General features: G+C 69.1%; 43 protein-coding genes and 3 pseudogenes. 22 read left to right on the forward strand and 24 right to left on the reverse strand.

What is annotated here, in order from left to right:
- The coding region (locus SSNG_RS28245; RefSeq protein ID WP_042802114.1) for a DUF6243 family protein at window positions 1–196 on the reverse strand (196 nt) is incomplete at its 3' end.
- Between the two features lie 355 nt (window positions 197–551).
- Complete coding sequence (locus SSNG_RS28250) at window positions 552–1,118, reverse strand: hypothetical protein (protein WP_007267346.1); 567 nt, start codon at window positions 1,116–1,118, stop codon at window positions 552–554.
- A 571-nt stretch (window positions 1,119–1,689) separates the two neighbouring features.
- Here SSNG_RS28250 and SSNG_RS45405 point away from each other — a divergent pair.
- Window positions 1,690–2,736, forward strand: a complete 1,047-nt coding sequence (locus tag SSNG_RS45405) for a helix-turn-helix domain-containing protein (protein ID WP_007267348.1) — start codon at window positions 1,690–1,692, stop codon at window positions 2,734–2,736.
- A gap of 145 nt (window positions 2,737–2,881) precedes the next feature.
- Here SSNG_RS45405 and SSNG_RS28260 read toward each other — a convergent pair.
- Together SSNG_RS28260 and SSNG_RS41325 are read right to left on the reverse strand one after the other, a co-directional pair.
- Window positions 2,882–3,073, reverse strand: a pseudogene (locus SSNG_RS28260) (CorA family divalent cation transporter); the annotation flags it as partial.
- A 180-nt stretch (window positions 3,074–3,253) separates the two neighbouring features.
- Window positions 3,254–3,475: a hypothetical protein gene (locus SSNG_RS41325; RefSeq protein WP_007267350.1), complete on the reverse strand. Its 222-nt coding sequence runs from the start codon at window positions 3,473–3,475 to the stop codon at window positions 3,254–3,256.
- Between the two features lie 759 nt (window positions 3,476–4,234).
- Here SSNG_RS41325 and SSNG_RS28265 point away from each other — a divergent pair.
- The 3 genes from SSNG_RS28265 to SSNG_RS28275 all read left to right on the forward strand — a co-directional run bounded on the left by SSNG_RS28265 (window position 4,235) and on the right by SSNG_RS28275 (window position 7,835).
- The gene (locus tag SSNG_RS28265) at window positions 4,235–4,756 is read left to right on the forward strand and encodes a hypothetical protein (protein WP_007267351.1); all 522 of its coding nucleotides are present in this window, start codon (window positions 4,235–4,237) and stop codon (window positions 4,754–4,756) included.
- A 63-nt stretch (window positions 4,757–4,819) separates the two neighbouring features.
- Window positions 4,820–7,087, forward strand: coding sequence for a hypothetical protein (locus tag SSNG_RS28270; RefSeq protein WP_241695136.1), 2,268 nt, complete (start codon window positions 4,820–4,822; stop codon window positions 7,085–7,087).
- Between the two features lie 52 nt (window positions 7,088–7,139).
- The gene (locus SSNG_RS28275; protein WP_241695137.1) at window positions 7,140–7,835 is read left to right on the forward strand and encodes a hypothetical protein; all 696 of its coding nucleotides are present in this window, start codon (window positions 7,140–7,142) and stop codon (window positions 7,833–7,835) included.
- Between the two features lie 93 nt (window positions 7,836–7,928).
- Here the strand turns inward: SSNG_RS28275 and SSNG_RS28280 are convergent, their stop codons facing one another.
- Window positions 7,929–8,987, reverse strand: coding sequence for a serine hydrolase domain-containing protein (locus SSNG_RS28280; RefSeq protein ID WP_042802116.1), 1,059 nt, complete (start codon window positions 8,985–8,987; stop codon window positions 7,929–7,931).
- A 91-nt stretch (window positions 8,988–9,078) separates the two neighbouring features.
- Here SSNG_RS28280 and SSNG_RS28285 point away from each other — a divergent pair, with 91 nt between their 5' ends.
- Window positions 9,079–10,212, forward strand: a complete 1,134-nt coding sequence (locus SSNG_RS28285) for a phosphotransferase (RefSeq protein ID WP_241695138.1) — start codon at window positions 9,079–9,081, stop codon at window positions 10,210–10,212.
- Here the strand turns inward: SSNG_RS28285 and SSNG_RS28290 are convergent.
- The 6 genes and pseudogenes from SSNG_RS28290 to SSNG_RS28320 form a co-directional block, all read right to left on the reverse strand.
- Window positions 10,209–11,294, reverse strand: coding sequence for a glycosyltransferase (locus SSNG_RS28290; protein WP_042802119.1), 1,086 nt, complete (start codon window positions 11,292–11,294; stop codon window positions 10,209–10,211). The two genes, SSNG_RS28285 and SSNG_RS28290, sit on opposite strands and share 4 nt — an antisense overlap.
- Window positions 11,291–11,905 carry a hypothetical protein gene (locus SSNG_RS28295; RefSeq protein WP_241695139.1) on the reverse strand — a complete coding sequence of 205 codons (615 nt, stop codon included), beginning with the start codon at window positions 11,903–11,905 and terminating at the stop codon, window positions 11,291–11,293. The genes SSNG_RS28290 and SSNG_RS28295 overlap by 4 nt, the downstream gene beginning before the upstream one ends.
- Entirely contained in the window at window positions 11,902–12,798 is an 897-nt protein-coding gene (locus SSNG_RS28300; protein ID WP_206731341.1) for a PIG-L family deacetylase, read from the reverse strand. Before SSNG_RS28300 ends, SSNG_RS28295 begins: the two co-directional genes overlap by 4 nt.
- A complete protein-coding gene (locus SSNG_RS28305) occupies window positions 12,795–13,526 on the reverse strand; it encodes a glycosyltransferase (RefSeq protein WP_042802123.1) in 732 nt (243 codons plus the stop codon). The genes SSNG_RS28300 and SSNG_RS28305 overlap by 4 nt, the downstream gene beginning before the upstream one ends.
- Window positions 13,523–14,320, reverse strand: a pseudogene (locus tag SSNG_RS28310) (phosphotransferase); the annotation flags it as partial. The pseudogene SSNG_RS28310 and the gene SSNG_RS28305, both read right to left, overlap by 4 nt.
- A gap of 1,162 nt (window positions 14,321–15,482) precedes the next feature.
- Window positions 15,483–15,875, reverse strand: coding sequence for a hypothetical protein (locus SSNG_RS28320; protein WP_042802127.1), 393 nt, complete (start codon window positions 15,873–15,875; stop codon window positions 15,483–15,485).
- A 166-nt stretch (window positions 15,876–16,041) separates the two neighbouring features.
- Between SSNG_RS28320 and SSNG_RS28325 the strand changes: the two genes are divergently transcribed.
- Window positions 16,042–17,316, forward strand: a complete 1,275-nt coding sequence (locus tag SSNG_RS28325) for a hypothetical protein (protein WP_042802129.1) — start codon at window positions 16,042–16,044, stop codon at window positions 17,314–17,316.
- 23 nt (window positions 17,317–17,339) lie between these two features.
- Window positions 17,340–17,918 carry a GNAT family N-acetyltransferase gene (locus tag SSNG_RS28330; RefSeq protein ID WP_007267362.1) on the forward strand — a complete coding sequence of 193 codons (579 nt, stop codon included), beginning with the start codon at window positions 17,340–17,342 and terminating at the stop codon, window positions 17,916–17,918.
- A 545-nt stretch (window positions 17,919–18,463) separates the two neighbouring features.
- Here the strand turns inward: SSNG_RS28330 and SSNG_RS42390 are convergent.
- From SSNG_RS42390 to SSNG_RS28350, 4 genes and pseudogenes are all read right to left on the reverse strand, one after another.
- Window positions 18,464–18,700, reverse strand: coding sequence for a hypothetical protein (locus SSNG_RS42390; protein ID WP_050779758.1), 237 nt, complete (start codon window positions 18,698–18,700; stop codon window positions 18,464–18,466).
- 200 nt (window positions 18,701–18,900) lie between these two features.
- Window positions 18,901–19,326 (reverse strand): annotated as a pseudogene (locus tag SSNG_RS40345) (DUF2637 domain-containing protein); the annotation flags it as partial.
- A 29-nt stretch (window positions 19,327–19,355) separates the two neighbouring features.
- Window positions 19,356–20,012 carry an ATP-binding protein gene (locus tag SSNG_RS28345; RefSeq protein WP_007267364.1) on the reverse strand — a complete coding sequence of 219 codons (657 nt, stop codon included), beginning with the start codon at window positions 20,010–20,012 and terminating at the stop codon, window positions 19,356–19,358.
- A gap of 44 nt (window positions 20,013–20,056) precedes the next feature.
- Window positions 20,057–20,950, reverse strand: a complete 894-nt coding sequence (locus SSNG_RS28350; protein ID WP_042804252.1) for a hypothetical protein — start codon at window positions 20,948–20,950, stop codon at window positions 20,057–20,059.
- A gap of 253 nt (window positions 20,951–21,203) precedes the next feature.
- On the opposite strand from SSNG_RS28350, the gene SSNG_RS28355 reads away from it, so the two are divergent.
- From SSNG_RS28355 to SSNG_RS28365, 3 genes are all read left to right on the forward strand, one after another.
- Entirely contained in the window at window positions 21,204–21,488 is a 285-nt protein-coding gene (locus tag SSNG_RS28355) for a helix-turn-helix transcriptional regulator (RefSeq protein WP_007267366.1), read from the forward strand.
- 119 nt (window positions 21,489–21,607) lie between these two features.
- Window positions 21,608–21,925, forward strand: a complete 318-nt coding sequence (locus tag SSNG_RS28360; protein ID WP_007267367.1) for a helix-turn-helix domain-containing protein — start codon at window positions 21,608–21,610, stop codon at window positions 21,923–21,925.
- A 45-nt stretch (window positions 21,926–21,970) separates the two neighbouring features.
- On the forward strand, window positions 21,971–23,218 hold the full coding sequence (locus tag SSNG_RS28365) for a site-specific integrase (protein WP_007267368.1): 1,248 nt from the start codon (window positions 21,971–21,973) through the stop codon (window positions 23,216–23,218).
- A gap of 104 nt (window positions 23,219–23,322) precedes the next feature.
- On the opposite strand, the gene SSNG_RS28370 is transcribed toward SSNG_RS28365, so the two are convergent.
- Window positions 23,323–24,222 carry a hypothetical protein gene (locus SSNG_RS28370; RefSeq protein WP_042802132.1) on the reverse strand — a complete coding sequence of 300 codons (900 nt, stop codon included), beginning with the start codon at window positions 24,220–24,222 and terminating at the stop codon, window positions 23,323–23,325.
- Window positions 24,223–24,577: 355 nt separating this feature from the next.
- On the reverse strand, window positions 24,578–25,717 hold the full coding sequence (locus SSNG_RS28375) for a magnesium and cobalt transport protein CorA (RefSeq protein WP_007267370.1): 1,140 nt from the start codon (window positions 25,715–25,717) through the stop codon (window positions 24,578–24,580).
- 71 nt (window positions 25,718–25,788) lie between these two features.
- Here SSNG_RS28375 and SSNG_RS28380 point away from each other — a divergent pair, with 71 nt between their 5' ends.
- Together SSNG_RS28380 and SSNG_RS28385 are read left to right on the forward strand one after the other, a co-directional pair.
- On the forward strand, window positions 25,789–26,901 hold the full coding sequence (locus SSNG_RS28380) for a winged helix DNA-binding domain-containing protein (protein ID WP_007267371.1): 1,113 nt from the start codon (window positions 25,789–25,791) through the stop codon (window positions 26,899–26,901).
- Window positions 26,902–26,946: 45 nt separating this feature from the next.
- Window positions 26,947–28,626 carry an AMP-binding protein gene (locus SSNG_RS28385; RefSeq protein WP_007267372.1) on the forward strand — a complete coding sequence of 560 codons (1,680 nt, stop codon included), beginning with the start codon at window positions 26,947–26,949 and terminating at the stop codon, window positions 28,624–28,626.
- Window positions 28,627–28,735: 109 nt separating this feature from the next.
- Here the strand turns inward: SSNG_RS28385 and SSNG_RS28390 are convergent, their stop codons facing one another.
- On the reverse strand, window positions 28,736–29,224 hold the full coding sequence (locus SSNG_RS28390; protein WP_007267373.1) for a glutathione peroxidase: 489 nt from the start codon (window positions 29,222–29,224) through the stop codon (window positions 28,736–28,738).
- Between the two features lie 99 nt (window positions 29,225–29,323).
- Window positions 29,324–30,202: a hypothetical protein gene (locus SSNG_RS28395; RefSeq protein ID WP_042802134.1), complete on the reverse strand. Its 879-nt coding sequence runs from the start codon at window positions 30,200–30,202 to the stop codon at window positions 29,324–29,326.
- A 268-nt stretch (window positions 30,203–30,470) separates the two neighbouring features.
- Here SSNG_RS28395 and gcl point away from each other — a divergent pair, with 268 nt between their 5' ends.
- The gene (gene gcl, locus SSNG_RS28400; RefSeq protein WP_007267375.1) at window positions 30,471–32,258 is read left to right on the forward strand and encodes a glyoxylate carboligase; all 1,788 of its coding nucleotides are present in this window, start codon (window positions 30,471–30,473) and stop codon (window positions 32,256–32,258) included.
- 842 nt (window positions 32,259–33,100) lie between these two features.
- On the opposite strand, the gene SSNG_RS28405 is transcribed toward gcl, so the two are convergent.
- Entirely contained in the window at window positions 33,101–33,553 is a 453-nt protein-coding gene (locus SSNG_RS28405; RefSeq protein WP_050779932.1) for an NUDIX domain-containing protein, read from the reverse strand.
- A 5-nt stretch (window positions 33,554–33,558) separates the two neighbouring features.
- Complete coding sequence (locus SSNG_RS28410; RefSeq protein ID WP_128637200.1) at window positions 33,559–34,554, reverse strand: transposase; 996 nt, start codon at window positions 34,552–34,554, stop codon at window positions 33,559–33,561.
- 142 nt (window positions 34,555–34,696) lie between these two features.
- Between SSNG_RS28410 and SSNG_RS28415 the strand changes: the two genes are divergently transcribed.
- Window positions 34,697–35,494, forward strand: a complete 798-nt coding sequence (locus SSNG_RS28415; RefSeq protein ID WP_007267379.1) for an RNA-guided endonuclease TnpB family protein — start codon at window positions 34,697–34,699, stop codon at window positions 35,492–35,494.
- Window positions 35,385–35,792 carry an alpha/beta hydrolase gene (locus SSNG_RS41330; RefSeq protein WP_129593342.1) on the forward strand — a complete coding sequence of 136 codons (408 nt, stop codon included), beginning with the start codon at window positions 35,385–35,387 and terminating at the stop codon, window positions 35,790–35,792. Before SSNG_RS28415 ends, SSNG_RS41330 begins: the two co-directional genes overlap by 110 nt.
- Before the next feature lie 383 nt (window positions 35,793–36,175).
- Here the strand turns inward: SSNG_RS41330 and SSNG_RS28425 are convergent, their stop codons facing one another.
- The 3 genes from SSNG_RS28425 to SSNG_RS28435 form a co-directional block, all read right to left on the reverse strand.
- On the reverse strand, window positions 36,176–37,633 hold the full coding sequence (locus tag SSNG_RS28425; RefSeq protein ID WP_007267381.1) for a catalase: 1,458 nt from the start codon (window positions 37,631–37,633) through the stop codon (window positions 36,176–36,178).
- A gap of 239 nt (window positions 37,634–37,872) precedes the next feature.
- A complete protein-coding gene (locus SSNG_RS28430) occupies window positions 37,873–38,763 on the reverse strand; it encodes a 2-hydroxy-3-oxopropionate reductase (protein ID WP_007267382.1) in 891 nt (296 codons plus the stop codon).
- Between the two features lie 75 nt (window positions 38,764–38,838).
- Complete coding sequence (locus tag SSNG_RS28435) at window positions 38,839–39,672, reverse strand: TIM barrel protein (RefSeq protein WP_007267383.1); 834 nt, start codon at window positions 39,670–39,672, stop codon at window positions 38,839–38,841.
- Between the two features lie 125 nt (window positions 39,673–39,797).
- On the opposite strand from SSNG_RS28435, the gene SSNG_RS28440 reads away from it, so the two are divergent.
- The 7 genes from SSNG_RS28440 to SSNG_RS28470 all read left to right on the forward strand — a co-directional run bounded on the left by SSNG_RS28440 (window position 39,798) and on the right by SSNG_RS28470 (window position 45,768).
- Window positions 39,798–40,049 carry a thiamine-binding protein gene (locus tag SSNG_RS28440; protein ID WP_007267384.1) on the forward strand — a complete coding sequence of 84 codons (252 nt, stop codon included), beginning with the start codon at window positions 39,798–39,800 and terminating at the stop codon, window positions 40,047–40,049.
- Window positions 40,046–40,450 (forward strand): helix-turn-helix domain-containing protein, encoded by a 405-nt coding sequence (locus tag SSNG_RS28445; RefSeq protein WP_007267385.1) that lies wholly within the window; start codon window positions 40,046–40,048, stop codon window positions 40,448–40,450. Before SSNG_RS28440 ends, SSNG_RS28445 begins: the two co-directional genes overlap by 4 nt.
- 147 nt (window positions 40,451–40,597) lie before the next feature.
- The gene (gene uraD, locus SSNG_RS28450; RefSeq protein ID WP_007267386.1) at window positions 40,598–41,113 is read left to right on the forward strand and encodes a 2-oxo-4-hydroxy-4-carboxy-5-ureidoimidazoline decarboxylase; all 516 of its coding nucleotides are present in this window, start codon (window positions 40,598–40,600) and stop codon (window positions 41,111–41,113) included.
- 2 nt (window positions 41,114–41,115) lie between these two features.
- Entirely contained in the window at window positions 41,116–41,505 is a 390-nt protein-coding gene (uraH, locus tag SSNG_RS28455; protein WP_007267387.1) for a hydroxyisourate hydrolase, read from the forward strand.
- 1 nt (window position 41,506) lies between these two features.
- Window positions 41,507–42,430 (forward strand): factor-independent urate hydroxylase, encoded by a 924-nt coding sequence (gene pucL, locus SSNG_RS28460; RefSeq protein ID WP_007267388.1) that lies wholly within the window; start codon window positions 41,507–41,509, stop codon window positions 42,428–42,430.
- 187 nt (window positions 42,431–42,617) lie between these two features.
- Window positions 42,618–44,021, forward strand: coding sequence for an 8-oxoguanine deaminase (locus tag SSNG_RS28465; protein WP_007267389.1), 1,404 nt, complete (start codon window positions 42,618–42,620; stop codon window positions 44,019–44,021).
- Between the two features lie 346 nt (window positions 44,022–44,367).
- Window positions 44,368–45,768: a nucleobase:cation symporter-2 family protein gene (locus SSNG_RS28470; protein ID WP_128637202.1), complete on the forward strand. Its 1,401-nt coding sequence runs from the start codon at window positions 44,368–44,370 to the stop codon at window positions 45,766–45,768.
- Window positions 45,769–45,899 lie beyond the last annotated feature (131 nt).

Genomic DNA, 45,899 nt, shown 5'->3' on the forward strand with positions numbered 1-45,899 from the left:
CGCCCGCCTGCCCGGCGTCCCCGGCCGCGCGTGCCTTCTCGCGCATCTTGCGCACCAGCTCCGCTTTCTTGTCGGCGGCACCCTGACGGTCGAGGTTGCGGTGCGGACCGTTGTTCTGCCGTTCGGCGCGGGACAGCTTCTTGCGCTGGCCGCCGCCCTGGCCCACGGGATTGTTGATGTTCTTGCTGTCGGTCACGGGTTCTCCCGGTGGTGAGGTGAAGTGATCTGGGGATTCATCGGCGGGGGACGGGCGCGGCGACGTCAAAGGACGTCAGCGGGGGCCCGTCCCCCTCTCACGCGTAAATCGGCGTCGGGAAGAACATGACAAAGACGTTACCCGCTCCCGCCGGCCCGCGACTCACTCCCCGCCCACGGCCGACACCCACGAGCCAGGCTCGGCGGCGAAGCAGCGACTGCCGCCACCCATGGCGACACCGCGTTACCGGGCGACTACGCTGCCGGCAGCCCTGCTCTACGGCCAGTCCGGCTTCCTCTTCGTCCTTGCTCGTACTGGGGAAATCCCTGATCGGCGGTGTAGCTGCGGAGTTCTCTCAGGAGACGACGCGTTCGCCGGACGGATCGGCGACCACGATCTGGATGTGCGGCGGGCCGTACTTGCGCGCCTTGTCGACCATCTTGGCCACATCGACCTTGTGCCGTTGCGCGGATACGTACAGCGGTGCCGGCATGGCCGGGTTCGGCGGCGGTACGGTCGCTCCGGCGGGCAGCCTCATGCCTGGCCGCAACCGAACCCCGATCAGGGCGTGTTCACCGTGCGGGGGCATCACCACGACGAACTGCGTGACATCGCTCCACGGCAATATCACATTGCCGATCCGCACCAGGGCGGTGTTGAAGTAGAACAGGAGGCGCCGGGAGTCGAACCAGGAGGATATGAGCGGGATCGCAAAGACGATCACCGCTCCGCCCTTCACCTCGAGCGCCCAGCCAAGGAACAAGGCGAGCGCCACCACGGCGGCGATCGCCCCCCACAGTCCCGCCAGGTCCTGCGGGGAGGCCGGGCGCGTCACCTTGTAGCGCTGCCACCGCATGCCACGCCTCGGCTGCCATTCTGCGCCCGCTGAGGAGTTCGGATACGACGAATTCGGATTCGGCACGGGAAAGAACCTCTGAATCTGACTGGGATGGATATCGGGTCACCGGCCCGCCTCAGGAACGGAAGCGCCGGCGGCACCGCGGGATGAGGGCAGGTACGGCGACTGTGAAGTACCGCACAGGCTCGATCGGCTTGAAACCGGGTCCGGGTCGTACACGGGCCGCTTGGATGTGCTCATGCACGTCGCAACCGAGGTGTTTCCTCACGTTACGGCTCCGGCCCGTACCGGCGGTGGACCGTACCCGCGGCTGCCGGTCCTGGCACGGGCACCGGTCGTCCGCTCACGTGCTTCCTTTCGGTCACCGACTCAGGGCCGTCCTGAGCGGGTTGTGGCCGGGGAGGGCTTTCGCGCTCCCGGGGCGCAATGCCCTGCGGCGTACGGACGCCGGGGTCCTTCACCGTCGTCAGCCGTGCGCCGCGCACATTCAAACCGGCATCGCACCGCGTGTCCCGGCCCGCCGGCCTCGTCGGACAGACACCGGACAATCACCGGACAATGGCTTTCCCACGGCCGGTACACCGCCGCCGTACGTCGATGAACCGGACACTCCAAGGAGAGGAAGGAACGAGAGGTGGGACGCCAAGAGCAGCCGCTGGATCCTGAGCAGGGGCCCGTGGTCCGATTCGCCTACGACTTGCGCGACCTCAGGCGGCGGGCGGGTAGCCCGTCCTATCGCCAACTCGCCGCCAGGACCCACTTCTCGGCCTCCACGCTGGCCGCCGCGGCTGCCGGTCAACGCCTGCCCAGCGCCGCCGTATTGGCGGCTTTCGTCACCGCCTGCGGCGGCGACCCGGAAGCATGGGAGCAGCGCCGCATCCGCGCGCACGTCCTCTCCACCAGCCCACCACCAACAGGAGCCCTTGCGGCTGCTCCTGCCTCCTCGTCACCGGACTCCTCGCCGTCGACGCCCAACGTCCAGTCCGAGACACGCGATTCCCCGCAGAAGCTGAAGTCGCAGTGGCGAGTGCTGCGCAAGGTCACCGGCCCTGTCGCGGCCATCGTGACGGCCGTCATGATGCTCGGCGCGTTCGTCTCCGGCGACTCCGTATCACCGAAGGGCGCCCAGGCAGCGGACCGGACGCCCGACACGCCTGGCCCCATGGCGGAGGTCCGCCTACGAGATGACGGACGGTGGTTGCGAACCGACGCGGACATTCCCCGGCAGTATCGGCACCTGATCGTCGAGGCCGGGACCATGTGCGACATCCCGCAGGTCACGCCCGCCCTGGTGGCCGCCATGCTCGAGGCGGAGAGCGGATTCGACCCCCTGCTGAGCGACCCGGCCAAGGACGAGTACGGCATCGCCCGCTGGACACCCCGAGTCCTGCGCTACTACCTGCCGCCCGCCGAGCAGAAGGCCATCCCCAAGCCGCCCTTCAGCCCCGAGGACTCCATCCCCGCCGTGGGCAGGATGCTGTGCGCGATAGCCCCGGAACTCGAAAGTGTCCCAGGAGATCGGGCCCTCAACCTGGCCGCCGGCTACCGAATCTCGACCTGGCGAGTCCAACGCCAGGGCGCCGAACTCGCAAGCATTCAGCCCTACCTCAACCGAGTCCGCACCAACCTCGAGCGGTACCAGCCGGCTTCGAACGCTCCCCACGGCCTTGCCGGGCGGTAGCGCGGCCAGCGCAAATGCCATGCCCTGCTCGTGATCGCGCTCACCGACGACCGGGGCCGGCTGCTGTGGGCCGCGGCGGCCCGGCCCGGGCGGACCTCGGAGATCATCGTTCGTGCGAGCCTGTCGCTCTTCACGAACTCGCCTGCTACAGCCAGTCCCGCTTCTTGAAGATGACGTACAGGCTGACGCAGACCACTGCCATCAGCAGGATCGCGAAGGGGTAGCCGCCTGCCCACTTCAGTTCGGGCATGGTCTCGAAGTTCATGCCGTAGATCGTGCCGACCAGGGTGGGGGCGAAGAGGATGGCGGCCCACGAGGAGATCTTCTTGAAGTCGTCACCCACACACCACTGACCTGCGGAAACCGGCCAGATAGGTGCTCTGACCTGCGGCGATCCGCCTTTCGGGCCCTTTCGCTGTGCTACCCGTTGATGCGCCCGATCCTCCCCAGCCGCTCCCCAACAGGGCTTCGTTCTCCCCAGATTCTCCCCAGCCGCTCCCCCCGGGAAGGCGGATCTTCACTGGCCAGAGCTTGATTCGAGCATCGCGCCGAGTAGATCGTTTTCCCGGGGCGTTCGTCGAGACAGGTAGGCCGCAGCCTGGCGCAGGACCTCGTGCTCCTGCGCCAGCAGCTTGTTAAGTCGACGTGGTTCGGGCAACTTCACGCTCTCCTGGCTGGTTGTTCCAGGCTTGGCCCCGTCGTCGATGTCCGCCCGGCACACCCACTTCCCCAGCGTCATCGTGTGGACCCCTTAAGCCGGCGGCTCGATCGTTACGCCCGGGCCGCGGATACTTGCGACCCCACGTCGGCTGGCGGAACTGTTCCGGATAGGGGGCTTCGGCGCAGTGGCATCCTTCCCACCCGCCCCGCAGTGCAAGCCAGATCAGATGTCACCCGACGTGCGGCAGACCCAGTGCCCACCGGCAGCCCCTGCTATGAGCAGTCGGTGGCTGATACCTGTATCTCTCTGCTTCGCCGGGTCATGCCTCTTAGGTAACAGCAGAAACAATAGGCGTCGTACGTCACATCGGCCCAGTGAATCTGATGGCGGAAACAGCTCGTGAGGCGGCTTGCAGAATCCTGTGAATTTCGGATTCTCCGCCATCTGGATGGGCCGTGTGGACGCTACGGCTATGCGACTTCATCTCCTGCGCTGGATCCTCGACCCCATCACCAGCTGGCAGGCGCTTCGGGTGTCCACGGCCAGCCGTGGATGCACTTCATTCGACGTGGCCTGGCGGCGGGCCAGGGTCGCTAGACACCCTGAAGAGGCTCCCTGTGTGTGGCTCGGGCACAGAGCTCCCGCCAGCACCGAGCAACATGACCAGACCGACAACAATCGGCCACATGGCCCGATTCGACGAGACTAGTTTTCGGTCGACAACAGCGGTGATCGAGAAGACCGTGGGCTTTCCGCCACATTCTGAAAAGGATTCCTCGACGGTTGGCCGTTTCGTGAGAATCAAAGCCTGCTAGCCAGACAACGGGGGAGAGTGTCATGCCGGATCCTGTAGAGATCGCCCTGATCAGTTCAGCCGTGCCCGCCACACTAACCTTCCTGTTTCAGCGACTGGAACACCTGATCAGCCCACGCGGCCGTGAGATCGAGCCCGACGTCAGCCTTCCCGACACCCTGGTCGGAGCGCTTCAGCTGCCCCTGCACCCGAACGAGGAGCGCCTTCAGGCCTACGAACGTGAACTCGAAGTGCTCCACCTCGTCCTCCAGGGTTACGCCGGTCGCAACCTGGACACAGACGTCACAGATCCGGGCCTGCTGCGCAGCATGACGATGCTGAGGTCCGCCCTCGAGGACATCTACGGGCAGCGCCTGACCTTTGAAGGCGAGAACCGCCCAGCCTCCGGGCCGTTCGTCGACCAGAAGCTGACCACACTCACCGGTGAGGCCACAGGTATGGATGCCGACGAGATCAGCGGGAACGCCCGGGTCGCTCAGCAGGTGGAAACGGTCGAGGCAAACGCCAAGCTCATCGGGATCAAAGCGCGCCGGATCGGCCGATAGCAGCGCCGAACGCCACCCGCTGCGCACCCGCGCAACGGCGCCATCCGTCCGAAGGGCCGCGTGTTGACACTGAACGAACCGACCGCCCCCAGCCAGCCCCGCGACCTGCCGGCCCTGGCTGCACCCCCCAGCGGCACCGAAACGACCAAGCCTCCCGCCGCCCTCCTTGCCGAGGCCGCACCTACTTCCCCTGCGCCGGCTGCAGTGCCCGCGCAGGATGGCGCCCCGCCCGCTGCGGAGGAGCCACCAGTACCTGCCGAGGCTGATTACGTGTACGAACCGGATCGCCATGCCGAAGACCTCACTGGCAACGCCGACTTCGCGATGAGGGTCGAACAGAAGGTTCCGAACAACCAGGGCACGGTCATCGGCGTGCAGAACAACCACGAGATCCAGCGACTACGCGGAACCCCTCTGACCGATGACTGGGTCCGCGGGCGCCTGCGCAGCTTTGCCAGCAACGACGAAACGACGAAGGCACTCGAGACGATCCTCGAAGCCCACCGCGTCGTGGTCATCCACGCGTCCCCCGGCACTGGCCGTTACACCACTGCCCTGCACATCCTCACCACCTTGCGTATGCGCTCCATCCGCCAGGTCAGGCGCCTCCCCGACGACAAGATTGAACTCGAAGGGCTTCTGGACGAGGACACCGGCTGGATCTTGGACCTGCGACACGAGACACAGCCGTTACCCACCGCCACCGGACTTCATCTGCGAGAGATCGCGGATCATCTGCGCGAGACCCGATCGTTCGTCGTCGCCGTCATTCACACCGACACCTGGGCGAGCGTGGCTGTCGAAGCATCCGACCTGGACCATCAGCTCAAGCCTGCGGACGGGCTCCGTGTTGCCCGCGCGCACCTCGCCGACCAGCCTCTCACACCGAGCGAAGTGGACCAGTGGCTCAGCGATAGCGGCATCACCAGCCACCTCCAGCACGCCACACCAGCGATGGCGGTCAGTTGTGCCCACACAATCGCGTCGGCCGTCACGCTGAACCGCTCAACGGCGGAACCGAAATCCTTCGACGAACTCGTCGGTTTCGTCATCCAGTCCGCGCAGAACTGGCGTAGCGAACTCCTCAAGTGGCACAGGGAGCAAACCGACAGCGGTCACCGCACCTACCTGCTCGCAGCCGCCGTACTCGACGGAGCAACAGCCCAGACCGTCTACGACTCCCACCTCAAGCTCGGCACGGCACTCGAAGACACACCCGTACCCACCAAAGGCCAGCGTGGCCCCGGCATCATCGAGCTCACCGACACCATCAACGCAGACCTCGGCACCGACGACTGCGTCCGCTTCCTGCGCCCGGGATACGCCGAAGCCGTCGTCGACTACTTCTGGGTCGACCGCCCCCACCACGTCGAGGCCTTCACCCACTGGACAGCCGAGCAAGCAGCCCTCCTGTCCGGCGACCTCGGGATCCGTCTGGCTGATCGCGTCAGCCAATGGGTCATCCGCTACACCCTTACCAAACAGAGCCTGACCGTCCTGCGCGCGACCGCCACCCACTGGGCAGCCACAAAGAACCTCAGCGGCCACGCGGTGGACCTCCTGGTCGCCGCCGCCATTGACCCGCAAACCGGCAAGCTCGCCCGCGATAAATACCTTCAATGGGCCAGCGCCCCCGACCAGCCACCCCCCGATGAACGCGGTCACACCCCGGTCGCCCTCAAGCGCGTCCTTGCCGAAGCAATGGCACAACTCGGCCCCGCCTACCCCAGGGTCGCAGTGAGGCGACTGGCCGACCTCGCCGCCCACACCGGCAACGCCACCGTCACACAAGCCGTTGGCGAGGCCCTGATGGCCATGTGGGACCAAGAAGGCTTCGCGGAACGGATCCGCGACACACTCACGGCGTGGTTCACCGCACCACAGCACCATCAAACCGCTGCCGCCCGCCGCGCCTTCCTGCATCTCGCAGAGAGGACCGGCCCCTACGGCATCCCCATCCTCCTGGCCACAGACAACAGCGGACCAGACTCTTGGACCCTCACGGGCTGGCGCCGATCCCTCGACGACGCCAGTAGCAGCCAGATCCAAGGCGCCGTCAATGCCTGGCTTGAAGCCGCGCTCGCACACCGCGACCTCCGCACCACAATCGTCACCACCTTCACCGAAGCCGTCTTCCGATCCGATACCGACCGCACCTACCTCGCCCAGCGGTACATCGTTCTGAACCACGCCGCCAATGGATGGGAACCCGCCCACGCCGGACAGCAGCCCACGGAACGCACCCGCCTGCGCGACGAGGTGCTGATCGCCATCCGAGAGGCAGACCCGACAGCCCCGACTCACGCCGGCGATGCGCCGACTAGGTCGTAGAGGGGGTGGCTGGCCTCAACCCCGGGCGGGCAACCTCAGCATCACTTGCCCCATGCCCAATACGATGCCCGGCCACCCCTTCACCCTCACCCTCACCGGGGCGTGGGAAGAACTCCCCTCGCCTCGCCCCCACCGCAATCCCGACGCTGTCGCCATCCACCACGCCTTGACCATCGTCCGTAACATCACCTCCAACCTCACTCCGGCCGACGCCGTCCTGGCAGCGGCACGCATCAACACGCTCCTCGGTCAGGCCTCCGACATCCCGGGCATCCCTGTCAGGCTCATCTGGGCCCACGTCGACCTGACCACGGACCTCGAGGCACTCAGCGCCACGACCCGGCACCAACGTCACCAGCACGAGGAGGAACAACGCCGCGCCGAACAGGCCCGCCACCTGGAGACGGCCCGCGCCTTCCAGACCACAGTGATGAGCGACCCCTCGCTAGCCCTGGCCTACTGGTACGCCACCGCACCGCACACCATCGACGAAGACACGCTTACTCGCCTCGAACAACTGCACAGCCAAGTAGCCGCCTACGCACCACAAGGTCGCTGGGCACTCCTCGCCCGTCTGCTCCACACCTTCACCAGCGATCTGACCACCGATGCCAAGAACCACCTCATCGACACGATGGCGGCCCTTACCGACCGTTACGGGCAACCTGACATCGCCAGCGAGATCCGCACCCTGCACACCCCAGACCCGGCCGAGCAGCATGTCCCCGCTCAGGAGCCAACCCCCTGATTGCCCCGGACACGAAGAAAACTGCCTATGACAACGGGGAAACACTTACACGGCCCTGCGGACACCGCCGGACCGACTTCGCCACGAGGCAGTTCACTTCAGTGCTGGCGAGCCCGAGCAGTAGAAGACGTCAGCTCGGAGCGCATTCCGGATCTTCGTGAGGGCTTCGCGGTCGCGGTTGAAGCGGAGCTTGTTGGTGAGGAGGATGGCCCATCGGTCTTGCGTGGGGCTGATCCACATGCCGGTGCCGGTGAAGCCGTAGTGGACCCAGATGTCCTCGGCGGGGTCGGTGCCGGGGGCGGGGTGCCAGAAGAGGCCGCGGGCGGGGGTGAGGGCGCCGGTGTGGATGCGGAGGGAGTCCTTGATCCAGGTCGGGTTGAACGCGGCCCTGGCGGGGGCGAGCATGTGGCGGAGGAAGAGAGCCAGGTCGTCGAGGACGGAGAAGGTGCCGGCGATGCCGCAGACGCCGCCGAGCAGGCGGGCGGAGAAGTCGTGGGCGGTGCCCTTGAGGTGGGTGCTGGTGGTCTCGTCGTACTCGGTGGGGGCGCAGCGGGCCGCCTCGGGGGCGGGGAGGGGGCCGAAGCGAGTGCGGGTCATGCCCAAGGGGTGCCAGACGCCGTTGGTGGCGAGCCGGTCCAGGGGCTGGCCCGAGAGGTGTTCGGCCAGGTAGCCGAGGATCAGGGCGGCCCGGTCGGTGTACTCGACGGCCTCACCCGGCGGGCGGTGGAGGCCTTCGTGGAGGACGCCGTCGCGGATGTCCTGGGGGTCGGTGCCGTAGAGGTTCTTCAGGTTGGCGCGCAGGGGCAGGCCCGCGGTGTGGGTCAGGAGGTGGTGGGCCGTGGTCCGGGCCAGGGGGTGGCCGGCGACCTCGTCCCAGAAGGTGCCCAGAGGGGCGCGGAGGTCGAGTTTCCCCGCTTCTACGAGCGTGCCGATCGTGGACCAGACGGCGAGGATTTTGGTGAGGCTGGCTACGTCGAAGACGGTGTCCAGCTGCATGGGTTCGTCGGGCCGGTCGGGATCGAGGAGGCCGACGGTTCCGCTCGCGCGGATGCCGTCGGCGTCCCCGACCGCCCACACCGCGCCGGGGTAGACCTCGTCGCGCACGCCGGTCTGGAGGAGGTCTTCGATACGGGCGGTGGAGGGCGTCGTCATGGTCTCCCGATCGTCGTACGGCCGCGGGTGGTCCGTCGGCCAGGGTAGTAAGGGGGCCAGGACGGTTCCTGTTACGCCACGGACGAGTCAGGTGAGCGGATGGTGGAGGGGGATCCGGGCTCGTTTCTTGCTTCGAACTCTCTGTGGGGACCTGGGTGACGAATTCCGGTGCGGGATTCGGTGTCGGCGTACCGTGCTGGGGGTGACGGATACGACTCGAGAAGATGGTCTGGCGGCAGTGCTGGCCGCTCTCTCCGACGCGTTCGGGCTGGGCGTGGTACGTGATCGGCGGTTCCTTGCCCATGGCCTGATGAACCGGAACTGGCGTCTCGTGACGGCTGCCGGCCTGTACGCGCTCAAGGAGATCACCGACGTTCCTCTGCCGAAGGCTCGCAGGAACCTCGCGGTCCTCGTGGACCTGGCTCGGGAGGGCATCCCGGTGCTGGCGCCGCTGGCCGACGCGAACGGGGACCTGGTGGTCGAAGTAGGTGGTCATGGCTACTGCGTCCTGCCGTGGGTGGACGGCGAGCACGTTCAGGGGACGGACCTTCCGCTCGACCAGGTCCGCGATCTCGGTGCTCTCCTCGGCCGCCTGCACGAGGGCTTGCGGCGGCACGGGCCCGGCCCGGTTCCGGAGCGGGCACCGGTTGCGAAGGTCCGCGACGTGGCCGAGGCCGATCGGGCCGCCGCTGCTCTCGCGAGTCGCCTCCCGGCCGATCCGGTCACCGACTTGGACAAGACTGCCGCCGAGGCCCTGCGCGGCCGCCGCGGCCTCCTCGCGCGGTACGCCGATGCCCGGCCGGACGGCGAGGTGCCGGCCGGGCCGTACGGGTGGACGCACGGCGATTTCCAGTACCGCAACCTGCTGCGCCGCGACGGCCGGGTGGTGGCGGTCCTGGACTGGGACCGGCTCGGTGTCCGTCCGTACGGAGAGGAGGTCGCGCGGACCGCGCAGGTGCAGTTCGGGGTAGGTGGTGTCTTCGACCTCGACCGTGTCGCCGCGTTTTGCTCCGGGTACCGGTCCGTGATCGATCTGTCCGAGGGCGACCTCGCCGACGCGGTGAAGCGGCTGTGGTGGAAGCGGCTTACCGATTTCTGGCAGCTGGAGTTCTACCTCGACCGCCAGGACCCCACCTTCGGCGAGATGTTCCTGACGGACGAGGCACTGCTGAACTGGTGGACCGACCGCGCCGACGAGGTGCAGGCCGCCTACGCGGCCCGTTAGCAGGCTGCTGCTGCCGCCGGGATGAGCCCGGCGGCAGCAAGCTCGGGAAGGCACGGCCGGACCAGCGGCGCTGCCCCGGCGAGGGCCTTCGCGCCGAGGCCGGCTCGTTCAGCCGTCTCGATCGCCTGCACCCAGGCGTCCACGTCGTCGAGGTGGACGATGATTCCGCCGTCTCTCACCGCCTCGGGAATGCCGCCGCGGGACGAGCCGATCGTGGGGACGCCGTGGAGCCCGGCTTCCACGATCACCCGGGGGAAGGCGTCCTCAACCTGGGAGGGCACGAGCAGCAGGTCGTTCGCGGCGTAGATCGGGCCCATGGCATAGGTGCGGGGAACCCAGTGCACGTTCGGGTACGCGGTGAACTCACCAGCCGTGTCCCACCAACCCTCGACGAGGGTGAACCGGAGGGTGGGCAACCGACGGATCAGCTGGTGCAGGAGTGCCGCGCCCTTGGCGGGGATGGGGTTGACCATCAGCACGCCGCCTGGGATGCGACCGGCTGCGCCGCGCCCCGCAGGGAGGAGGGGCTCGGCGCCTTCGGCTGGCGCGAACGGCGGGTAGAAGACGATCGCCTTCGTGTCGGCGTGGGCCTGGGCCCGTCCGGCGACGAACTCCGACGTGGCGAGGGCGACGTGCGGTCGCCCGTGGAGGACGCCCATGCTGTTGGCCGAGACCGAGTGCAGCCATCCGGCGACCCGAGAGGACCGGCGGGCAAGGGCGGCGAGGTCGGCCGCCCGTTCCTGCGAGGTCACCACCAGCTCCGGCCGGGCCTCAGCCAGGAGGCCCTTCAGCGTCGCTTCCACCCTGTCCTGCGGCACAGCCCGGCATGAGACGCCGTTCCATTGGTAGCGGACCTCCCCGCTGGCCTCCTCCCACACGGTTCCGTGGGCCCGGAGGTGGGCGCGCAGGTGGCCGATCTGGGCGGACCCGTTCCAGGGGGCCTCGTGGCTGCCGAGGTAGACGACCCGCCAGCCGGCCCGGACGAACTCTTCCGCCAGGAGCTGCTGGGAGACCTCCGCGCCCCCGATCAGCAGCGGTGGCGGGGTCCGCCGCCATGCGAACAGCACCGTCGGGCCGGTCACCGGCCACCCGCCCAGTACGTGAAGAGGGCCTGCACGACGGCGGCCGTCTCCTGCCGGTCGCCGTCCCCGGAGGCGATGGCCAACTCCGCAGTCGCCGGGCTGCGGACGGGGCGGCAGAAGTAGTCGCGGAAGTGCGTGAGGAAGGCGGGGTCGTGGAGGAAGTAGTCGGGCTCGAACTCGTGGTGTCCGGCCGCCTTGCGCCGCAGGTGCAAGAGCTCGGGTGTCACGTCCAGGTACAGGGTGTGGTCCGGTCTCAGGTGCGGCATCTCCTCGACCCGCCGGCACAGTTCCGGCAGGATGCCGAAGCCGTGGATCTCGTCCATGGCGTGGGCGTGGGCGAGGAGGGTGTCGATGGTCCGGTCCAGGACGACCAGCCCGCCATGCCGGCGGGCGGCGCGCACGCGCTCGCCCTCGATCTCCATGAACGTCACGAACGCCTCCACCTGCTCGGCGGCGGACCGGGTGGCGGGGGTGGGGACGTCCTCGCGGCGCGCGAACGACTTCACGTAGCAGGGGAAGAACATCGCCTCCCGCATCGCCGGCACCCGTCGCAGCCGCCCCAGGGCGGAGGTCTTGCCCCCGTACGAGGGGCCTTCCAGGCCGAGGATCACCACGACCTCCCCAGCCGGTAGAAGCGTTCCGCGAACTGGCCCCGCGGACGGCCGTCTGGGTCGGGCAGCAGGTCGGCGGCGACGGTGTGGGCGTGCCGGATCGGCCGGTACATCTTCCGCGCGGGGTGCATCTGCGAGCCGTGCATGTGCAGCAGGGTCACCTTGTCCAAGACGGTGCCCGTGATGTCCTCCACCTCCGGGTCGAGGGTGTGGCGTACCCGCTGCCGGAACAGCTGCCGGTCGCATCCGGACAGGCCGTAGGTGGACCAGAAGGCGACGTCCTCCCAGAACCACCGGCAGCCCAGGCGGCGAGCCGCCTCGTGGACGGCGAGATGGTCGGGGTGGCGCGTGACGGCGGCCGGGGCGAGCAGTTCCGCGTCGTCCATCCCGTCCAGCACCTCGGCGAGCTCGGAGGTGATCCGGTCCACCTCGGCGGTCTCGGGTGCCCGGTACGGCTTCTCGGCGTCCTTGTGCCCCAGACCGACCCGGGCCGCTCCCAGGGGCAACAGGGACTGGGCCGCTTCGCGGTCGCGGAGTCCGGAGACCGCCTCCACGCTGTTGTAGGTGCTTTCGAGGGAGGGGTGGACGCTGCGGGAACGGGTGAAGACGGTGATCACGGTCAGCGGTCGGGGGCGGGTGAGGAAGGTCCCGGAGGCGGACAGGACGAAGTCGTCGTGGTGGGGTTCGATGACGACCACCGGCCGCCCGGACGTCTTGCGCGGCTCGATCCAGTACGGCGCGAGGGTCAGCGGCGCCGTCAGCGTCATGATCTCCTTCGACCCGGTCAGGGAGTCCATCCAGGACCGGTGCGCGGTCAGGAGGTCGGTGGGGAAGGTGTAGATGCCGTCGGCGTCCGGCAGGGGAAGGCGGGTCACCTGGGGTTCTCCGATCATCGGACGGTGGTGGCGTACCAGTTGCGCCAGAAGCGGGGCGAGGTCAGGCCGAGGCGGACGGTCAGCGGGTTCTGCCACCAGAGCATCCGGGCCGTGGACCAGGCGTCGTAGCGGCGGGTGGAGGGCCGCACGCGGAGGTCTTCGAGGACCGCGACCGACCTGCCCGTGCGGCGGCCGTAGGCGGTCAGGCGAGCGAAGAACTCCATGTCCTCGCTCATGAAGTAGTCCGGCCGGTAGCCGTGTACGGCCTTGAACGCGTCCCGGGTGCAGAATTGGTTGACTCCCTGGGCACCCCCGTGGCGGGCGCGGTGGTGGTCCCAGTAGGCGCAGAGCAGACGGGCCCCGAACCGGGCGGGGGTGTAGAGCGGTGGGATGGCCCCACCGACGGCCCCGGCGTCCATCGAGGCGACGGCGGCGGTGATCCCCTCCAGCGGTACGGCCACGTCGGCGTCGACGAAGAACAGCATCCGCCCTTCGGCCTCGCGAGCTCCGCTGTTCCGGGCCAGGCCGATGCTGCGGAGCGGCTCCGTCACGACCCTGGCCCCCAGCTCCTTCGCGACGGTCGCGGTGTCATCGGTGGAGGCGTTGTCCACCACGATCACTTCCCCGGTGAGGCCGGACAGGGCCTCCCAGGCCCGGAGGGAAGCGAAGACGGTGGGCAAGTAGCGGGGCAGGTACTCGGCCTCGTTGTACGCGGGGATGATCACCGACAGATCGGGATCGGTCACAGCACGGTCCTTCCTGGATGTGGGGACAGGGCAAGGTGCAGGCGGGCCGCCCAGGCGTCGCGGTCGCGGCCCTCACGGTGGGCGGCATAGGTCCAGCCGCGTACGGCCTGGAAGGCCACGTAGGCGTCCAAGAGCCGCGCATCGACGGGCCGTCCGTAGGCGGCGGCCATGAACACCCGGTCGGACGGCTCCAGGGCGTCGCAGGTCACGAGGGTCTGGGCGAGGTCGTACTCGGGGACCTCGATGGTCGCGGCCTCGAAGTCCACGAGGTAGTCGGGGAGGCGAAGCCGGCCGTGTTCGCCGGAGGTGAGGCGTAGGTCGTCTTCGCGGACCACGTTCTCCAGGTGGAGGTCTCCGTGGCACCACACCAGCCGTTCCACGCGGGCCCCGGCTGCGATGACTTCCAGGGCGGGCGCGAGCCGGACGAAGAGCTGTTTGGGGCAGTGGGTGGCAAGGGCGCTGACCTGCTGGCCGATGCCCGGCGCCAGGGGGACGCCGGGCGGGGCCTTGGTGCTGTGGAAGGCCGCCATCAGCAGGGCGAGCCGCAGCAGGGCCGCAGGACGTGGGATCTGCCCGGCCCGGACGGCGCGGCCCAAGGTGCTCGTTCCGGCATCGGCGGTGACCAGGGCGGAGACTGTCAGACCGGGAACGGGGCCGTGCCCGATTACGACCGGTACCCGCACCCGCCCGGCGGCGGTGACGGCGGCCAGGAGGCGGGCCTCGTCGGCCGCTCCGTGGGTGGTGCCGGCCGCGAACAGCTTGACCACCACCGGGAATCCACCGGCGAGACGGACGCGGTAGACAGCCGTCTTCGGCCCACGGCGGACCCGGACCGTCTCGGCCGGAGCCGACCCGGCCCAGCTCCGCGCAGGCCCGCTCCACTGCCAGGAACGTGCCGCCGGTCACCGTGCGTCCGCCCCGGCCAGGTGCCGCAGGGTGCGGTGCAACTAGCTGCCGGTAGGCACGTACGTCCTCGGTGCCGGGGCACGAACGCATCCACGGCTTCTGGCCCCCGACGAAGTGCACCACGTGCCCGTCCCGGCGGGTGACCGGGCGGCGGAGGACCCGGCGGACCCAGTCCCCCCGATCGAGGAACCGGTCCACCTCGAACCGGTTGAACACCGGCCCGACCGGGTGCGCGGCCCCGGAGGACAGCAGCCAAAGGTTCAGGGCGCACTGGTCGTTGTGCTTGATGTACTGCCGCCCGCCGACCAGGGCCCGCTGGACCCCGGTCCGCATAGGGGCGAGCATCGGCGCGGGGACCCACAGCATCCCGGCGTTGACGTAGGTGCGCCCGACCAGGTGGGGCCAGCGCTCGGCGACCCCCGGCAGTGCCGGGCACTGCCCGACGGCCGGGTTGAACTCGTCCTGCACGGCGCCTATCCGGTCCGCCGGCAGTCCGTCCAGGGGCGCGGAGAGGTCGCCGCGCACGTGTACGTCTGCGTCCACGTAGATCAGGAACGGCCGGTCGAGGAAGCCGGGGGTGAACCCGAACCTCAGGTAGGTGGCGACGGAGATGTAGGCGGTGTCCGCCATGACGCTCTCGGCCGGCGGGGTCTGCCAGCGCAGGTCGAAGGAGCCGAACCCGCAGCGGCGGGCGAAGGACTCCATCACGGCGGCCTGCCCCGGGGACAGGCCGTTGGTCAGTACCCGTACCGCGCTCTCGCGGCGGTCGGCCACCGGCAGGTGGTCGGCGACCGACCCGAGCGTGACCAGGGCGGGCAACAGGTAGTGGGCGTCGACGCACATGCCGATCGCGTACACGTGGGTGCCTCCAGGGCGAGGTTCGACGGGACTGGCCGGCAGGGCCGGGGCATGGTGTCCGGCTCCGCGCCCGTGTTCGGGGGAGCCGACTGCCTCACCGGTGTCGGCGAGGTGCTGCGGTCACCTGCCGCGGCCGGGCAGGTGGAGGGCTTCAGGCGCCGGCGCCCCAGGCAAGCCGCCGCCGGAAGCGGTTCAGGCATGCCGCAGGAGGTCCGTGTTCCGGGCGAGGTGGGCCACCGACTTGGCCAGCAGCCGCAGTGCTATCGCCGGATTGCTTCCGCAGTCCCGGGAGACCTTGCGGGCGAACCGCACGGTGCCGGCCGCGATGTCCTTCTCCCGGCTTTCCGGCAGCAGGTCTGCGTACCGTTCGGCAGGCACTGCGAGGGTGTGGACGTGCTCGCGCAGCCGCTCCCGCAGCCGCACGGCAACCTCCCCGGCCGGGTGGTGGTCGGCGAGGGTGAGGGCGGCCTCGACGTCCCCGGCGACGGCGGCAGCCGCAGAGGCGATCAGGGTCTTCTGGTTGGCGGAGGTGACCGTGGGCACCTCGACCGGGGCTGCCGCCACTTCGTGCGCGAGTACGGTCACGATTCCGCTCCCATCCGCCTGGTGCTGGTTCGGCTGTGCGGACAAGTAACCCGTGTCAGAGCCGTGTTGCACATGACGAATCCGCTCGCAGCTACTCGCGTGACCACTGACGAAAAGTCCCGACCTCCGCTACCTCGGACGTCGGCCCCACCTCTACCGTGGCTGCATGGTGCGGAAGCGGAACGCGGAATTAGAGACCTGGATGAAGGAACACGGGCTCAGTGCGGGTGCTCTTGCCGAGCAGGTCAACGACGCCATGGCAGACCTCACAGGCCACAGAGGTGCCGTCACCGAACGGACGGTCTACCGGTGGCTGTCCGGAGAGAACCGCTCGCCCCAGGAGCGCCAGTGGCAGGCCCTGGAGGTCGTCTCCGGGCTTCCTGCGGCCGACCTGGGGTTCGTGTCCCGTGCCCGCCCCCGCCCCACAACGCCCTCGGCACGACTGGAGGACCCCGTGCTCGGCCGTCGAAGCTTCATCTCCGTAGCCACCGGCGCCGCCGTCGCCGTGTCCACCGGCACCGCGACCGCAGCCACCCGACCCACCGTCGGGCATTCCGACGTCGATCGCCTGCGCGCTCTGCTGGCCGAACTGTGGCTCCTGGACGACCAGAACGGCGGTGGCCCCGTGCTGGAGAGGCGCGCAGCCGACCTCGCCGCCCGTACGCTCAGCCTCCAGCAGCACGGTTCCGCCAGCCAACGAGTCCGCTCCCGCCTCTACGCCGTCGCCGCGTCCTTCACGGCCTTCGCCATGTTCTCCGCCATCGACGCCCGTCGGCTGGGGGAAGCCCAGCGCTACCTGGAACAGTCCGTCACCCTCGCAGGGCTTTCCGGAGACGGCCAGGTCCAGCACCAGACCTGGCGGTACGCCGCCATGCTCGCCGGACAGCGCGGCCGGTACGCCGACGCCCTCGCCGCGGCCGAAGCCTGCACCGGCACCCGGGCGCACCGCACCGACCCCCTCTACGCCTCGCTGACTCACTCCCGCATCGCCCTGACCGCCGCCAGCCTCGGCGACAAGACCCGGGCCCTCCGAGCCCTGGACCGGGCCCACGGTGCCTACGACCGAGCCGATCCCGACGAAGCCCGTCCGTCTTCCGTCGCCTTCTACACCCGGGGCGAACTCCACGGCCTGACCGGAATTACCCACTACCGGCTCGGCGAAGCGGAGAAGGCCGAGTTCCACGCCCACCGGTGCATCGCGGACCTCCGCGACGACCAGCACCGCAACCGCGCCTACTACCTGTCCCAGGCGGCGCTCGCGCAGGTCGCGCAGGGCGACGTCGAGCAGGCCGTGGCCACCGCCACCCGCGTCATCGCCCCGACCGGCGCCGACTCGGGCCGGGTCCCCCACCTCCTGGGCAGCTTCACCTCCGCACTCAACCAGGCGGCCCCCAAGTCCGCCGTCACCCGCCAGTGGAACGACCGCACCCGCACTGCCTGAACCGTCACGCGACAAGGAGCACCATGCCCGCCCCCGAGATCACCCTTCACCGCTACGGCACCGACCAGCTGGCCACCATCCGCCCCACCCTGGTCGGCGTGTACGCCGAGGTGTACGAGAAGGAGATCGGCGAGGACCCGTTCTTCTCCGTCGACCGCTTCGAGGGTCGCCTCACCGGCCACTCCTCCCGCCCGTCCTGGGAGGCGGTGGTCGCCTACGACGGTGGCGAGGCCGCCGGCTACGCCTACGCCGCGGCCCTACCTCAGAACACAGGCTGGTGGGCGCACATGCTCCAGCCGCTTCCCGAGGTGGACACGACCGAGGACGGTACCCGCACCCTCGCCCTCTTCGAGATCATGGTCCGGTCTCCCTGGAGGGGCACGGGACTGGCGCACCGCATCCACGAGGAACTGCTGGCCGGTCGCACCGAGGAACGCGTCACGCTGCTCGTCGAGCCCGGACACCCGAAGGTGAAGGCCCTCTACCAGAGTTGGGGGTACCAGCACATCGGCGACCAGCAGCCGTTCCCCGATGCTCCGGTGTACACCACCATGCTCCGCGCACTCCGGTCTGATGGCAGTCCATCTGTAGGGCGGTCCTGAGGCCTGGAACCGTCCTGAGGGCGGCTCGGGCGAAACCGGCGACGGTGACGCCGACGGCCCTGGCGGCGGTCGCGACGAGCGCGTGCTCGTCATCGTTCAAACGGACGCTGCACACTTTGGAGCGCTGACCGTCCCTGTGGATACGTCGTTGTGTACGAGGCTCAGGCGCGGTAGCGAAGGTGCACGCGACTTCGCGCACGCAGTCTGCTGCTCTTTCCTCGGCTGCGATCCGCCCTCGGTCGCTGCCTGGTGGACCGGTGCCCCCTGGCTCCGGTCCGCTCCCGCAACTCCAGGGGCGGGATTGGTCGAGACGCTCTCCCCCGACGGGGAAGAGCGTCTTGGCCGATAACTTGCTCCATCTGGGGCTTGGGTAGGGGTCGCCTGCTTGGAGGTTGTGGGGACGCGTGGCAGTGGGGTTGTCGTGCAAGAGCGTCCCTCCTGTCGGTCGGGCTGGAATGGCATCGAGGCTGTGGGGATGGGGAGTAGGAACGCCAGCTCGCCCCGCGACGGACGCGCGGGGGAGCAGCGTGATTTGCAGACGGGGCCTACGCGGCGTCTGCTTGGCCGCTGTTGAGTTCGGCCTGGACCTGCCGGGTGATCTTGTTCCGGCGGTCCCTGCCGATGGGGAGGCCGCGAGCGCGGACAGCCGTCTCGATGTGGCGGCTCGACGCACGTCCATCGCGTCCGAGCGGGGCGGTGAGGGCGATGGCGAACAGCTCGTCGTCGGTGGCGGCGGGTTTGCGGCCGGTGCGCTTCTTCGGCGGGACGTGGGCTTCCGCCACTTGATCGGACTCTTCCGCCACATCGACTGATGCGCCATGTACGGCGCCAGCCGGAGTGGGGCGGTCACCCTGGCGGCCTGCGTGCCGTTCCGGGTCCGGAGCTGCGGTGTGGCGGAGTGCCCGCGGGGACGGTCCAGGTTCGCGGGATGCGCTGGGGGTTCCCCTGCCGGACGGCGACTGTGGCGGGAATCGTCGGCGGCGACGTGGCGGTGGATCTGCCGCATGAGGACGGCGAAGGCGAAGAGCGCGGCTGCTGGTGGGACAGCGGCGGCGACGTAGTCGAGGGCCGGGGCCGGGACGCCGTCGGTCCTGCTGACGCCGGCGACGTTCAGGGCGATAGAGCCCAGAGATCCGGCAGCGGTGAGGGAGATCGCCCACCCCTCGGTTTCCCGGCGGAGGCTGGCGCGGAGCATGAGTACTTCGCCGGCGACGATGAAGGCATCGAGCGTGGCGGGCCATGCCCATTGGCGGGTGGGGGAAGTCCCGAGGCCGTGCCGCCCTGCGACTTCGGCGAGGTGGGCGTAGGAGAGCCAGAAACCCGCGGCGGTGAGAGCGACGATGACGCAGCCTGCGATGGCCAGGGCGTACCGCTCGGCGGTCTGCGTGCGGTGGGAGGTGATGGTCAAGCGGGTGGTGCTCCAAAGGGTGGGCGCGTTCAAGCGGCGGGGGAGTTGCGGCGGCGGCGGTCGGGCCCGTCGAGGATGACCCGGTGGGTCATCTCGGAGAGGCGGGAGGCGACGCGGTCGCCGAGGGCGGTGCGGAGCTTGGGGATGGGGAGGTTCGTCGTGAGCAAGGTGGGGCGCAGGTACTCGTACCGGTAGTTGATCAGCCGGTAGGTCAGCTCCTCTGTCCACTCGCTGCCCTTGGCGGCGCCGAGGTCGTCCAGGACCAGCAGCGGGCAGCGGGCCAGGGTGTGCAGTTCACGTTCCGCGTCGAGTCCTGGGCGCGGCCTCAGGCGGGCGTACAGGTCGGCGGCGGTGACGGCTTCCCAGCGCAGGCGGACGCCGGCCGCGAGCAGGCTGCGGACGGCCCCATAGGCCTGGTGGGTTTTGCCGGTGCCGGTGGGGCCGACGATCAGCAGCGACGGGCCCTCTGCTATGCCCCGTGTGCCGGACGGGCCGGGGCGCCCGGCACGCGCGATCTCGTCCACCCAGGCGGCGACCTCGGGGTGATCGGCGTGGGCCTGCCGGTAGCGCGGGGGAATGCGGGCGTCGGCCAGTTGCAGGGAGGTGACCGGTTGGGGCGCGGGCTCCGGTTCCTGCGAGTCCATGACGGACGGGTCCATGCCCCGGCGGCGCAGGATCCCCGCCATGGCCCGGACGACGTGGTCGGCGGGCTGCGGGAGGGCGGCGGTGGTCAGAGGGCACCCCCGTAGGCAGCGGCGACGTCGGTGGGGTTGGTCCAGGGGCGGTGGGCGGCAGTGGGCGTGGAGGCACCCGTGTTCATGACCTCGTGCACGAGGCTGGGCAGGGTCTTCGGGTGGAGGCCCTTGGCCCGGTGGCGGTCGAGACCGGCTCGTACGTGGGCGGGGGCGATGCCCTCGTCGAGGAGCTTCTTGGCCTCCTGCCCGAGTTGACCGAGCACGCTGACGGGAGGGCGGTGCTCGCAGGCCGCGGTGTACTCGGCGATGAGATCCTTCGCAGAGACGGTCTGGGGCGCGGGGGCGCTCGCGCCCCCCAACGGGGTAGTTCCTAGATCCCTGTTCCTAGGTCCTAGATCCGGACGCTGAGGGCTCACGTCAGGGTCAGTGAGCCCTCCCTCAATCGGCTGTGAGGGCTCACTGAACTGCCCCTGACCTGCGGATTCCCTGCTCATGACGGGCTCCCCGCCTGCTGCCTGACCCGTCACGGAGGCTTCCGTGACGGCTCCGTGCACCGGCAGTGAGGGCTCACGCGGGACGCCGAGGTCATGGTGCGGGCAGGACGGGATCCTGCTGATGCTGGGGCGGTTGATCTTCTGGTGGAGGGCGAAGGCGACGACGTGCAGGTACTGCCTTCCGTCCTCGCCCTCGTAGCGGCAGATCAGGCCGGCCGCGTCGAGCTGCGTCAGGTCGTCCTCGACCTCCACCGGGCCGTGTTCGCGGCGCAGCGACCACAGTTGTCCCGCGATGACGGCGGCCTGGTCGCGGATGCGGCCCTTGTCGTCGGCTTGGGTGAGCAGGCCGAAGAAGGTCCGCTCGGCGCTCAGAGACACGGCCGCCAGGGACTCGGAGGCGAAAGCCTCGGGCTTGATGGTGCGGATACGGGCGATGGAGATCGACCGCCTTTCGAAATCGGGGCAGGGAAACCGGCGGGGCCGGGGTGCGTGGACAACACAGCCACACCCTGGGTCCATAAGTCCAGACCTGGCTCAAGCGGCCGTGAAAGGTTTTACGGTCGCACGACCGTAAACCCGAAACCCCGGTCGGCGAAATCGACCGCGATATTCGATGTCGGCCTGGGATCGCTCACGGCAGGCGGGGAATGCCTTCCCAAGCCTCCGGCGGGCAAGCTACAACACACCAATGCCGCCACGCCCTCTCGAAATCGGACCCGCCGGACGCGCCGCCGCCCACGCCATCGAGCGCACCCGCGTGGCCCGTGGCTACTCCCAGCGCCAGCTTGCCGCCCGGGTCACCGCACTCGGTCGCCCCATGACCTTCACCGCGCTCTCCCGCATCGAACGCAAGGTACGGCGCTGCGACATCGACGACCTCGTCGCCATCGCCGCAGCCCTCGGAGCGCCGCCACACGCGCTTCTCGCTGTTGCGTCCAGCCACCCCGAGTCGCTGAGGGTGGGCGGAATATAGCCGACGATCCCCGGTTTCCGAAACCGGGGATTCTCCGCACCATTGGTGGTCCCTGGAGGCCGCTGCGCCTGTGCGTGGCCAGTGGTCTATTTCCCCGTCCCCTTAGTAAGGAACTTCTCTTGTCTGTCGTCGATCCGATTTCCTCTATCGGTTCCCCTGAATTTCGTCACCGTTCCACCGTCGGCCGTGCATTTCTCGGGGTCCAGGACACGGCCGCGTATCTCGGTATTTCGCCCAAGACGCTTTACGTCTGGCGTCACCGGCGGCAGGGTCCGCCCAGTTTCCGGATGGGCGCCCGCGGGCGGGTGACGTACAGGGTCGATGCGCTCGACGCCTGGATACGTGCGCAGGAGCAGGCGGACTCGCGCTCCAACCTCGACCTCAACCCCGTGAGCGCCGCACCGCAGCGGCGCGCCGCCTACTCGGCAACCGTCTGACGGCTTTCGGCCGACCGTCCCGAACCCCTAGCTGCAAGGAAGCACTTGGCCGGCTACATCGAAGACCGCTGGATCAACAAGAAGAAGGACCCCGTCACCGGCAAGCGCGAGCGTACCGCCCGGTACGGCAAGGGCAGCCGGTACCGGGTCGCGGGCATCCCGGGCGTCCGGGGCATGTCGTTCGACACCCTGGAGGACGCCAAGGCGTGGCTCCGCAGGGCCGGTACCGACAGTGAGCGGGGCGAGTTCGTCGACCCGCGCGACGGTTCCATCACCGTCGCCGACTACATCGCGCGCCACTGGCAGGCGGGCGTGCGGGGTGCACCGGGCACGGTCAAGCGGGTGGACGAGCGCGTGCGCCTCCACGTACTCCCGCACCTCGGTGACGTCGCACTGCGGGACGTCACCGCGTCCGTCCTGCGCGGCTACATCGCCATGCTCGAAGCCGAGTGCGCACCGCGCTACGCCCGGCAGATCCTGACCACCCTCTCGAACGTCTTCGAGACGGCGATCGACGACAAGCGCCTGGTCCGCAACCCGATGCGTGCCAAGTCCGTACGCTGGCCCAAGGCCCCGGAGGACCAACGGGAGGCCTGGCTGCTGGAGACCGCGCAACGAGTAAGGGACGCCATCAACCAGCGGTACCGGATCGCCGTCGTAGTCGCCCTCGGGTGCGGGCTGCGCCAAGGGGAAGTCTTCGGGCTGTCGCCGGCGGACATCGACTTCGAGCGCGGCCTCATCCGCGTCCGCCGACAGGTCCAGCTCCTGTACGGACGCCTGTACTTCACCCTCCCCAAGGGCGGGAAGACCCGGGTCGTCGACATGCCGCCTTCGGTGGCCGCCGAGCTGCGCGCACACTTCTTGCAGCTTCCGGCCGTCGAGGTCGAGCTGCCCTGGGGCGGCCCTGAACCGGATCGGGAGAAGCGCTCCTTCCCGCTGGTCCTGACCACCACTTACGGCAACGCGATCCGCGCCAACATCTTCAACGACGAGGTGTGGAAGCCCGCCCTCGCGAAGGCTGGTGTGATCCCCGTGCGGGAGAAGGGCCAGCGTTGGAAGGCCTCCCGCAAGGACGGCTTCCACGTTCTCCGGCACACCTACGCCTCCGTAATCCTGGAGGCGGGTGAATTCGTCGTCACCCTCGCCCGATGGCTCGGCCACTCCAGCCCGACCATCACCCTCGACCACTACGCCCACTTCATGCCCGAGGCCGGCGGCAAGGGGCGGGCAGCCGTTGATGCGCTGATCGGCGTGATCCCTGAGTGCGTCCCCGAGAACGTCACGCTCGAATGAGAAATGGGTGGCACAGCGTCTGCTGTGCCACCCATTGTGGCGTCCGGGACTCAGTGCATGGGCTGTCTATGCTGGCGGACGTCTCGCACAGTGTTGGAGACGGCTCAGAACAGTGGAATGCCAAGGCTCGCTGAAACCAACTGGGCAACTCCTGTCCAGCCGAGGGCGGGCAGATTGGTCTTGGCGCTCTGCAGCACCCTCTCCGTGAGCTGTCGAATCCGCCCGGGCTCAGGTGCGCCCACGGCGAGTTCCGCTGCGAGGGCCTCCGCATCGGCGATGACTACGGCTCGGACTTCCTCCGGCACGTCTGCGGACTGCGCGGCGGCCAGAACCTCCCGCGCGAACAGCGCGAGCTGCTGCGGGTCGTAGCCGAAGACGTTGTTCTGGGTGTTGTCCTGGCCCATCTGGGGCGCGCCCCCGTTGACGGTGATGTTCCACTCGTTGTGGATGCGGGGTCGTTGCTGCTCGTTCAAGAAGTTCCTCACAGAGATGGGATCTTTGAAACCACACTCGATGCCGAGAGCCGTCAGGGTGAAGGCTCGAATGGTTTGAGGTGTCTGATCGACCGTCAGGATCTTGTTCGCCTCGAGGTACTCGACCGCCCGGAAGACCTCAGCGACCTCCAGGATCTCGTCCAGTACGGCCATGTGCTTGGAGAGCAGGAAGTCGATCACCTCTACGCGCCCCGATGGGTAGTTGGCCACGCCGGCTGCGACAAGCCCGTTGAGGGCATGGTCGAACCTCATACGGGGGTTGTCTCGTTCTGCGATGAGTCGATCGGCCTCGGCCAATCCACGGGGGGTGAGGGAGCAGGCCGTTCCGGATGCATAGAGCTCGGTGTTGTGCACCATGCCGGCGGCTTTGAGGTAGTTGATGAGGGTGACAAGGCGAGCATCGCCGACGGGGTGCCAGAAGGGTTCCGCGTCCACCAGGGCTTGGGTGTCGCCAGCGGACTCCGCGCGTAGCCAGACCAAGAGCAGGTCCGTCTCTATCTCGATCGTCACAGAAGGATGCTAGGCGGTCTCTTCCGCATCTTGCAGGTAGAACCCGTGCCGTCCACTGTCATGAGGTCTCTCTCCAGATCCGCAGTGCTGAGGACCTTTGCAGACGGGCAATGTCCCAAGTGGCTGGATGTCCTGGGGTCTCTCGGCGGTGCCCTGCGGCATGGAACATTCGGCGGGCCATGCAGCGTAGCGGCGCGAGCTGCTCGCCAGAACGCGACTGCATAGAACGTCAGGTGAGGGCGCGATGCCACCCTTCGCGGAGTTGCGCATTCTCCCCAGATTCTCCCCACGGGACCTCTGGGGCGTGATTCAAAGTTTGCTTGCGCTAAGTCGATCAAGCCTTCATGGTGAGTCGCTACAGCCAGTCCCTCTTCCTGAAGATCACGTACAGGCTCGTACAGACCACCGCCATCAGCAGGATCGCGAACGGATACCCCGCCGCCCAGTGCAGCTCGGGCATGGTCTCGAAGTTCATCCCGTAGATGGTTCCCACCAACGTGGGTGCAAACAAGATGGCGGCCCACGAGGAGATCTTCTTGATCTCCTCGTTCTGTTCGAAGCCGGCCTCCGCCAAGGCGCGCATTTCCGCGTTCTGTTGTTGGGAGACCAGGGTGGCGTTCACCGTGAGGATTTCCGTGAGGGCCTGGCGGAAGCCGTCCACGCGTTCGCTCGTGTGCGTCACGTGGTCGGCCACGTCGCGGAGGTAGCGCTGGAGTTCCTCGTCCGTGCCGTACTTGGCGAAGCCCGCCATCAGGCCGTGGAGCATGCCGACCAGGGGGCGGGTGGCGCGTTGGAACTCGACCATTTCGCGGGAGAGTTCGTAGATGCGGCGCGAGACCTCCGGGTCGCCGCGGAAGACCTCCGTCTCGATCTCGTCCATGTCCGTCTGGACGCCCGCCACGACCGGGGCGTAGCCGTCCACCACCGCGTCGAGGATCGCGTACAGGACCGCCTCCGGGCCGAGGGAGAGGAGGTCCGGGGTCTCCTCCATGCGGCGGCGGACGGCGGTGAGGTCCGGGGCGGCTCCGTGGCGGACCGTGATCAGGAAGTCCGGGCCGACGAAGATGTGCAGCTCGCCGAAGTCGACCTCCTCCAGGGCGTCCAGGTAGCGGGCCGCGCGCAGGACCACGAAGAGGGTGTCGCCGTAGCGCTCCAGCTTGGGGCGCTGGTGGGCCTCCAGGGCGTCTTCGATCGAGAGCGGGTGTAGATCGAACTCGGCGGCGAGGGAGTGGAGTTGTGACTCCGTCGGGCGGTGGAGGCCGATCCAGGCCATGCCGTCCGGTTGCTGGCGCAGCAGCCGGAAGGTGTCCGCGAGGGTGGTGGGGGAGGCGACCCGGCGGCCGTCGCGGTAGACGGCCGAGTCGATCACGCTCTCGCGGTCCGGGGGTGCCGTGCTGGGGGACGTCGGCGGGGGAGTGGCGGCGGGGCCGGGAGGGCGGAGCCAGCCCGAGCGCCTCGAAGGGGAGGAAGGGCGGCGGTTCGGGCGTTCCGACATCGCTGGTCAGTCTCCGGACGACGAGGTGGTTGCGGACAGAGGGTGTCCGCGATCGGGGATAGGTTGCCGGTATGGCTTCCAGGACGAGCCCCGTGCTCGACACCCGCGCTCTGAACCGTGCCACGCTCGCCCGCCAGCTGCTGCTGAGCCGCGCCGAGATGTCCCCGGAGGACGCCGTCGCGCACCTGCTCGGACTCCAGGCGCAGAACGTGAAACCCCCGTACTTCCAGCTGCACGCCCGGCTCGCCCGGTTCCGGCCGGAGGCGTTGGGCCGGCTGATGGAGGAGCGGAAGGTGGTGCGGATGGTGACCATGCGGTCCACCATCCACACCCACACCGTCCGGGACGCCCTCGTCCTGCGGCCGCTCGTGCAGGGCGCCCGCGACCGGGAGGTGAACTACTTCCGCAAGGGGCTCGCCGGCGTCGACCTGGAACGGCTCGCCCGGCGCGCCCGGGCCTTCGTCGAGGCCGAGCCGCGCACCATGGGGGAGATCCGCGAGGACCTGCTGCTGGAGTGGCCCTCCGCCGACCCGCAGTCGCTGGCCGTCGCCGCCCGCTGCCTGCTCCCGCTCGTACAGGTCACCCCGCGCGGGGTGTGGGGCCGCAGCGGGCAGGTGCGGCTGACGACGGTGGAGGCCTGGGTGGGGGAGGCCCCGCAGGAGCGGGCGGGGGAGAGCATCGACGACGTCGTGCTCCGCTACCTGGGTGCCTTCGGGCCCGCCTCCGTCAAGGACATGCAGACCTGGGCCGGGCTCACCCGGCTGCGCGAGGCCTTCGAGCGGCTGCGCCCGCGGCTGGTCACCTTCCGCGACGAGAACGGCGTCGAGCTCTTCGACCTGCCCGACGCGCCCCGCCCCGACGCCGACACCCCGGCGCCGCCCCGCTTCCTCCCCGAGTTCGACAACCTGCTGCTCTCCCACGCCGACCGCTCCCGCGTGATCCCCGCGGAGGCCAAGGGCCGCAGCTGGACCGGGAACCAGGCCCACTGCACCCTCCTCGTCGACGGGTTCCTCGCCGGCCTCTGGCGCATCGACGACACCGGGGGACGGCCGAACCTGACCGTCGAGCTGTTCGGTACGCCGACACGGGCGCGGAAGGACGAGATCGCCGCCGAGGGCGAGGCCCTGCTCGCCGGGATGGGCGGCGCGCCCGGACCCGTCCGCTTCGGGTCAATCCACGGCTGACGCCGCCCTGGTGGAGGCCCCGCCCGGCGCGGCACGATGCCTCTCATGACGGAGAACAGCGCCACCGAAAGCTTCCAGGCCGCGCGGGACTTCCTGCTCGAACACCGGGGGAAGTACGACGCCGCCCACGCCGGCTTCACCTGGCCCCGCCCCGAGCGCTTCAACTGGGCCCTCGACTGGTTCGACCACATCGCGACCGGGAACGGCGCCGACGCCCTGCGGATCGTCGAGGAGGACGGCACCAGCCGGTCCGTCTCCTTCGGGGAGATGAGCGTACGGTCCGACTCCGCCGCCAACTGGCTCCGCGCCCAGGGCGTCGCCGCCGGCGACCGGATCCTCGTCATGCTCGGCAACCAGAGAGAGCTGTGGGAGGTGATGCTCGGCGCGATGAAACTGCGCGCCGTCGTCATCCCCGCCACCCCGCTGCTCGGCCCCGCCGACCTGCGCGACCGGGTCGACCGCGGCCGCGTACGCCACGTCATCGCCCGAGCCGAGGACACCCCCAAGTTCGACGAGGTCCCCGGCACCTACACCCGCATCGCCGCCGGGGCGGAGGTCCCCACCGGGTGGCGGCGCCTGGAGGACATGTACGCCGCCGACGGCGCCTTCACCCCGGACGGCGTCACCCTCGCCACCGACCCCCTGATGCTCTACTTCACCTCGGGCACCACCGCCAGCCCCAAGCTGGTCGAGCACACGCACGCCTCGTACCCGATCGGGCACCTGTCCACCATGTACTGGCTCGGGCTGCGCCCCGGCGACGTCCACCTCAACATCGCCTCGCCAGGCTGGGCCAAGCACGCCTGGTCCAACATCTTCGCCCCCTGGAACGCGGGCGCCACCGTCTTCGTCCACAACTACGCCCGCTTCGACGCCGAGCGCCTCATGGCCGAGATGGACCGCGGCGGCGTCACCACCTTCTGCGCCCCGCCCACCGTCTGGCGGATGCTGATCCAGTCCGACCTCACCAAGCTGCGCAGGCCCCCGCGCGAGGCCGTCGCCGCCGGCGAGCCGCTGAACCCCGAGGTCATCGAACGGGTCCGGGACGCCTGGGGCATCACCATCCGCGACGGTTTCGGCCAGACCGAGACCACCCTCCAGGTCGGGAACTTCCCCGGAGCCGAGGTCAAGCCCGGGTCCATGGGCCGCCCCGCGCCCGGGTACGAGATCGTCCTGCTGGACGCCGTCACCGGCAAGGAGTCCCCCGTCGAGGGAGAGCTGTGCGTGGACCTGCGCAGCGCCCCCGCAGGGGTGATGACCGGCTACCGGGACGACCCCGAGCGCACCGCCGAGGCCATGGCCGACGGGCTCTACCGCACCGGCGACATCGCCTCCCGCGACGCCGACGGCTACCTCACCTACGTGGGCCGGGCCGACGACGTCTTCAAGGCCTCCGACTACAAGATCAGCCCCTTCGAGCTGGAGAGCGCCCTCCTGGAACACGAGGCCGTGGCCGAGGCGGCCGTCGTCCCCGCCCCCGACGAGCTGCGCCTGGCGGTGCCGAAGGCGTACGTCACCCTCGCCGCCGGCTGGGAGCCCGGCGAGGAGACCGCCCGGGCGCTCTTCGAGCACTCCCGGGCGGTCCTCTCCCCGTACAAGCGGATCCGGCGCATCGAGTTCGCGGAGCTCCCCAAGACCGTCTCCGGCAAGATCCGCCGGGTCGAGCTCAGGGAGCTCACCGCCGCCGGCTCGGCGCGCGAGTACGTCGAGGCCGACCTGGGCTGATGCGGAGGGGCTGAGCAGGGCCTACGGGGCCTACGGGGCCTACGGGACCTGCGGGGCCTGCGGGACCTACGGGACCTACGGGCCTACGGGGCCTACGGGCCTGCCGGCCTCAGACCGGCAGCTGCGCCTCGATCGCGGCGATGACCTCGGGGGCCTCGGGCTCGGTGCGCGGGCGGAAGCGCGCGACGACCTCGCCGGCGGGGGAGATCAGGAACTTCTCGAAGTTCCACTGGATGTCCCCCGCCTCACCCTCGGCGTCCGGGGTCTTCACCAGCTCCTGGTACAGGGGGTGCCGGTTCTCACCGTTCACCTCGGACTTCTCCAGCATCGGGAAGGTCACGCCGAAACCGGCCGCGCAGAAGGTCTGGATGTCCTCCGCGGTGCCCGGCTCCTGCCCGCCGAACTGGTTGCACGGCACACCTATGACCGTGAAGCCCTTCTCCTCGTACTTGAACTGCAGCCGGGCCAGTCCCGAGTACTGGGGGGTGAGCCCGCACTGGGAGGCGGTGTTCACCAGGAGGATGGCCTTGCCCCGGTGGGCCGCCAGGCTGGTGGGCTCGTCGTCCAGGGTCGTCAGCGGGATGTCGTACAGGCTCATCGGGCTCTCCTCGGCAGGAAGGGGGCGTCGGGACGATGGTCAAGGTCACGTCCGAGATGACGTCCAAGAAGTTGATACGGACATCAACAGCCCCAGAGCCTAGGCCCCCATTCCCACCAGCCGGTCCGCCGGGTCGTTGACCGGCTGCGGCATGCCCGTCAGGTCCATCACGAACAGCGGTATCCCCAGGTCGTCCGCGCGGCCCCGGGCCTCCTCGGTGTACCCGGCCAGGGAGAAGTAGACGCTGGTCGCCGAGGCCGTCAGGCCGTTCAGCCACACGCACTCCACCGCCCGCAGCCCGGCGGGCGCCGTGGTCGGGTCCACCTGCGCCACCACCCCGGGGGCCCGCAGGTCCACCACCTCCGACGGGATCGGCACCTGGTCGGGCTGGCGCACGTCCTGGAAGCCCAGCCAGCGCAGGTACAGCGCGGCGGTGACCACCGCGTCCCGGGCGGTACGGATGGTCACCGGCCGGAACGCCGACCGTGACACCGCGGGCCGCCCGGCGGCCGGGTCCGTACGCGGCCCCGCGCCGCCGCCGGGGCCGTCAGGGCCGTCCGCGCCGCCGCGGGGCTCCGCCCGCGCAGGGTCCCGCCGTACGCCGCGTGCGCCCGCGCCTGCGCCCGCGGCGCCCGCCGCGCCCGCGCCCGCCGCCCCGGCGTCCCCGGCCGGCTGCCCCAGCGGCGGCTGGTCCGCCGGCTCCGGCGGCTGGTCCACCGGGTGCACGGGCACCCGTACGACCATCCCGCAGGAGCCGCAGCCGACCTCCGGGTGCGGCCACTCGCTCTCCCGCCCGCAGGCCGCGCAGCGCACGGTCACCCAGGCCTCCGACCAGTTGCGGTGCGTGAGCGGGACGGGCGGGGCCGCCAGGTCCAGGGGCGGCGCGACCGGGCTCCCGCAGGCGCAGGGATAGACCGGGGCGCTGTAACCGTTCTCGCGCCGGCACGAAGGACAGCGCACCGGTACCGCTTCCGCCATGAGACCTGGACCCCCTCCGTCGCTGTGCGTGGGTCCATGCTCCACCACCGGCGACCGCCGGGGGACGAGGACCGGCCGATTCACGCCGATCCGGCTCCGGCCCCCGGTCATTTGTACAACTCGCCGAACGCAATGCGGCTTTTGGTGGGTTCCGGGGTGCCTTACCGCCTTGACGTGCGCGAAGTGGCGCCTTAGCTTGTTCCGTATAGCAGAACAAAAATTCCGGATGACGGAAAAAGTCTGACCGCCAGACCCGCAGGAGAACCTGATGCCTCGTATGACAGCCGCCGCTGCCGCAGTTGAGATCCTCAAGCTCGAGGGTGTCGAACAAGCGTTCGGCGTGCCCGGTGCTGCGATCAACCCGTTCTACCGCGAGCTCAAGAACGTGGGCGGCATCGCGCACACGCTGGCCCGCCACGTCGAGGGCGCCTCGCACATGGCCGAGGGCTACACCCGAGCCCAGGCGGGCAACATCGGCGTCTGCATCGGTACCTCGGGCCCGGCCGGCACCGACATGATCACCGGCCTGTACTCCGCCATCGCGGACTCGATCCCGATCCTCTGCATCACCGGTCAGGCTCCGGTCTCGAAGCTCCACAAGGAGGACTTCCAGGCCGTCGACATCGCCACCATCGCCAAGCCCGTCACCAAGGCCGCGACCACGGTCCTGGAGGCCGCGCAGGTCCCCGGCGTCTTCCAGCAGGCCTTCCACCTGATGCGCTCCGGCCGTCCGGGCCCGGTCCTGATCGACCTGCCGATCGACGTCCAGCTGACCGAGATCGAGTTCGACCCCGAGACCTACACCCCGCTGCCGGTCTACAAGCCGCAGGCCAGCCGCGCCCAGGCCGAGAAGGCCCTCGGCTTCCTGCTGGAGGCCGAGCGCCCGCTGATCGTCGCCGGCGGCGGCATCATCAACGCCGACGCCTCCGACCTGCTGGTCGAGTTCGCCGAGCTGACGGGCATCCCGGTCATCTCCACCCTCATGGGCTGGGGCACCATCCCGGACGACCACGAGCTGGCCGCCGGCATGGTCGGCGTCCAGACCGCGCACCGCTACGGCAACGCGACCTTCCTGGAGTCGGACACGGTCATCGGCATCGGCAACCGCTGGGCCAACCGTCACACCGGCTACAACCTGGACGCCTACACCAAGGGCCGCAAGTTCGTCCACGTCGACATCGAGCCCACCCAGCTGGGCAAGATCTTCGCCCCCGACTTCGGCATCGCCTCCGACGCCAAGGTCGCCCTGGAGCTCTTCATCGAGGTCGCCAAGGAGTGGAAGGCCGAGGGCAAGCTGCCCGACTTCTCCGCCTGGGCCGCCTCCGCGCAGGAGCGCAAGGCCACCCTGCAGCGCCGTACGCACTTCGAGAACATCCCCATGAAGCCGCAGCGCGTCTACGAGGAGATGAACAAGGCGTTCGGCCCGGAGACCCGCTACGTCACCACCATCGGCCTCTCCCAGATCGCGGCCGCGCAGTTCCTGCACGTCTACAAGCCGCGCCACTGGGTCAACTGCGGCCAGGCCGGCCCCCTCGGCTGGACCATCCCGGCCGCGATCGGCGCCGCCACCGCGCAGCCCGAGGTCCCGGTCGTCGCCCTCTCCGGCGACTACGACTTCCAGTTCATGATCGAGGAGCTGGCGGTCGCCGCCCAGCACAAGGTCCCCTACGTCCACGTCCTCGTGAACAACGCCTACCTGGGTCTGATCCGCCAGGCGCAGGGCGGCCTCGGCATCAACTTCGAGGTCAACCTCGAGTTCGAGAACATCAACACCCCGGAGATCGGCGTCTACGGCGTCGACCACGTCAAGGTCGCCGAGGGCCTGGGCGTCAAGGCCATCCGCGTCACCGACCCGGACAAGCTGGGCGAGGCCTTCGAGGAGGCCAAGAAGCTGGCGCAGGAGTTCCAGGTCCCGGTCGTCGTCGAGGCCATCCTGGAGCGCGTCACCAACATCGCGATGAGCAAGACGGTCGACATGAGCGACGTCACCGAGTTCGAAGAGCTCGCGACCGAGCCGGGCCACGCCCCGACCGCGATCAAGGCCCTCCAGGTCTGATCGCACCCGGTACGCACCCTGCGGCCCCCGTTCCTCCTCCGGGAGGGGCGGGGGCCGCGGGGCGTTGGGGGGGCAAGGCGTTCGGGGGTGCGGGGCCTGCGGTTCGGGCCCGCTATCTCCCCCTCGAGGTCCCGGGCCCGGTCGGTGGTTGCCCACCCGCCTCCCCCGGTGCGGGTGGGTGCGTACGAGGCCCCGTGCGGCGGTGGCCGACGCCCCCGGCGGGGCAAGGCCCGGCCGGGACGTCGGCCCGCGGGCCGGGGCGCGGGGGCCCCGCGGTACGCGGCGGGGGCGGGCCCTGCGGCCGTGAGGGGGAGGCGGCTTCGGCTGTGGCGCGGGGGAGGGGGTCCGGATCCCCTCGGGCGGTCTCAGGAAGGCCGCGGGGGTTTCCCGTCAGTCCCATCGTCCTTCCGGTTCGGGCCGGCCCCTCAAGGGCGCTCCCTTCGGTCGCGTCGCTACGCGATCGCCTTCGGCGACCCTTGACAGCCCGACCCGCCCCGGAAAGCCGAAAGACTGCCGGGAAACCCCCGAAGGAACGGCACGGTCCAGAGGGGGAGGGACGGGTCTCTCAGGGATGAGGCGAGGGGCCGGGCGCCGGCCCGCCGGGCATCCGGGCCCTCAGCAGTCGAGATCCCGGGCCAGGGGCGCGGCTACCCGCACGAGAGGGCGATCAGGGCGCCCTGCGGAGCCCCCGGGCGAGACATATCGCTACGCGCTTCTCTGATCTCGGCGGCCGGCGATCGTCTTGGGCTGACCCGTACCAGGGGGTGGACAGGGCAGCCGGGGATGCGCAGGGGCGCGACGGATCGCTACGCGCTTCTCCGATCTCGGCGACCGGCGGCCGTCTAGGGCTGGTCTGTGAGGAGTTGGCGGCCGTCGTGGCTGCGGACGTGGGGGCTGTTGTCGTCGAGGGCGTCCAGGAGTCGGATGGCGTAGACCTCGGACATGCGCTCGGCCACCTCGTTGGGTGTGAGCCACTGGACGGCCGTGGTTTCACCTGAGAGGCGTTCTGTGCCGCCCGAGGGTTTGCAGCGGAAGACCAGGGCCACCACGCCGGCCGTGACGTTCTTGTACACGCCGGTGAGCTGGTCCACTTCGACATGGATGCCGGTTTCCTCCAGCACTTCCCGCCGCACCCCGTCTGCGGGGGTTTCCGCCAGCTCCAGCACTCCGCCCGGAAGCTCCCACGTTCCGTTGTCGGCTCGGCGGATGGCCAGCAGCCGGCCGTCATCGCGCACCACTACTCCGGCAACCGACACGGCATGGCGTGGCGTTGAGTCCTTCGGTGAGGTGTTAATCGGTCTCAATCGAGGCTGTCGGTGCGTTCGGCCAGGGCCCGTAGTTCGTCGGATGCGGTACGGCCTGCGCTGAGCACGAGGTCCCTGATGGCCGTCCGGGCCGCAACGTGGGTGCGGATCATTTCAGGTGCCAGTTCCTCGGCGCGCAGTAGGCAGTCCAGCGACTCTGCATGCTGGCGGCGCTGTGCATGGGCTCTGCCCATGTCCATCAACAGGCGCGCTTGCCGCTCGGCGGACAAGCCGCCCGCGTGGATCCCCTTGGAGAGGTCGAGGGCCTCGCCTGCATCGCCGAGTTCGACTGCGGTCGAGACGGCCTGGATCTCCACGTTGGTGGGGCCGAACTCGAGATTGAAGTCGTTGCGGTCCTGGCCCAGTTGTCGGGCGACGGTTCGAGCGGCCTCGATCTGCCGACGTGCGGCGGATCTGTCTCCCACGCGGGCGTGTACGAGTGCCAGCACCAAGTGCAGTGATCCCAGGATGGACAGGTGCTGGGGCTCGTCGGCCCGAGTGTCTTCGAGGGCGCTGATGGCCGTGGCTGCAGCGTGCTCCGCCTGGTCGAGGTGCTTCAGGCGTACGAAGGCGTGGCACAGGCGGTAGATACCGGCGAACACGCTCAGCGGGTTGCCTGAAAGTTCGAAGGCTGCGGCCAGGGCTTGGTAGGTCCTGGCCAGTAGATCGTGCAGTTCGGGGGCGTGCTCAGCCGACGCCGTGCGGCAGGCCAGCTCCAGCCTCGGGATCAACGTGGGTATTTCCACGCTCAGCTCCGCGAAGCGAGCGGTGTGCGTGAGGGTCGCCGAGCAAGCCGGGTATCGTCTTCGCCCATGGGTTGTGGGCTGATGGATCCTCAGAACTGCTCTGGCCCGCAGGTCACAGTGGACGGTTCTGTTCAGGACCGCCTTCGGCGGGAAGTTCACCAGGAGGTGGACGTGGTTGTTCCCGCCGTTGAACTCGGTCAGCTCGCATTCATAGTCGACGCAGACGGCGCGCCTGATCTCCTCCATCCGCTTGAGTGGGTGTCGGCGAATACCTCGTGCCGGTATCTCGTCACGAAAACCAAGTGGGCATGAAGCGCGAACGTGCAGTGTCTCCCCGTACGAATGTTCTGTCTGTCAGCCATAAACCAACCGCAGTACGGTGATCGGCATGAAGCTCAGGTATCAGTTCTGGCTGTACCCGAGCGCCCCGCAACGGACCATGCTGGCGGAGGCGTTCGGGTGCGCCCGTATCGTCTTCAACGACGCCCTCCGCGCCCGCCAGGACGCCTACAGGCAGGGCGCTATGCGCCCGACCGCTGCGGAACTCTCGAAGCGGTTCGTCACCGACGCCAAGAAGACCGACGAACGGCACTGGCTGGACGACGCGTCGGCCGTGGTGCTCCAGCAGTCCCTGCGGGACCTTGAGACCGCGTACTCCAACTTCTTCGCCTCCGGGAACGGCACCCGCAAGGGACCGAGGACGGGGCCGCCGAAGTTCAAGAAGAAGACCAGCCGCCAGTCCATCCGCTTCACCGCCAACGCCCGCTTCTCGATCACCGAGGGCGGCGCGCTGCGCCTGCCGAAGATCGGCGACGTGAAGATCCGCTGGTCCCGCCGGCTTCCCTCCGCCCCGTCGTCCGTGACCGTGGTCAAGGACACGTCCGGCAGGTACTTCGCCTCGTTCGTGGTGGAGGCCGAAGACAAGCCACTGCCCGAGCTGGACCTGGACGAGACCGAGACCGGGATCGACCTGGGGCTGTCCACCTACGCCGTCCTGCGCGGACGGAAAGTCAGCTCCCCGAAGTTCTTCCGCCGGCACGGACGAGCGGGTCGCGGGACTCGTCTACGTCGCCGCCCTGGGGCCGGACGCCGGGGAGTCCCCCGAGGAGCTGATCGGCAAGTTCGACCCGCCGCCGCTCTTCTCCCACCTGGACAACGAGGACGGGCGCATCTGGATCGCCCGTGACGGCATCTCCGACTTCTGCGGGGACCTGCCGCGGGAGGAGCAGCTGCTGGTGTGGGCGACGCAGGGCGCCCCGCGCGCGGAGGTCCTCGGCTCCAGGCTCGACGAGCCGGCCTGGCGGACCAGGCCCAGCTGGTTCCTCGTCGCCACGCGGGACCACGCGGTCAACCCGGAGCTCCAGCGGTTCTGCGCCCACCGCATGGGCGCCACCATCGCCGAGGTCGAGTCCTCCCACACCCCCATGCTGTCCAAGCCCGAGGCGGTCCTGGACCTCATCCGAACGGCGGCCCGCTCGGTCTGAACGGCAAAGAGCCGAGTCACGGGACCGTCCGTGACTCGGCTCTCTGGTTGTTACCGCCCGACGGAGCGAGGCTGGCGCGACAGGACGTTCGCACCGCCGGGCGGAGTCGGAAGGTTCTCCTCTACGTGTGAGGGGGCCCTGTGCGTGGCCCCTCGTACGCAGAGGAGTGGCTGGGACCGTGGCGGTCGGGCGACGAGAACTCCGGCGTCGTCTCCCTCAGGTCAAGAGACGGGCCTCGGAACCCATTACCACCGCACTGGCTCGCTCGCCCGCCACGGTCCTCGTCCTGCCCCCACCGCGTACCACCCCTCATCCGGGTCCGCGGTGCGGGCTCGGCACCCGGAGCCTGACCTCCCGTCAGGCCCCCGGTGCAGCTTGTGGGCTCAGGCGTCGCGCAGGGCGCGGACGGCCTCCTCGACGCGCTTGCCGTAGTCGGCGTCGGCGGCGTGGAAGTGAGCCAGGTTCTTCTCGATGACGTGCTCCAGGGTGACCTGGGACAGACCGCCGGCGATGTTCGCCACCAGGCGCTGCTTCTCGGCCTCCGACATCAGGCGGTAGAGCTCACCGGCCTGGAAGAAGTCGTCGTCCTTGGTGTGGGCCGGGGCCTCGTGGGTGCCCGTGTAGCCGGAGACGGCCTTCGGGGCACCCAGGGCTATGCCGGTCTCGGCGGGGCCCTGGTACGAGTTGGGCTCGTAGTTCTTGTCGGTGCGCGAACCGTTGCGCAGCGCCATGACGCCGTCGCGGCCGTAGTTCTCGGCCTTCGTCGCCTTCGGGGCGTTGACCGGCAGCTGGGTGTGGTTCACACCGAGGCGGTAGCGCTGGGCGTCGGCGTACGCGAACAGGCGGCCCTGGAGCATCTTGTCCGGCGAGGCGGTGATGCCCGGGACGAAGTTGTTCGGGGAGAAGGCGGACTGCTCGACCTCGGCGAAGACGTTGTCCGGGTTGCGGTCGAGGACCAGGCGGCCCACGCGCTGCAGCGGGTAGTCGGCGTGCGGCCACACCTTGGTGAGGTCGAACGGGTTGAAGCGGTAGTCCGCGGCCTCGGCGGCGGGCATGATCTGGACGTAGAGGGTCCAGCTCGGGTTCACGCCGCGCTCGATCGCCTGGAGCAGGTCGGTCTGGTGCGAGTTGGGGTCCTGGCCGACGAGCTCGGCGGCCTGCTCGCCCGAGAGGCAGCGGATGCCCTGGTTCGTCTTGAAGTGGTACTTGACGAAGAAGGCCTCGCCCTGGGCGTTGGTCCACTGGTAGGTGTGGGAGCCGTAGCCGTTCATGTGGCGGTAGGACGCCGGGATGCCGCGGTCACCCATCAGCCAGGTGATCTGGTGCGTGGCCTCGGGGGCGTGCGCCCAGAAGTCCCAGACGTTGTCCGGCTCCTGCTTGCCCGTGAAGGGGTCGCGCTTCTGGGAGTGGATGAAGTCGGGGAACTTGATCGGGTCCTTGATGAAGAACACCGGGGTGTTGTTGCCGACGAGGTCGTAGTTGCCCTCTTCGGTGTAGAACTTCAGCGCGAAGCCGCGCGGGTCGCGGACGGCGTCCGCGCCACCGAGGGAGTCGGCGACGGTGGAGAAGCGCAGGAAGGTCTCGGTCTTCTTGCCGACCGTGTTCAGGAACGCCGCGCTGGTGTACGCCGTGACGTCGTCGGTCACCTCGAAGTAGCCGTACGCGGCAGAGCCGCGGGCGTGCACGACGCGCTCCGGGATGCGCTCGCGGTTGAAGCGGGCGAGCTTCTCCAGGAGCTGCTGGTCCTGGATCAGGAGCGGGCCACCGACGCCGGCGGTGGCGGAGTTCTGGTTGTCGGCGACCGGGGCGCCGGACTCGGTCGTCAGCGTGCGCTTCGACATGGTGACCTTCCGTACGGGTAACTGCTGACGGAAAGCGTCTTCCGTCATGCGGAACAGCCTAATTTCGGCGTGAACGCGACGTCAACAGTTTGTTTAAAAGAAAGAGTGAGGAGAGGTGATCCGGACGGTGCCGGCGCTTGGGCGCGACAGGACAGGTGTCAGCACCGGCACCATCCGGAAACTCAGGCCCCCGTCAGGGCGGGGGGAGGGCGGCCCGGGGGAGCGGGCCGCCGCGGGGATCAGACCTGGGCGCCGGAGAGGCGCTCGACCGCGCGCAGCAGCGCGGAGTGGTCCAGGCCGCCGTCACCCTGGGCGCGCAGCGAGGCGACCAGCTGGGCGACGACCGCGCCGACCGGCAGGGCCGCACCGACGTTGCGGGCGGCGTCGGTGACGATGCCCATGTCCTTGTGGTGCAGGTCGATCCGGAAGCCGGGCTTGAAGTCGCGGTTCAGGAAGTTGTCCTTCTTGCGGGTCAGGACCGTGGAGCCGGCCAGACCGCCGTTGAGGACGTCGAGGGCGGCCTCGAGGTTCACGCCGGACTTCTCGAGGAAGACGACGGCCTCGGCGCACGCCTGGATGTTCACCGCGACGATGAGCTGGTTGGCGGCCTTCACCGTCTGGCCGGAACCGTGCGGACCGCACAGGACGATGACCTTGCCGAGGGTCTCCAGGATCGGGAGCGCGGCGTCGAAGTCGGCCTGCTCGCCACCCACCATGATCGACAGCACGGCCTCGATGGCGCCGGCCTCGCCGCCGGACACCGGGGCGTCGATGACGCGGATGCCCTTCTCGGCGGCGTTCTTCGCCAGGTCGACGGAGGTCTGCGGGGTGATCGACGACATGTCGATGATCAGCGCGCCGGACTTGGCGTTCTCGAGGATGCCGTTCGGGCCGTAGTTGATGGCCTCGACCTGCGGGGAGGCGGGCACCATCGTGATGATGACGTCGGCGTCGGCGACGGCCTCGGCGATCGAGCCGGCCGCGGAGCCGCCGGCGGCGGCCAGGCGGTCCAGCTTGTCCTGCTCCAGGGTGAAGCCGGTGACCGAGTAGCCGGCCTTGAGGAGGTTCTCGGACATGGGGGAGCCCATGATGCCGAGACCGATCCACGCGATCTTGGGGAGGTTGCTCATGATGAGGGTCCTTCTCTTAATGCTTCGTACGAAAAGTGCGTGAGGTGCCTGGCCGATCGCCCGGACTTCGTCCTCTTACTTGGCGGCGCGGGCCTCGGCCGGGAGCCAGTCGAAGGACGCGGCGGCGTCGGCGGCCTTGTACTCCAGGCCGACAAAGCCCTGGTAGCCGGCCTTCTTGAGCTGGTCGAGGAGGTCCTCGAGGGGCAGCTCGCCGGTGCCGGGGGCACCGCGTCCGGGCTTGTCCGCGATCTGGACGTGCCCGGTCTTGGCGGCGTACTTTTCGATGACCTCGGAGAGGTCCTCATCGTTCATCGCCAGGTGGTACAGGTCGAGGAGGAACTTGGCGTTCCCGAGGCCGGTGGCCTCGTTCACCTTGTCCACCACCTCGATGCCGGCCGGGGCGCTCACCAGGGGGTAGAGCGGCGACTCGGGCTTGTTGAGGGTCTCGATCAGGAGGATCGCACCCACGCGGTCCGCGGCCCGGGCCGCGACGACCAGGTTCTTCAGGGCCAGCTCGTCCTGGACCGCCGGGTCCACGCCCTCGACGCGGTTGCCGTACAGGGCGTTGAGCGCCTTGCAGCCGACCGAGGCGGCGAAGTCGGCCGCCACGTTGATGTTGGCGTTGAAGCGGTCCGACTCCTCGCCGGGGACCGATACCGCGCCGCGGTCCGGGCCCGGCAGCTGGCCGGCGTAGAAGTTCAGGCCCACCAGCTGGGTGCCGGCGTCCTCAAGAGCCTTCTTGAGAGCGTCCAGCTCCTCCTGAGCGGGGGTGGGGGTCTCGATCCAGGGCCACCACAGCTCGACCGCGGTGAAGCCCGCCGCGGCGGCGGCCGCGGGGCGCTCCAGGAGCGGGAGTTCCGTGAAGAGGATCGACAGGTTCACATCGAAGCGCTGGTCCGTGTATCCCATGAGGGGTGTGCGCTCCTTCCGTATTGCGGAAGTTATTTTCTGCTTGATGGAAGACTGCAAGCCGACCGTCGCACTTGTCAAGTGCGGACTCCCGGAATCTCACGACTGCCGGGTAGCTTGACGGCGTGCGATTGAGAGTTGAGTTCACGACCGAGCCCTTCGACCTCGAAGAGGCTCCCGCCCACGCCGTGGCCGCCCGCGAGGTCATCCAGAAGGCCGAGCTGGACGCGGTCGACGTCGGCCCGTTCGGCAACACCGCCGAGGGCGACTCCGACCGGGTGCTGACCGCCGTCGCCGCGCTGCTGCGCGATTCCCTGGAGGCCGGCGCGACGCGCGTCTCGCTCCAGGTCAATGTGATCGGGGAGGACGGCGCATGACCGAGCCCCGCGACCACCCCTTCGTCGCCGCGGTCAAGCCGCTGGTGGACGCGATGGGCGGCGAGATGATGGACCCCGCCCTGGCGGAACCCGACGACGTCGTGCTCGCGTGGGAGGGTCAGGAGCTGCTGGCCGTGCGCCTGCCCCAGCTCTCCGACTCGCTGGACCGCATCCTTGCCGTGCTGGAGCGCCGGCACGGCGTACCGTTGGCGCAGCTGGACCGCAAGGCCAAGCAGGACGTGGTGCGCATACTGGAGGCGCGGGGCGCCTTCTCGGTGCGGCACGGTGTGGAAACGGTCGCGAGTGCCCTGGGCGTAAGCCGCTTCACGGTCTACAACTACTTGAACCGGGACGCCGCCGCTCAAACGAAGCCCGGAAAGACAGCCAAGAGTGAAGGCTGAATAACTGCTGGTGACGAGCCGCCGCCCAATTCACCCGGGCGGCGGCTTTTGTGTACGCGAAGTTTCAACAAAGTGTTGACGCCGTGTTGCCGAGGGCGTTAGCTATGCGCAGCCCGTCAAAGCAACAACAGGCCACGGAGGCCTACCGTGACTTCGAGTCCGACCCCGGGTCTCACCCGGTTCAACGCCTTGGACGACAGCGCGGCCACGGCCGAGCTGCACGAGGTGTGCGCCAGTTCGGCGTGGGGGAGCAAGATCCTCGCCCAGCGCCCCTTCGCCACCGTCGACGCCCTGTTCGCCGCCAACGAGTCCGCCATGGCGGAGCTCACCGCGGAGGACCTCGGCGAGGCGATGGGAGGCCACGCGCCGATCGGCCGGCCGAAGCCGGGAGACCCGACCTCCGCCCGCGAGCAGCGTGGCATGGCCGGTGCCTCGGAGGAGCTCAAGAACGAGCTCCTGGAGCTGAACCTGGCCTACCAGGAGAAGTTCGGCCACGTCTTCCTCATCTGCGCCACCGGTGCGACCGGTGAGTTCATGCGGGACGCGGTCAAGGTCCGGATCGAGAACACCGCCGAGCAGGAGCGAGAGATCGCGCGCGGCGAGCTCGTGAAGATCAACCGGATCCGCCTGACCCGCCTCGTCGAACTCGCAGAAGGAGAGTGACCATGAGCACCGAGACCACCGCGTCGGTGTCCACCCACATCCTGGACACCAGCATCGGCCGCCCCGCCGAGGGCGTCGCCATCTCCCTGTCGGCCCGCGCGGGCCTCGACGGCGAGTGGGCGGCCCTGGGCGGCAGCGCCACCGACGCCGACGGGCGCTGCAAGGACCTGCCGGCCCTGCCGGAGGGCACCACACACGTGCGTCTCGACTTCGAGACCGAGACGTACTTTTCGAAGAAGCAAGCCGAGGCGCAGCAGGACGCCCCCCGCGTAAGGGACAGCGGTGCGTTCTTCCCCGAGGTAACGATCACCTTCGCGGTGAACCCGGGCGAGCACTACCACGTACCGCTGCTGCTCAACCCGTTCGGCTACTCCGTTTACCGAGGGAGCTAGCATGGCCACGATTCTGGGCCAGAACCAGTACGGCAAGGCAGAGAACCGCGTCGTCAAGATCACGCGGGACGGCGACACCCACCACATCAAGGACCTGAACGTCTCGGTCGCCCTCTCCGGCGACATGGACGACGTCCACTACTCCGGCTCGAACGCCAACGTCCTCCCGACGGACACCACCAAGAACACGGTGTACGCGTTCGCCAAGGAGTACGGCATCGAGTCCGCCGAGCAGTTCGGCATCCACCTGGCGCGTTGGTTCGTCAACAGCCAGGAGCCGATCCAGCGCGCGCGCATCCGGATCGAAGAGTACGCCTGGGACCGCATCGCGACCTCGGACGCCAACTCCAAGTTCATCGGCGCCGACGAGGTCAACCACTCCTTCGTCCGCAAGGGCATGGAGACCCGCGTCACCCAGATCACGTACGACGGCCAGAACTGGGAGGTCGTCTCCGGCCTCAAGGACCTGATCGTCATGAACTCCACGAACTCCGAGTTCTGGGGTTACGTGAAGGACAAGTACACGACCCTCCAGGAGGCGTACGACCGCATCCTGGCCACCCAGGTGTCGGGTCGCTGGCGCTTCAACTGGACCGACGACGAGCAGCGGATGCCCAACTGGGAGAAGTCCTACGCCGAGACCAAGAAGCACATGCTCCAGGCCTTCGCGGAGACCTACTCCCTGTCGCTCCAGCAGACCCTGTACCAGATGGGTTCGCGCATCATCAACCACCGTTCGGAGATCGACGAGGTCCGCTTCTCGCTCCCGAACAAGCACCACTTCCTCGTCGACCTGGAGCCCTTCGGCCTCAAGAACGACAACGAGGTCTACTTCGCCGCGGACCGCCCGTACGGTCTGATCGAGGCGACGGTCCTCCGCGACGGCGCTGACGCCCGTATCCCCGTGGACATGACCAACCTCTGAGCAGTGCACGCGCGTCCCGGGGCTCCGCAGTGGCCCCGGGGCGCGACACCCCCACAACTTCCTGAATCGGCACCCGGACCAGCAGTCGGGGCGGCAGTACTGTCAGCTGTCCGGCCCCCGGATCCGGCACTCAAATCCCCTGGGTTTTGCCGTGCCCGCACCGCCACTGAAAGCACGAGGAAGTCCCATGGCAGCATCGGCAGCCCATGACAGCGCCGTAGAGCGCATCGTCATCGAGAACTGTGCGATCGCGACGGTCGACGCGAACGACACCGAGTACGCCTCGGGTCACATCGTCATCGCCGGCAACAAGATCGAGTCCATCGGCGCGGGCAAAGCCCCCGAGAACCTCGACAACGTCGTCCGCCGGATCGACGGCACCGGGCACCTCGTGACCCCCGGTCTGGTCAACACGCACCACCACTTCTACCAGTGGATCACGCGTGGCCTGGCCACTGACCACAACCTCTTCAACTGGCTCGTCGCGCTGTACCCGACCTGGGCGCGCATCGACGAGCAGATGGCGTACGTGGCCGCGCAGGGCTCCCTCGCCGCGATGGCCCGCGGTGGTGTCACCACCGCGATGGACCACCACTACGTCTACCCCAAGAACTCCGGCGACCTCTCCGGCGCGATCATCCGCGCCGCGTCCGAGATGGGCGTCCGCTTCACCCTGGCCCGCGGTTCCATGGACCGCAGCGAGAAGGACGGCGGCCTGCCGCCGGACCACGCCGTCGAGACCCTCGAGGGCGCCCTGGCCGACACCGAGGCGACCATCAAGAAGTTCCACGACGCCTCCGCCGACTCGATGACGCAGGTCGCGGTCGCCCCGTGCTCCCCCTTCTCGGTCTCCACCGAGCTGCTGAAGCAGGGCGCCGAGCTGGCCCGCCGCCTGGGTGTGCGCATGCACACGCACGGCTCGGAGACGGTCGAGGAGGAGAAGTTCTGCCACGAGCTCTTCGGCATGGGCCCGACCGACTACTTCGAGTCGACCGGCTGGCTCGGCGAGGACGTGTGGATGGCGCACAGCGTCCACATGAACGACTCCGACATCGCCGCGTTCGCCCGCACCAAGACCGGTGTCGCGCACTGCCCGTCCTCCAACGCCCGTCTGGCCGCCGGCATCGCCCGCGTCCCGGACATGCTGGCCGCCGGCGTCCCGGTCGGCCTCGGCGTGGACGGCACCGCCTCCAACGAGTCCGGTGAGCTGCACACCGAGCTGCGCAACGCGCTGCTGATCAACCGCCTGAACCCGGTGCACCGCGAGGCCGCGCTCAACGCGCGCCAGTCGCTGCGCCTCGGCACCTACGGCGGCGCCCAGGTCCTCGGCCGCGCCGACAACATCGGTTCGCTGGAGGCCGGCAAGAACGCCGACCTGGTGCTGTGGAACCTGAACACCTTCCTGCACTCCTCGATCGCCGACCCGGTCACCGCGCTCGTCTTCGGTGCGGCCGCCCCGGTCACCGCCTCGTTCGTCAACGGCAAGCAGATCGTCGAGAACAACCGGCTGCTCTTCGCGGACGAGGAGGCCATCGCGGTCTCCACCCGCGAGGAGGCCCAGCGCCTGGCGCGGATCTCCGCTCAGGGCTGATCTCCCCAGCGACCGCCGGGGGGAACCCCAGGAGTCCGGTCGGGGGGGACGGCCCCCGGCCGGCGGCCGCGGACCCGAGCGGGGTCCGCGGCAGCCGTTCCCGGGAAGCGCCCGAGGAGAGATCCGAGGGCGCCCCCGGGAGCGGTCACCGCTTGCCACGGCACCACCAGCCCCGCACGGGGGTGGGGCCACCGCGTGGAGCCGATTTTGGGCGAATCGATTCCGCACCCCTTGGGACAAGAAGTAGCAGGACCCACAACTCCATACAGGCTGGACCAGCACGCTTTCGCACCACCTCCATGACACCCACGTCCCTGCCGACGTGTTTAACCGACCGGAGGAAGCCGTGGCCGCAACGCCCAGGTTTCGCAAAGATGCAGTCGCAGTACCGGAGGAGAAGCACCCGGTCGACGAGACCCTGCCTCCGCTGAAGATGTTCACGAGCGGTCTCCAGCACGTGGCCGCCATGTACGCGGGTGTCGTAGCCCCGCCCATGATCGTTGGACCGGCGGTCGGCCTCTCCGCCACCGACACCGCCTTCCTGATGGGCGCCTCGCTCTTCACCGCAGGGCTCGCCACCCTGCTCCAGACCCTCGGGTTCTGGAAGATCGGCGCCAAGCTGCCCTTCGTCAACGGCGTCTCCTTCGCCGGTGTGACGCCGATGATCGCCATCGGCAAGGGCCAGGGGGACGACGCCATCCCCATCATCTTCGGCGCGATCATCGTCGCCGGAGCGGTCGGCTTCATAGCCGCCCCCTACTTCGGCAAGCTCGTACGCTTCTTCCCGCCCGTCGTCACCGGCACCGTCATCACCCTGATCGGCGTGTCCCTGCTGCCGGTGGCCTTCAACTGGTCGCAGGGCGGCAACCGCGCCGCCGCCGACTACGGCTCGATGAAGAACATCGGCATGGCGGCCCTCACCCTGGCGATCGTCCTCGTGATGCGGAAGTTCCTGCGCGGCTTCCTCCAGCAGATCTCCATCCTGCTGGGCCTGGTCGCCGGCACGCTGATCGCCCTCCCGCTGGGCATGACCAGCTTCGACGCCGTCAAGAACGCCTCCGTCGTCGGCTTCCCGACCCCCTTCCACTTCGGCGCCCCGCAGTTCCAGGTCGCCGCCATCGTCTCGATGTGCATCGTGATGCTGGTCTGCATGACCGAGTCGACCGCCGACATCCTGGCCCTCGGCAAGATCGTCGGACGGCCCGCGGACGCGAAGACCATCGAGGGCGGTCTGCGCGCCGACACCCTCGGCAGCGCGCTCAGCCCGCTGTTCAACGGCTTCATGTGCAGCGCCTTCGCCCAGAACATCGGACTCGTGGCGATGACCAAGGTGCGCAGCCGCTACGTCGTCGCGGCCGGCGGGGGCATCCTGATCCTGCTCGGCCTGTGTCCCATGGCCGCCTCCGTCATCGGGGTCGTCCCGCTGCCCGTCCTCGGCGGCGCCGGCGTGGTCCTCTTCGGCTCGGTCGCGGCCAGCGGCATCCAGACCCTGGCGGGCGCGGCCATGGAGAAGGGCGAGAACGCCCTGATCGTCGCCGCCTCGGTCGGCATCGGCCTGATCCCGATCGCCGCGCCCGAGTTCTACCACGCCTTCCCCAAGGACCTGCTCGTCGTACTCGACTCCGGCATCAGCACCGGCTGCGTGGTGGCGATCCTGCTCAACCTGGCCTTCAACCACCTCGGCGCGAAACGCGACGCGGCCGCGGACGCCGCGGAGGCCGTGGCGGAGCCGGTCTTCGTCCACTGAGCCCCGCGCCCCGACCCGCCGGGCCGGATCGGGCGCCGCGCGTATATATATATATATATATATATATATATATATATATATATATATATATATATATATATATATATATATATATATATATATATATATAT

Origin of the sequence: Streptomyces sp. C (genome assembly GCF_000158895.1) — a bacterium.
Taxonomy (GTDB): Bacteria; Actinomycetota; Actinomycetes; order Streptomycetales; family Streptomycetaceae; genus Streptomyces; species Streptomyces racemochromogenes.

What these genes read in the sequence shown, in the direction of transcription:
- SSNG_RS28415 (WP_007267379.1), top strand. Translation starts at nt 34,697, where the DNA reads ATGAAGCTCAGGTATCAGTTCTGGCTGTACCCGAGCGCCCCGCAACGG.
- SSNG_RS28265 (WP_007267351.1), top strand. Translation starts at nt 4,235, where the DNA reads ATGCCGGATCCTGTAGAGATCGCCCTGATCAGTTCAGCCGTGCCCGCC.
- SSNG_RS28445 (WP_007267385.1), top strand. Translation starts at nt 40,046, where the DNA reads ATGACCGAGCCCCGCGACCACCCCTTCGTCGCCGCGGTCAAGCCGCTG.
- SSNG_RS28465 (WP_007267389.1), top strand. Translation starts at nt 42,618, where the DNA reads ATGGCAGCATCGGCAGCCCATGACAGCGCCGTAGAGCGCATCGTCATC.
- SSNG_RS28425 (WP_007267381.1), bottom strand. Translation starts at nt 37,633, where the DNA reads ATGTCGAAGCGCACGCTGACGACCGAGTCCGGCGCCCCGGTCGCCGAC.
- gcl (WP_007267375.1), top strand. Translation starts at nt 30,471, where the DNA reads ATGCCTCGTATGACAGCCGCCGCTGCCGCAGTTGAGATCCTCAAGCTC.
- SSNG_RS28385 (WP_007267372.1), top strand. Translation starts at nt 26,947, where the DNA reads ATGACGGAGAACAGCGCCACCGAAAGCTTCCAGGCCGCGCGGGACTTC.
- SSNG_RS28280 (WP_042802116.1), bottom strand. Translation starts at nt 8,987, where the DNA reads ATGACGACGCCCTCCACCGCCCGTATCGAAGACCTCCTCCAGACCGGC.
- SSNG_RS28300 (WP_206731341.1), bottom strand. Translation starts at nt 12,798, where the DNA reads ATGATCGGAGAACCCCAGGTGACCCGCCTTCCCCTGCCGGACGCCGAC.
- pucL (WP_007267388.1), top strand. Translation starts at nt 41,507, where the DNA reads ATGGCCACGATTCTGGGCCAGAACCAGTACGGCAAGGCAGAGAACCGC.
- SSNG_RS28355 (WP_007267366.1), top strand. Translation starts at nt 21,204, where the DNA reads ATGCCGCCACGCCCTCTCGAAATCGGACCCGCCGGACGCGCCGCCGCC.
- SSNG_RS28430 (WP_007267382.1), bottom strand. Translation starts at nt 38,763, where the DNA reads ATGAGCAACCTCCCCAAGATCGCGTGGATCGGTCTCGGCATCATGGGC.
- SSNG_RS28345 (WP_007267364.1), bottom strand. Translation starts at nt 20,012, where the DNA reads ATGGCGGGGATCCTGCGCCGCCGGGGCATGGACCCGTCCGTCATGGAC.
- SSNG_RS28435 (WP_007267383.1), bottom strand. Translation starts at nt 39,672, where the DNA reads ATGGGATACACGGACCAGCGCTTCGATGTGAACCTGTCGATCCTCTTC.
- SSNG_RS28410 (WP_128637200.1), bottom strand. Translation starts at nt 34,554, where the DNA reads ATGGAGGAGATCAGGCGCGCCGTCTGCGTCGACTATGAATGCGAGCTG.
- uraH (WP_007267387.1), top strand. Translation starts at nt 41,116, where the DNA reads ATGAGCACCGAGACCACCGCGTCGGTGTCCACCCACATCCTGGACACC.
- SSNG_RS28390 (WP_007267373.1), bottom strand. Translation starts at nt 29,224, where the DNA reads ATGAGCCTGTACGACATCCCGCTGACGACCCTGGACGACGAGCCCACC.
- SSNG_RS28375 (WP_007267370.1), bottom strand. Translation starts at nt 25,717, where the DNA reads ATGTCGGAACGCCCGAACCGCCGCCCTTCCTCCCCTTCGAGGCGCTCG.
- SSNG_RS28325 (WP_042802129.1), top strand. Translation starts at nt 16,042, where the DNA reads ATGGTGCGGAAGCGGAACGCGGAATTAGAGACCTGGATGAAGGAACAC.
- SSNG_RS28275 (WP_241695137.1), top strand. Translation starts at nt 7,140, where the DNA reads ATGCCCAATACGATGCCCGGCCACCCCTTCACCCTCACCCTCACCGGG.
- SSNG_RS28380 (WP_007267371.1), top strand. Translation starts at nt 25,789, where the DNA reads ATGGCTTCCAGGACGAGCCCCGTGCTCGACACCCGCGCTCTGAACCGT.
- SSNG_RS28395 (WP_042802134.1), bottom strand. Translation starts at nt 30,202, where the DNA reads ATGGCGGAAGCGGTACCGGTGCGCTGTCCTTCGTGCCGGCGCGAGAAC.
- SSNG_RS28330 (WP_007267362.1), top strand. Translation starts at nt 17,340, where the DNA reads ATGCCCGCCCCCGAGATCACCCTTCACCGCTACGGCACCGACCAGCTG.
- SSNG_RS41325 (WP_007267350.1), bottom strand. Translation starts at nt 3,475, where the DNA reads ATGACGCTGGGGAAGTGGGTGTGCCGGGCGGACATCGACGACGGGGCC.